General features: G+C 70.9%; 52 protein-coding genes and 2 pseudogenes (1 of these 54 cut by a window edge). 23 read left to right on the top strand and 31 right to left on the bottom strand.

The annotated features are described in order from the left end of the window. A protein-coding gene (locus ACWD68_RS18115; protein ID WP_451807417.1) for a LacI family DNA-binding transcriptional regulator crosses the window boundary here: on the bottom strand, positions 1 to 687 show its 5' portion. It extends 318 nt beyond the left edge of the window; only the first 687 of its 1,005 coding nucleotides appear in the window; it begins with the start codon at positions 685 to 687; the stop codon falls past the left edge of the window. Between the two features lie 147 nt (positions 688 to 834). Between ACWD68_RS18115 and ACWD68_RS18110 the strand changes: the two genes are divergently transcribed. Both ACWD68_RS18110 and ACWD68_RS18105 read left to right on the top strand, forming a co-directional pair. Then, positions 835 to 1,725, top strand: a complete 891-nt coding sequence (locus tag ACWD68_RS18110; protein ID WP_451807416.1) for an amidohydrolase — start codon at positions 835 to 837, stop codon at positions 1,723 to 1,725. 36 nt (positions 1,726 to 1,761) lie between these two features. Next, complete coding sequence (locus tag ACWD68_RS18105) at positions 1,762 to 2,262, top strand: cysteine dioxygenase (RefSeq protein ID WP_451807415.1); 501 nt, start codon at positions 1,762 to 1,764, stop codon at positions 2,260 to 2,262. A gap of 5 nt (positions 2,263 to 2,267) precedes the next feature. Here ACWD68_RS18105 and ACWD68_RS18100 read toward each other — a convergent pair whose 3' ends face one another. The 4 genes from ACWD68_RS18100 to ACWD68_RS18085 form a co-directional block, all read right to left on the bottom strand. After that, the gene (locus ACWD68_RS18100; protein WP_451807414.1) at positions 2,268 to 2,639 is read right to left on the bottom strand and encodes an alpha-amylase; all 372 of its coding nucleotides are present in this window, start codon (positions 2,637 to 2,639) and stop codon (positions 2,268 to 2,270) included. A 371-nt stretch (positions 2,640 to 3,010) separates the two neighbouring features. Beyond that, positions 3,011 to 3,502 carry a hypothetical protein gene (locus tag ACWD68_RS18095; RefSeq protein ID WP_451807413.1) on the bottom strand — a complete coding sequence of 164 codons (492 nt, stop codon included), beginning with the start codon at positions 3,500 to 3,502 and terminating at the stop codon, positions 3,011 to 3,013. 394 nt (positions 3,503 to 3,896) lie between these two features. Further along, positions 3,897 to 4,154, bottom strand: a complete 258-nt coding sequence (locus tag ACWD68_RS18090) for a hypothetical protein (protein ID WP_451807412.1) — start codon at positions 4,152 to 4,154, stop codon at positions 3,897 to 3,899. Further along, entirely contained in the window at positions 4,141 to 4,452 is a 312-nt protein-coding gene (locus tag ACWD68_RS18085; protein WP_451807411.1) for a DUF6400 family protein, read from the bottom strand. Before ACWD68_RS18085 ends, ACWD68_RS18090 begins: the two co-directional genes overlap by 14 nt. Positions 4,453 to 4,687: 235 nt before the next feature. Between ACWD68_RS18085 and ACWD68_RS18080 the strand changes: the two genes are divergently transcribed. From ACWD68_RS18080 to ACWD68_RS18060, 5 genes are all read left to right on the top strand, one after another. Continuing rightward, positions 4,688 to 5,185 carry a lamin tail domain-containing protein gene (locus tag ACWD68_RS18080; protein ID WP_451807410.1) on the top strand — a complete coding sequence of 166 codons (498 nt, stop codon included), beginning with the start codon at positions 4,688 to 4,690 and terminating at the stop codon, positions 5,183 to 5,185. Between the two features lie 402 nt (positions 5,186 to 5,587). Beyond that, the gene (locus ACWD68_RS18075) at positions 5,588 to 7,345 is read left to right on the top strand and encodes a diacylglycerol kinase family protein (RefSeq protein ID WP_451807409.1); all 1,758 of its coding nucleotides are present in this window, start codon (positions 5,588 to 5,590) and stop codon (positions 7,343 to 7,345) included. Further along, positions 7,342 to 8,295, top strand: coding sequence for a YihY/virulence factor BrkB family protein (locus tag ACWD68_RS18070; RefSeq protein WP_451807408.1), 954 nt, complete (start codon positions 7,342 to 7,344; stop codon positions 8,293 to 8,295). Before ACWD68_RS18075 ends, ACWD68_RS18070 begins: the two co-directional genes overlap by 4 nt. Then, positions 8,296 to 9,081, top strand: coding sequence for a phosphatase PAP2 family protein (locus tag ACWD68_RS18065; RefSeq protein ID WP_451807407.1), 786 nt, complete (start codon positions 8,296 to 8,298; stop codon positions 9,079 to 9,081). An 80-nt stretch (positions 9,082 to 9,161) separates the two neighbouring features. After that, positions 9,162 to 9,833, top strand: a complete 672-nt coding sequence (locus ACWD68_RS18060; protein WP_451807406.1) for a VOC family protein — start codon at positions 9,162 to 9,164, stop codon at positions 9,831 to 9,833. An 83-nt stretch (positions 9,834 to 9,916) separates the two neighbouring features. On the opposite strand, the gene ACWD68_RS18055 is transcribed toward ACWD68_RS18060, so the two are convergent. Further along, on the bottom strand, positions 9,917 to 10,144 hold the full coding sequence (locus tag ACWD68_RS18055) for a helix-turn-helix domain-containing protein (RefSeq protein WP_266764572.1): 228 nt from the start codon (positions 10,142 to 10,144) through the stop codon (positions 9,917 to 9,919). Next, entirely contained in the window at positions 10,144 to 10,794 is a 651-nt protein-coding gene (locus ACWD68_RS18050; protein WP_451807405.1) for a DUF2975 domain-containing protein, read from the bottom strand. The genes ACWD68_RS18055 and ACWD68_RS18050 overlap by 1 nt, the downstream gene beginning before the upstream one ends. Positions 10,795 to 11,166: 372 nt before the next feature. On the opposite strand from ACWD68_RS18050, the gene ACWD68_RS18045 reads away from it, so the two are divergent. After that, positions 11,167 to 11,499, top strand: a complete 333-nt coding sequence (locus tag ACWD68_RS18045) for a putative quinol monooxygenase (protein ID WP_451807404.1) — start codon at positions 11,167 to 11,169, stop codon at positions 11,497 to 11,499. A gap of 153 nt (positions 11,500 to 11,652) precedes the next feature. On the opposite strand, the pseudogene ACWD68_RS18040 reads toward ACWD68_RS18045, so the two are convergent. The 9 genes and pseudogenes from ACWD68_RS18040 to ACWD68_RS18000 all read right to left on the bottom strand — a co-directional run. Continuing rightward, positions 11,653 to 11,763: pseudogene (locus ACWD68_RS18040) on the bottom strand (DUF4232 domain-containing protein); the annotation flags it as partial. Between the two features lie 101 nt (positions 11,764 to 11,864). Then, positions 11,865 to 12,518, bottom strand: a pseudogene (locus ACWD68_RS18035) (tetratricopeptide repeat protein); the annotation flags it as partial. A 323-nt stretch (positions 12,519 to 12,841) separates the two neighbouring features. Beyond that, entirely contained in the window at positions 12,842 to 13,225 is a 384-nt protein-coding gene (locus ACWD68_RS18030) for a DUF2267 domain-containing protein (protein WP_451807403.1), read from the bottom strand. Positions 13,226 to 13,457: 232 nt separating this feature from the next. After that, positions 13,458 to 14,489 carry a medium chain dehydrogenase/reductase family protein gene (locus ACWD68_RS18025; RefSeq protein ID WP_451807402.1) on the bottom strand — a complete coding sequence of 344 codons (1,032 nt, stop codon included), beginning with the start codon at positions 14,487 to 14,489 and terminating at the stop codon, positions 13,458 to 13,460. 191 nt (positions 14,490 to 14,680) lie between these two features. Further along, a complete protein-coding gene (locus tag ACWD68_RS18020) occupies positions 14,681 to 15,148 on the bottom strand; it encodes a DUF5990 family protein (RefSeq protein ID WP_451807401.1) in 468 nt (155 codons plus the stop codon). 119 nt (positions 15,149 to 15,267) lie between these two features. Then, entirely contained in the window at positions 15,268 to 16,908 is a 1,641-nt protein-coding gene (gene pgm, locus ACWD68_RS18015; RefSeq protein WP_451807400.1) for a phosphoglucomutase (alpha-D-glucose-1,6-bisphosphate-dependent), read from the bottom strand. A gap of 279 nt (positions 16,909 to 17,187) precedes the next feature. Continuing rightward, a complete protein-coding gene (locus ACWD68_RS18010; RefSeq protein WP_451807399.1) occupies positions 17,188 to 18,180 on the bottom strand; it encodes an MASE1 domain-containing protein in 993 nt (330 codons plus the stop codon). A gap of 55 nt (positions 18,181 to 18,235) precedes the next feature. After that, the gene (locus ACWD68_RS18005) at positions 18,236 to 19,066 is read right to left on the bottom strand and encodes a PP2C family protein-serine/threonine phosphatase (protein WP_451807398.1); all 831 of its coding nucleotides are present in this window, start codon (positions 19,064 to 19,066) and stop codon (positions 18,236 to 18,238) included. 167 nt (positions 19,067 to 19,233) lie between these two features. Then, positions 19,234 to 19,818, bottom strand: coding sequence for a TetR/AcrR family transcriptional regulator (locus ACWD68_RS18000; RefSeq protein WP_451807397.1), 585 nt, complete (start codon positions 19,816 to 19,818; stop codon positions 19,234 to 19,236). Positions 19,819 to 19,940: 122 nt separating this feature from the next. Here ACWD68_RS18000 and ACWD68_RS17995 point away from each other — a divergent pair, with 122 nt between their 5' ends. After that, positions 19,941 to 20,969: an NAD-dependent epimerase/dehydratase family protein gene (locus ACWD68_RS17995; protein ID WP_451807396.1), complete on the top strand. Its 1,029-nt coding sequence runs from the start codon at positions 19,941 to 19,943 to the stop codon at positions 20,967 to 20,969. A gap of 31 nt (positions 20,970 to 21,000) precedes the next feature. Here ACWD68_RS17995 and ACWD68_RS17990 read toward each other — a convergent pair whose 3' ends face one another. The 3 genes from ACWD68_RS17990 to ACWD68_RS17980 form a co-directional block, all read right to left on the bottom strand. Continuing rightward, entirely contained in the window at positions 21,001 to 23,151 is a 2,151-nt protein-coding gene (locus ACWD68_RS17990; protein WP_451807395.1) for an MMPL family transporter, read from the bottom strand. Positions 23,152 to 23,456: 305 nt separating this feature from the next. Continuing rightward, on the bottom strand, positions 23,457 to 24,182 hold the full coding sequence (locus ACWD68_RS17985; protein ID WP_451807394.1) for an LmeA family phospholipid-binding protein: 726 nt from the start codon (positions 24,180 to 24,182) through the stop codon (positions 23,457 to 23,459). Positions 24,183 to 24,217: 35 nt separating this feature from the next. Further along, on the bottom strand, positions 24,218 to 24,838 hold the full coding sequence (locus ACWD68_RS17980; protein WP_451807393.1) for a TetR/AcrR family transcriptional regulator: 621 nt from the start codon (positions 24,836 to 24,838) through the stop codon (positions 24,218 to 24,220). 313 nt (positions 24,839 to 25,151) lie between these two features. Between ACWD68_RS17980 and ACWD68_RS17975 the strand changes: the two genes are divergently transcribed. The 9 genes from ACWD68_RS17975 (at position 25,152) to ACWD68_RS17935 (ending at position 33,255) form a co-directional block, all read left to right on the top strand. Beyond that, entirely contained in the window at positions 25,152 to 26,099 is a 948-nt protein-coding gene (locus ACWD68_RS17975) for an ABC transporter ATP-binding protein (protein ID WP_451807392.1), read from the top strand. Further along, positions 26,096 to 26,944, top strand: coding sequence for an ABC transporter permease (locus ACWD68_RS17970; protein ID WP_451807391.1), 849 nt, complete (start codon positions 26,096 to 26,098; stop codon positions 26,942 to 26,944). Before ACWD68_RS17975 ends, ACWD68_RS17970 begins: the two co-directional genes overlap by 4 nt. 225 nt (positions 26,945 to 27,169) lie before the next feature. After that, complete coding sequence (locus ACWD68_RS17965) at positions 27,170 to 28,531, top strand: sensor histidine kinase (protein WP_451807390.1); 1,362 nt, start codon at positions 27,170 to 27,172, stop codon at positions 28,529 to 28,531. Further along, on the top strand, positions 28,528 to 29,205 hold the full coding sequence (locus tag ACWD68_RS17960) for a response regulator (RefSeq protein WP_451807389.1): 678 nt from the start codon (positions 28,528 to 28,530) through the stop codon (positions 29,203 to 29,205). Before ACWD68_RS17965 ends, ACWD68_RS17960 begins: the two co-directional genes overlap by 4 nt. Before the next feature lie 98 nt (positions 29,206 to 29,303). Next, the gene (locus ACWD68_RS17955) at positions 29,304 to 29,744 is read left to right on the top strand and encodes an OsmC family protein (protein WP_451807388.1); all 441 of its coding nucleotides are present in this window, start codon (positions 29,304 to 29,306) and stop codon (positions 29,742 to 29,744) included. Between the two features lie 112 nt (positions 29,745 to 29,856). Beyond that, a complete protein-coding gene (locus tag ACWD68_RS17950) occupies positions 29,857 to 30,333 on the top strand; it encodes an ATP-binding protein (protein WP_451807387.1) in 477 nt (158 codons plus the stop codon). Between the two features lie 220 nt (positions 30,334 to 30,553). Next, positions 30,554 to 31,495 (top strand): Ppx/GppA phosphatase family protein, encoded by a 942-nt coding sequence (locus tag ACWD68_RS17945; protein ID WP_451807386.1) that lies wholly within the window; start codon positions 30,554 to 30,556, stop codon positions 31,493 to 31,495. A 464-nt stretch (positions 31,496 to 31,959) separates the two neighbouring features. Then, complete coding sequence (locus tag ACWD68_RS17940) at positions 31,960 to 32,226, top strand: hypothetical protein (protein WP_451807385.1); 267 nt, start codon at positions 31,960 to 31,962, stop codon at positions 32,224 to 32,226. Positions 32,227 to 32,703: 477 nt separating this feature from the next. Then, positions 32,704 to 33,255: an Rv1733c family protein gene (locus tag ACWD68_RS17935; RefSeq protein WP_451807384.1), complete on the top strand. Its 552-nt coding sequence runs from the start codon at positions 32,704 to 32,706 to the stop codon at positions 33,253 to 33,255. Positions 33,256 to 33,368: 113 nt separating this feature from the next. On the opposite strand, the gene ACWD68_RS17930 is transcribed toward ACWD68_RS17935, so the two are convergent. The 5 genes from ACWD68_RS17930 to ACWD68_RS17910 form a co-directional block, all read right to left on the bottom strand. Beyond that, entirely contained in the window at positions 33,369 to 35,909 is a 2,541-nt protein-coding gene (locus tag ACWD68_RS17930) for a discoidin domain-containing protein (RefSeq protein ID WP_451807383.1), read from the bottom strand. Between the two features lie 381 nt (positions 35,910 to 36,290). Beyond that, the gene (locus ACWD68_RS17925; protein ID WP_451807382.1) at positions 36,291 to 37,997 is read right to left on the bottom strand and encodes a hypothetical protein; all 1,707 of its coding nucleotides are present in this window, start codon (positions 37,995 to 37,997) and stop codon (positions 36,291 to 36,293) included. Between the two features lie 254 nt (positions 37,998 to 38,251). Beyond that, positions 38,252 to 40,528 carry a M4 family metallopeptidase gene (locus ACWD68_RS17920; RefSeq protein ID WP_451807381.1) on the bottom strand — a complete coding sequence of 759 codons (2,277 nt, stop codon included), beginning with the start codon at positions 40,526 to 40,528 and terminating at the stop codon, positions 38,252 to 38,254. Positions 40,529 to 41,020: 492 nt separating this feature from the next. Beyond that, positions 41,021 to 42,565: an MFS transporter gene (locus ACWD68_RS17915; RefSeq protein ID WP_451807380.1), complete on the bottom strand. Its 1,545-nt coding sequence runs from the start codon at positions 42,563 to 42,565 to the stop codon at positions 41,021 to 41,023. A gap of 246 nt (positions 42,566 to 42,811) precedes the next feature. Further along, positions 42,812 to 42,985: a CsbD family protein gene (locus tag ACWD68_RS17910; RefSeq protein WP_451807379.1), complete on the bottom strand. Its 174-nt coding sequence runs from the start codon at positions 42,983 to 42,985 to the stop codon at positions 42,812 to 42,814. 215 nt (positions 42,986 to 43,200) lie between these two features. Here ACWD68_RS17910 and ACWD68_RS17905 point away from each other — a divergent pair, with 215 nt between their 5' ends. From ACWD68_RS17905 to ACWD68_RS17890, 4 genes are all read left to right on the top strand, one after another. Continuing rightward, positions 43,201 to 43,767, top strand: a complete 567-nt coding sequence (locus tag ACWD68_RS17905; protein ID WP_451807476.1) for a DUF5709 domain-containing protein — start codon at positions 43,201 to 43,203, stop codon at positions 43,765 to 43,767. A 620-nt stretch (positions 43,768 to 44,387) separates the two neighbouring features. Beyond that, positions 44,388 to 44,567, top strand: coding sequence for a CsbD family protein (locus ACWD68_RS17900; RefSeq protein ID WP_451807378.1), 180 nt, complete (start codon positions 44,388 to 44,390; stop codon positions 44,565 to 44,567). A 2-nt stretch (positions 44,568 to 44,569) separates the two neighbouring features. Next, a complete protein-coding gene (locus tag ACWD68_RS17895; RefSeq protein ID WP_451807377.1) occupies positions 44,570 to 44,938 on the top strand; it encodes a low affinity iron permease family protein in 369 nt (122 codons plus the stop codon). 221 nt (positions 44,939 to 45,159) lie between these two features. Next, positions 45,160 to 45,873, top strand: coding sequence for a GvpL/GvpF family gas vesicle protein (locus ACWD68_RS17890; RefSeq protein WP_451807376.1), 714 nt, complete (start codon positions 45,160 to 45,162; stop codon positions 45,871 to 45,873). 85 nt (positions 45,874 to 45,958) lie between these two features. On the opposite strand, the gene ACWD68_RS17885 is transcribed toward ACWD68_RS17890, so the two are convergent. The 6 genes from ACWD68_RS17885 to ACWD68_RS17860 form a co-directional block, all read right to left on the bottom strand. Next, complete coding sequence (locus ACWD68_RS17885) at positions 45,959 to 47,986, bottom strand: beta-galactosidase (protein ID WP_451807375.1); 2,028 nt, start codon at positions 47,984 to 47,986, stop codon at positions 45,959 to 45,961. Further along, positions 47,983 to 49,308 (bottom strand): glycoside hydrolase family 36 protein, encoded by a 1,326-nt coding sequence (locus tag ACWD68_RS17880; RefSeq protein WP_451807374.1) that lies wholly within the window; start codon positions 49,306 to 49,308, stop codon positions 47,983 to 47,985. Before ACWD68_RS17880 ends, ACWD68_RS17885 begins: the two co-directional genes overlap by 4 nt. 49 nt (positions 49,309 to 49,357) lie before the next feature. Beyond that, positions 49,358 to 50,245, bottom strand: a complete 888-nt coding sequence (locus tag ACWD68_RS17875) for a carbohydrate ABC transporter permease (RefSeq protein ID WP_451807373.1) — start codon at positions 50,243 to 50,245, stop codon at positions 49,358 to 49,360. Then, entirely contained in the window at positions 50,242 to 51,222 is a 981-nt protein-coding gene (locus ACWD68_RS17870; RefSeq protein ID WP_451807372.1) for a carbohydrate ABC transporter permease, read from the bottom strand. The genes ACWD68_RS17875 and ACWD68_RS17870 overlap by 4 nt, the downstream gene beginning before the upstream one ends. Further along, complete coding sequence (locus tag ACWD68_RS17865; protein WP_451807371.1) at positions 51,219 to 52,529, bottom strand: ABC transporter substrate-binding protein; 1,311 nt, start codon at positions 52,527 to 52,529, stop codon at positions 51,219 to 51,221. The genes ACWD68_RS17870 and ACWD68_RS17865 overlap by 4 nt, the downstream gene beginning before the upstream one ends. Before the next feature lie 730 nt (positions 52,530 to 53,259). After that, the gene (locus ACWD68_RS17860; RefSeq protein ID WP_451807370.1) at positions 53,260 to 54,252 is read right to left on the bottom strand and encodes a LacI family DNA-binding transcriptional regulator; all 993 of its coding nucleotides are present in this window, start codon (positions 54,250 to 54,252) and stop codon (positions 53,260 to 53,262) included. Between the two features lie 354 nt (positions 54,253 to 54,606). Here ACWD68_RS17860 and ACWD68_RS17855 point away from each other — a divergent pair, with 354 nt between their 5' ends. Continuing rightward, on the top strand, positions 54,607 to 55,761 hold the full coding sequence (locus tag ACWD68_RS17855; protein WP_451807369.1) for a hypothetical protein: 1,155 nt from the start codon (positions 54,607 to 54,609) through the stop codon (positions 55,759 to 55,761). A 40-nt stretch (positions 55,762 to 55,801) separates the two neighbouring features. On the opposite strand, the gene ACWD68_RS17850 is transcribed toward ACWD68_RS17855, so the two are convergent. Then, positions 55,802 to 56,404, bottom strand: a complete 603-nt coding sequence (locus ACWD68_RS17850) for a GOLPH3/VPS74 family protein (RefSeq protein ID WP_451807368.1) — start codon at positions 56,402 to 56,404, stop codon at positions 55,802 to 55,804. Positions 56,405 to 56,647: the final 243 nt, after the last annotated feature.

Below are 56,647 nucleotides of genomic sequence, written 5' to 3'. Positions count from 1 at the left end.
GACGACGGTCGCCGCACCCAACTCCTGCGGGCAGGGGACGAGTTCGGCCCGCACCCCTATCCGGTCCGCCGCCTCGCGCACATACACGTCGGCGGGCCGGTCGGGCGTACTCGGCCGTGTCGGGGTCAGGACGGTCACCCTGCGATGGCCGAGGCCGTGGAGATACTCCAGCACGGCGTCGATCCCGGCCCGGTTGTCGAAGATGACCTGCCCGGCCGTGCGCGCCCGGCTCAGGGAGTCACCCACGGCGACGACCGGCAGCGCGTCGGCGATCGCCGCCCACGCCTCCGCCGCCGGGTTCACCGGAGACACCACGAGCGCGTCGACGCGCTGATCCCGCAGCTGTTTGGCGAGGACGAGTTCCCGGTCGGGGTCGCCGCCCGCGTCCAGGATCAGCGCGTAGCGGTCGCCGGCCAGGAGTTCCCGGCCGATGGCCGCCATGAGCTGCTGCTGCCACAGGTCCTGGAGGTCACCGGCGAGCACGCCGACCATGCTGGTGCGGCCGCTGGCGAGGGCTCGGGCGATGGGGTCCGCCTCGTAGCCGAGTTCGGCCGCGGCCTTGCGTACACGCTCCTCGGTCTCCTTGGAGACCTGCTTGCCGCGCAGGGCGTAGGAGACAGCGGCGGTGGAGAGGCCGGTGGCCTCGGCCACCTCCCTGAGGGTGGTGCGCTTCTGAGGCCTGACCATGCCGGGAAGCCTACCGGGCCGCGTCCTCATCGCGGGCACGTGCTTGACACGGCCTCTCGTTAAGCGCTTAAGTTAAGCGCATCACTGAAGCGCTTAACCCACGACTCTCCCGCCCTGTCACCGCACGGACTCCTCAAGGACTTCAGGGTGCCCATCGACGTCCACCAGCACATCTGGCCGCCCGGCTTCGTCGAGTTGCTGCGTGCGCGCACCGCGCCGCCGCACCTGGTCGGCTGGACGCTGCACCTGGAGGGCGAGCCGCCCTACGAGGTGACCGCCGCCGACCACGACGTCGTCGCCCGCACCCGCCTGGCCATCGCCGACGGCCTCGACCTCGCCCTGGTCTCCCTCTCCAGCCCGCTGGGCATCGAGCACCTGCCGCCCACCGAGGCCCTGCCGCTGCTGAACGCCTTCCACGAGGGAGCGCTCGCCCTCCCGGCCCCCTTCGGCGTGTGGGCCTCCCCTTGCCTGAGCGAGCCGGACCCCGGCGCGGTGGAACGCGACCTCCGCCGGGGCTGCGTGGGCCTTCAACTACCGGCCACGGCGCTGCTGGACGCGGCGGGCCTGCGCGCGTGCGCCCCGTTCCTGGACCTCCTCACGCGCCTGGACAAGCCGCTGTTCGTCCATCCGGGCGCGGCTCCGCCGGTGCTCCGGGCGCCGCACTGGTGGGCGGCCCTGGTCCCCTACCAACAGCAGTTGCACGGCGCGTGGTTCGCGTTCCGGGCCTTCGGTCGCGCCCGCCATCCGGGACTGCGTGTCTGCTTCGCCGCACTCGCCGGCCTGGCCCCCTTGCACGGCGAACGACTCGCGGCCCGGGGCGGCGGCCGCGGCGAGGTCGACTTCGACGTCTTCTACGACACCTCCTCCTACGGCACGCGGGCCGTGGACGCACTCGTCCGGGCCGTCGGCATCGACGTCATCGTCAGCGGAAGCGACCGCCCGTACGCACCCCCCGTCATCCCCGACCTGGGCGCGGACGCCGCCGTCCACGCCCTGCGCACCGTCAATCCCGCCCGTCTGCTGCACGGCCGCTCCTGAGCCGGCCGGCGGACCACTCCTGGAAGGGAATCCCCCGTGACGTACTCGTCCCTGCCGGACCGCACACTCGACAAGCACGAACTCCAGCGGCTCGTCGACGATCTCGCCGCCCGGCCCGAGCTCTGGCGCGACGAGGTCGCCTTCTCCCACCAGGAGCGCCACTACGCCTCCCTGCACCGCGACGAGTTCGTCGACGTCTGGCTGCTCTGCTGGACCCGGCAGAACGACACCGGCTGGCACGACCACGACGTGTCGTCAGGCGCCGTCCGGGTCGTCCAGGGCACGCTGACCGAGTCCAACCCCCGGATAGGCGGCAGTCATCTGTCCGTCGGTGTCGGCGCGGGGGAGTCCTTCTGCTTCGGCCCCGACCACATCCACCGCCTCACCGGCGCCACCGACGACGCGGTCTCCCTGCACGCCTATTCGCCACCGCTGTGGCGCCTGGGACAGTACGACATCACCGGGGACGGACTGATGCGCCGCGTCTCCGTGTCGTACGCCGACGAACTCCGCCCCATGGACAGTCCCGCCGCGTGACGGCTTCACACGGTCGCCGGTGTGCAGGTGCTCAGTCCCGTGACGTAGTTGAGCTGGGGGCCGTAGCCCGCGAAGGTGGCGATGGCGCGGGGAAGCAGTGTGCGGCAGGGGGCGGCCTGGCCGTCGGTGTAGTCGACGGTGACGTCCACGGTGGTGTCGCAGTCGTTGACGACGGTCGTGTAGCGCCAGTCGCTGTAGTAGTGGACGCATTCCGGAGCCTGAGTCGCGTGGACGGAGCCGTCGTCAGGGGCGACCCGGCCGCCGTCCCGCGCGGTGGCGGGTGCGCCGCTCGCGCTCAACAGGCCGAGAGCCGCGGCGAACAGCCCCAGGGCCGTCCGGAGCCGGTGCGGGGGTACGAAACGACTGGCACGGAGCATGGTGGCGTCCTTCATGTCGGCGGAGCAGCGGCCTTCGAGCCGCCGCGCGGAGCCACCCTGCAACGCCTGCAAGAATTGCGCAAAGCCATGCAACTTCTTTCAGTCGATGATGAACTCTCAACCGAATCAGTGCCGTTCAGGAAAATGCCCAGATCAGAGCCTCGCACCCCGCTCCGGCACGGGATCGGCCGCGCCGGCCGGGGTCGTTCGGACCGGCGCGTATCGCACTCCTGCCGAGGGGTGACGGCGACCCCGGGCTCCCTGCGCCCGGATCGCGTCGGCCGCCGGGCGGTGACAACCGGCGGCGCCCCGAGCCGCGTCGGTGGAAGTGGCCGGCCACGGTGGACCGTGGTCGGCCGGATGGGCCGCGGTCAGCCGCGGGACCTGCCCTGATCCCGTCGGCCCTGTCGGGGCTGGGGGCGGCCACGGCCACCGGCGCGACGACGCGACGGTGCCGGGGGTGCGTCCGCGCTGTTGAAACCGGGCCCGCTCGGGGCACTGAATCCCCCGGGGACCACGGGCGCGCTCGCCGGGGCGCCGGTGGCGGCCGTGGACGCGGGCGGCACGACGGGAGTACGGGTACGGGGGACGGCGCGGCCCACGACACGGGTGTGCGTCATCAACGGCGCGCAGGCGGCGCAGACTTCCATCAGGGTCCACACCTGGGCAATGGCCGGATCATGGCGCAGCACGAGCAGCACACTGCCCATGCAGTGCACCTGGCTGTCCTCGTGGGAGGCGCACTGCGTCTGCCGACAGGCGCAGGCGGCGTCCGCGTGGACGGTGGCCGCGCGGGCATGCGCCCCGACATGGGCCTCGGCGAAGCGGCGCAGCGCGGCGAGGTCGCGTGACCGCGGCGGCATGGCGCAGGGAGAGGAGCACGTGACCGACGCGGTGCGGTCGCTGTGGCCGGAGATGCGGACGGTCCAAGTGCGTCCCGGACGTCGCGCGGCAGGGGATTCGGAGTGTGGGAGGTCCAAGACCGGCAGTCCTTCGGCAGTGGGATGTTCGCGCAGGTGCGCATAGTTTCTTTACCCGCGCGGGCCGGTCCGTCATCCACCGGTGGGCCGCGAGCGTCGTCGAATCTACGAGCGATGGCGTGCGCGGGCCCGGACTTCCGTCGTGCGGGGTTGCGATCTTCCCACAGCGGCGCATCGGACAAGTTCGACCCGCCTGGGCCCTTGAGGATATCGCCGCCGTGAAGCGGGGGTCCCGCGGGTAGGGCCGGAAACCCGGCCCGCGTCGCCTGCCGGTCGGTCAGCCCTTCGGGCGGCCGCCCGCGATCCGGCTCCACAGGGAGCGGGTGGCGCCGAATCCGGTCTCGTGCACCCAGACATGGGTGCACCCCGGGCACTGCAGGTGGAGCAGGCTGCCGGTGGTGGAGAGCAGATAGCGCCAGTGGTCGGAGCACGAGCGCCGCTGCTCGCACGACGCGCACCCACGGCTGTCGGCGCAGTTCGGACAGATCACCCAGGCGCGGCGCCCGGCGTCCGCCTGAGGGTCAAGCGGCAGCACTGCCGTCTCCGCGCCGAGGAAGCACGCCGGACGCGACCAGGTCGTCGTACACGCGCTGCTGCTCGTCGTCGAGACCGGAGTACAGAAGGGCGTACGCGGCCTCCTCTCCGCGCAGTGCCTCCATCGGGTCCCAGTCGGAGCCGAGGGCGGACAGGACCTGGGCCTGCCGCAGGACCTCCTGGGCGGTGAGGTCGATGGTGAAGTCGACGAGCGCGGGGGCGTCCGGTCCGGCACCCGCGGGGCGCGGGCCGTCGGCCTCGCCGGGGCCGTCGGGGAGCGGGGGATTTTGTGGGGCCATGGGACAGAAACTTAGGTATGCCTTCCTTGCCGGGACAAGGGGAGGTGGGCGAAATCACAGCAGGTCGGCGGCCGCGCGGGCGGGTTCCGCGGCGGGTGGCCGGCCCGCCCGGCGACCCACCCGGGACGCTCACCCGGCGAGGGCGTTCACGTTTCCCGCACGCTCCCGTCACTCACCGGTCACACCCTCGGTATGCTCCTGGGGCTCCATCCGCACCACTGAGGGGGGAATCCTCATGCGTATACGCAATGCCCTGGCTGTCACCGCCGCCGCTGCCGGAACGCTCGCCGCCATCGCCGCCGCCCCGGCGCAGGCCACCGAGTACTCGTCCGCGCTGAAGTTCAAGGGCGTCCAGTACGACGCGCCCGGCAGCGACTCCAACAGTTGCTCCACCGGCAACAGCAAGAGCGAGTACCTGACGATCAAGAACTACTCGTCCAGCGCGACGGTGAACCTGAAGGGGTACCGCGTCAAGGACGCCACGGGCAACACGTTCACCTTCCCGGCGAACCACTACCTCCAGCCCGGGGACTACATCAAGCTCCGCGGCGGCCACGGCACCGACTCGGACACCAACAACGTCGTCTACCGCCAGAACTGCAACTTCATCTGGAACAACGACAAGGACACCATCAAGCTGTACAAGCCGTCCGGCGCCGGCGCCGACGTCCACTCGTACACCAAGTCGGCCAACGACCGTGACGGCAACGGCTACATCACGTACCACGGCTGAGCCGACCGTCAGGGCCCGTTGACGGGTCCGGCGACGGGCTCGGGCTCCGGCCCGCTCGGAACGACCGCCCCAGGTACGGCTGCGCGCAAGTGCTCCGCCTGGGGCGGTTCCGACCCGTCGATACCGTTCTCCCGCAGCACGACCGACGGGCATCCTCCGCATCCTGATCGGCGGTCTCCTCCGCATCGTGGCCGATCCGGTCGGCTCGCCTCACCAGGGGCGGCGAGCCACTCCCCGGGATCCGCGCCCCTCCGCGGGGCATCAGCCCGAAACGGGGCCTCCGCGCATTTCCACGCCGTGACAGGCCTGTCCGTGACGTTCCGGGGCAAACGGCGGTGGACCCGGGAGCAAACTCGGCCCGGGCCGAAGCAGACCGCACTGCCCTGACCCCTGGGAGCCCCGATGCCGACCGCCGTGCCGGACCGACCTGCCGGAATGCCCGGCAGCCGAACCGAAGCCGCGGGCTCCGCCCGTTCGTTCCCACTGCCCCGGGGCACCGGCCGGACCGCCGCACGCATCGGCGCGCTGACCGTCTGCCAGGCGGCGTTGATGGTGGGCATCGGTCTCCTCATCACCGGTCCCGCGCGCGGACTGTGGCCTCTGACGGCCGAGGACACCGTGAACGAGGGCCTCGAACGAGTCCGCACCGGCACGCTCACCACACTGTCGTCCGTAGCCTCGGAGGCCGGCAACACCCTCACGGTGATCGCCATCACGCTGCTGACCTGCCTGGGCCTGCTCCTGATACCCCGTCTGCCGATGTGGCGCCAAGCGATCTTCCTCGCCGTCGCCGTCTCGCTCCAGTCGCTGGTCTTCCTGGCCATCACCGAGTCGGTGGACCGGAACCGGCCGGAGGTGGACCGCCTCGACGCCTCGCCGCCCACCTCCAGTTACACCTCCGGACACACCGGCGCGGCGACCGCGCTCTACGCGGGTCTGGCGGTGCTCGCGCTGTCCCGGATCCGCGGGCCGTGGCGCAGGATCGTGGGCGGACTGCTGCTGCTCCTGCCGTTGCTCGTGGGCGCCGCCCGGCTCTACCGGGGCATGCACCACCCCACGGACGTCCTGGGCGGCCTCGCCAACGGTGGCCTGTCCCTGCTGATCGTGGGTCGCGCCCTGTTCGTCGACCGCTCCGTGACCGCTCCGCCGTCGGCGGGCGCCGTCCCGGCCGCGCGCACCCCGGACGCCCACAGTCGCGAGGGACGGCCCGGCGCGACCGCTGTGATCCTCAATCCCACGGTGACCGACGAGGCCGCCCGCGACGAGCTGCGGCGGGTCCTCGAACGGCACGGCCACCGCGACCCCGTGTTCCTGGAGACCACCGCGGACGACCCGGGCGCCGGACAGGCGGCCCAGGCCCTTCGTCAGGACGCCACACTGGTGGTGGTCTGCGGCGGGGACGGGACCGTCCGCACGGTCGCCGACGCCTTGGCCGACCATGACGTTCCGCTGGTCATCGTGCCCTGCGGCACGGGCAATCTGCTGGCGCGCAACCTCGGTCTGCCGCTCTCCCCCACCGCGGCACTCGACGCGGCGCTCGGCGGCGGTCCGCACCGTCTCGACCTGGCAAGCGTCGAGGGCGACGGCCTGCCCGCAACCCGGTTCGCCGCGATGGCCGGGGCGGGCCTCGACGCCGCGATGATGGAGCACACCGATGAGCGCGCCAAGGCCACCCTGGGCTGGCCGGCCTACGTCCTGGCAGGCGTCGGAACGCTGCGCACACCCCGTATGCGGGTGACGATCCGGCTCGACGGCTCCCCCGCTTTCCGCCGTACGGCCCGTATGGTCCTCCTCGCCAACGTCGGAACCGTGCAGGGCGGGATGACACTGCTGCCCGCCGCCCGCCCCGACGACGGGCTGCTCGACCTCCTGGTCCTCGACCCCCGCGGCCCCGGCGGCTGGCTGCGCGCCGTGGCGACGCTGCTGCGCGGCCGCGCCAGGCCGCCCCGGCCGTCCGCCGTGCACACCCTGGCGGCCGAGGGCGACGCCGGAAGCGGGGTCCCTGTCGAGTTCTTCACCTTCCGCCGCGCCGAACTCACCTTCGACACCCCGCAGTCCCGGGAACTCGACGGGGACCCGGTGGGCACCGGCCGACGTCTCACCGCCGAGGTCAGGCCCGGCGCACTGACCATTCTGCTGCCCTCCCGGGGGAATGAATGAGTACCGCGACCAAGGTCCCCGAGACCCGTGACATGACCGGCGACGAGCTCTCCGCCGACGATGCGCTGGCGTCCCTGCGCCGCTACGGCGGCTGGCCCCTGCTGCGCGACGCGTTCATCCGGTTCCGCTACGCCGACGGGTTCAGCCACTCCCGTGCACTCGCCCTGCAGACGGTACTGGCCCTGATCCCGCTCGCCATCGCGTTCGTGGGACTCTCCTCGGCACTGCACACCGAGGACATCGGCAGGGTCGCCGAACTGACGATTCGCCGGATCGCCGCGGGCCCGAGCGCCGATGTCGTCGACGACGCGCTGCGCCGCAGCCGGCACACGGCGGGCGACGGGGCGCAGGTCGCCCTGTGGTTCGGCCTGGCCTTCTCCCTGGTCAACGTGACCACCGCGATGTGCCAGATAGAGCGCGGCGCCAACCGGATCTACGGGAACGAGCGCGACCGTGACTTCCACCTGAAGTATCTGCGCGGCCTGGTGATGTCCCTCAGCGCGGGAATCCCGCTGGGCCTCGGGTTCATCCTGATGGTGGCCGGCGGCGACCTGGCGTCCGCGGTCGTGAGCGTCTACCACCTCGACGGAGGAGCCAGGACCGCCTGGGACCTGCTGCGTTGGCCCTTCGGGCTGCTCCTCGCCCTTATGTCGGCCAGTGCCATCTTCCGCCGCTCGCCCCGTCGCCGGCAGCCCGGGTACACCTGGCTGGCCTTCGGCGCCGCCGTGTACCTGGTGCTCTGGACGGCGCTGACCTGGCTGCTGAGCCTCTATCTCGGGATCAGCGGCTCCTTCGACACGGTCTACGGCCCGCTCAGTGCCTTCATGTCTCTGCTGCTCTGGGCCTACCTGACCTCGATCGCCCTGTTCCTCGGACTGTCCTTCGCCGCGCAGCTGGAGGCCTCACGGGCCCGGCGCCCCGGTCCGATCCACCCCGACCCGGGAGTCTGAATGGCAGCGCGCGTCGCGGTCCGGAGCCTGCGAGAGCGTCGTCGGCGGGCGGCCGACCGCAGATTCGGCGTCCGGCTGCTCGGCTCGGCCGCCGTCGCCGCGATCGCCGCGGTGCCCTTCGGGCTGCTCCTCGTCCTCGTCGAGGGACAGTGGCAGCCCCTGCGCCGGCTGGACGGGGGCGCCGCCCGGCGGCTGCACGGCATCGCCCTGGACCATCCCGCCTGGACGAGTACGCTGCGTTTCCTGTCCGATTGGGTCTGGGATCCGCTCACGTTGCGTACGGCCGTGGGGCTGCTGACCGCCTGGCTGTTGTACCGCCGGGCGTGGCGTCTGGCCGCCTGGTCGGCCGTGACGGCCGTGGCGGGAGGCCTCATCGGGCTGCTGGTGAAGACGGTCGTCGAACGGGCACGTCCGTCGCTGGAGGATCCCGTGGCGCGGGCTCCCGGCTTCTCCTTCCCGTCGGGCCACGCGATGACCGCCACCACGTCGTTCGCCATCCTGTTGCTGGTCCTGCTGCCCATGGTGCCGCGCTCGCGACGCACTCTCTGCTGGTACGCCGCCGTGCTCTCCGTCCTCGGAGTCGGCTTCACCCGCGTCGCCCTGGGCGTGCACTGGTTCAGTGACGTGGTGGGCGGCTGGCTGCTCGGTCTGGCCGTCGTCGCCCTCACCGCCTGGGCGTTCGAGGCCTGGCGGGCCGACGCGGGGCGGGTCCGTGCCGACGTCGGCGAAGGCCTGGAGCCCGAACTCACCGACGAGCGGCCGGAACCGGGGCCATCCGGCCGGTGAGCGCCGGGCGCTCGCCGCGGGTGACGGTTCTCTTGGACGCCGTGTCACGTAACGCGGAGGCGGCCTGGAAGCATGGGCCCATGGACAAGCTCAGCAACCGCGAGATTCTTGAATCGATCGCGCAGGGACTGGACGACTGGCGCAAGCTCGCTCAGCCGCTCGCCGCCCGTTACCGGGCCGCCGACGCGGGCTCCGGGGGCGCATTCGTCGGCGCGGTCGCGCAGGCGTCGGTCATCGCCGGACATGACGTACCGGAGATCAGGCTGGGACCCGGTCTGATCGATGTGAGCCTGTACAGCGTCGACGCGAGCGGTGGCCGCTGGATCACCCCGAAGGACCTCGAGCTGGCTCGCGTCATCTCGGGGCTGGCCCGCGAACACGGGCTGACGGCCGCCCCGGGCGCGGTGACCCAGGTGGAGATCGCCCTCGACACCGCGGACGACGCGACGGCAGGCCCCTTCTGGGCGGCGTTGCTCACGGGAGACGCCGACAACACGGTGTACGACTCGGTCTTCGACCCGACGAACCGTGTCCCCGGCGTGTGGTTCCAGCCGACCGATGCCCACAAGACCCCGCGCCAGCGCTGGCACATGGATCTGTGGCTGGCCCCCGAGGCGGCGCGGACGCGCATTCCGGCCGCTGTCGCCGCCGGGGGCACCGTGGTCGACGACTCCCACTCCCCGTCGTACACCGTGCTCGCCGACCCGGAGGGAAACAGGGTCTGTGTCTGCACGGCGGTCGGTCGCCGCTGAGAACGCATCCCCTTGCCTCCCCTTTCCGGCCCTTGACGCCCTTACGGGTGAACACCCACCGGGGCCCTGGCGCGGGCCCGGGTTCAGTGCGGGCGGTGGCTGAGGAGATCCCCCGGCTGGCACTCCAGTACCTCGCACAGCCGCGTCAGGGTGGTGAACCGTACGGCTCTCGCCCGGCCGTTCTTCAGGATCGACAGGTTCACATGCGTGACACCGACCCGATCGGCGAGCTCGGCCAAGGTCATCCCGCGTTCTTCGAGCAGGCGATCGAGGTGGACCTCGATCGCGTGCTCCTCCTTCTCTTCTGACATCAGACCGTTCCGTCGAGGTCTTCGCGCATATTGATGCCGATGCGCATGACCCGGGCGAAGGAAAGGACGCCCAGGCCGGTGAGGACCGCCATGAAGGGCATGTGCCACGTCAACAGGCCGGTGACGGTATTGGTGTCACTGTTCCGGCTCAGGGAGTGGACGAGAGACTGCTCGGTCGTGGACTCGGCGATCGCGGCCAGCACACTGCCGGCCACGAGCCACCAGCCCAGCCTGCGCAGCCGTCCCGCGGTCCGTGCGGTGTAGAGGCCGTCGCCCTCCGCACCCCGGATCAGCAGGAGCACGAGCAGGAGTGCTCCGACGCTGAAGACGAAGGGCGGAACCTGGTTCGCGGTGTTGAGCAGGCTCTGGGCCGTAGTGGGGTCGTCGGTGCAGTAGTCCGGGTGGGCGTCCAGGTTGACCGTGGCTCCCGGAGCGGGCTTCAACTCCGAGGGCGGCACCTCGCCGCCGCCCATCGTCGTGGACGTATCCATGACGCAGAAGGAGTTGTCGCCGATGCCGAGGACGCGCACGTGCGCGCCGTCCACGAACAGCGCGCTCAACATCCCCGCGATCACCAGTGCCGCGACCAGCGTCACGACGCCCTTGACCGCGCTCGACAGCGGCTCCAGTGGATTGCGTACCGTTGCCATGACTTCCCCCGTATCGATTATCGATGTTATCGAAAAACGATACACAGCAAGTCGGAGCTCGGCAACATCGATCGACTGTGGACATCGGGGTCGTGAGGAGTTGTGGGCACCCCTCCTTGCGTGCTGTGTCACCCGCACCCGATCGCTCACGCATCCGCGTTCGCGGGCGGCGGGACCCGGCCGAGCGCGCACCCGCGCACCGATCCTGCGCACCGAAGCAGCGCATCCGGTGCGGGGCATCCGATGCCGACGAGCGATCGCCGCCGGGGCGACAGGCATCCTTCCGGAGTTTCCCTCTGTCGGCCTACGGGCCCATGGTGTTCAACTGCCGCCGACGGCACAGAATGGCTCGACACCGACCGAGGAGCCTTCATGATCTTCATTACCGTCAAGTTCAGTGTCCGCCCCGAAGACGCGGAACGGTGGCCCGAGATCACCGCCGACTTCACGGCGGCGACCCGCGCCGAGCCGGGCTGCCTCTGGTTCGACTGGTCCCGGAGCCTCGATGATCCGACGGAATACGTCCTGGTCGAGGCCTTCCGGGACGACGAGGCCGGAGCGTCCCACGTCCAGTCCGACCACTTCAAGGCCGCACAGCAGGCCCTTCCCGGCCACCTGACCGCGACGCCGCGCATCGTGAACACGAAGATCGACCAGGACGACTGGTCCCTCCTGGGCGAGATGACCGTCGAGGAACAGTCCTAGGTCCCAGGGGCAGTTCCAGGGCCGTGGCCCCCCGGCGCTCACGACGTACGGTCGCATCCGGCGGCCCGGGCCAATGGGCCTCGGGCGCGTGGATGCGACCGTGTTCGTGGGCGGTGTGGGCCGGGCGGTAAGCCCTGACGACCAGGACCTCTCCTAGAAGTCGTCGGCGCCGTTGCGGAGTTCGGGGGTCCGGTAGCCGGTGGCCCACTTCGCGGAGTCGACGGCGATGCCGTCGGCGCCCGGGGCTCTCACGGTGGCCGGACCCGACGCGGCGTCCGAACCAGACCCGGAACCGGTCGAGTTCTTCGCGCCGGCCGAACTGCCGGTGGTACCGGAGCCCTTCGCGTTACCGGCGTTCTGCGCGGCGTACGAGCCGAACGCAGCGCCTCACGGGGCTGGTTCGCGGCGAGTTGTATCCGGGCGAGGTGCTGGAGCGCGAGCATCGCGGTGTGCGCGTCGGGTTCCTCCCGGGCCAGCACGATGACCTGCGTGCAGTTCTCCAGCGCGGTCCCGAGGTCGCCCTGCCCGGCTTCGACGACGGCGAGGTTGATGAGCGCGGTCGCCTCACCGAGCCGGTCGCCCGCCTGCCGGGCGAGTGGTGGCGAGAGTTCCAGCAGAGCGAGCGCCTCGGTCGGCCGGCCCTCCTCGCTCAGCACCCAGCCGGGCAGCGTGAGCACACGCGACTGGGCGTACGGGTCGCTCTGGGCACGCGCGCATTCCAGCGCGATGTTCAGCAGCGGTACCCAGTTGCCCCTTACCCGCCAGACCACTTGGGGCCACTGAAGCAGGATGATGCGCCAGGCACGGTCGTCGAGGCCCGCGACCCGGGCCGCACCGACCGCCAGGGCCAGGTCGTCGCGTTCGGTGGCCAGCCAGTGCATGGCCGCCGCCCGGTCGGTGAAGTCCCGCACGGCGGCGGGACGACGGAAATCGTCCGGCAGTGTGAAGCAGGGTTCACCGCCCGGCTGCGCGGTGTCGGCGGCGGCGAGCGCGGTGGTGATGTAGTGGTCGACGGGGCCCCTGCGCATGACCCGGGGCAGCTGTGCCGACGGCCTCGGGTCGGCGAGGACCCCTACGGACTGGAGACGGTCAGCCCGTCAGTCCCGGCACGGTGTGCCGGGACTGACGGGCCGGGCCGAGCCGGGATGCCGGGGCCGGGCCCACGGCGCCGGGCCCGCGGCACGAACCCCTGTCGCAAAGGGCCCGCGGCACGAACCCCTCTCGCAAAGGGACGGCGCGTCACAGCAGTGCCGTGGGGCTGTCCGCCGCGAACGGCGTCGCCTCGGCCGGACCCGGGAAGCGATCCGCCCGCATGGTGCCCCTGCGAGGACGGCCCGGCGAGTCAGCCGGCGAATTCCTCGACAGGCTTGGAGAACTCCGCTCCGAGTTGCGACATCAGATTGCCGAACTCCCTCTCGCTGATCGCCTCGCGCAGGGTCACGAGCACCGCGCGGACGCCGCTGTCGGCCTCTTCCTTCTTGAGCACGTTGCGCTCGGCGACGCGCCGTACGGTCTCGTCGTAGCCGAAGACCTCGATGGCCGAGGTGGCCCCTCGCTGAACGGCCTCGGCCAGACCTTCCGGGAGCTCCAGTGCCAGTGCCCGGTCCTTGCTCCCGCTCAGTCGATGCGCGAGCGTCTCCAGCGTGGCACGGGTCAGATCGGCCGACTCCTGCCGCGACAGACCCGTGCGCTCCGACACCGCTTGGATGAATTCCCTCTCCTCCACGCGCTGTCTCCTTTTCTGCCTCGCCGGTCCGACGGCTCGGCTGTATGAAGGCCTGGCGGCCCGAAATCCGGGTGGTCTCATGGCCTCGCGGCCCTGAATCAACCCTGACACGGGGCTGCCGGGCCCGCGCGGCCAAGCCGTGCCGGCTCCAGGATCGCCTCGGTGCCCGTCACTGTCGCCGATGACGCCGCCCGGCCCCCGCGGAAGTCCGGCGGGTCGATGCCCGGCAGTCCTACGGATTGAGGACGACCTTTCCAGCGACGGTCCCGGACTCGGCCAGCCGCAGGGCCTCGGCGGCGTGGGTCAGCGGCAGCTGGGCGGCGATCTGGGCGGTGACGTCACCACGCTGGAGGGCGGTGAAGACCTGCGTGAGGTCGGCGCGCAGCCGGGCCCGGAACCGGTTCTTGGACAGGGCCCGGCCGGCCCAGACGTTGAAGAAGTAGGCACGGCGGCCGTTGGGCAGTGTGTTCCACAGCCATACCCGGCCGAGCAGCTTGAGCACGGGTCCCTGCTTGGACCCCGTGTCGTCCCGGGTGGAGGCGCTGCCGTAGGCGACGAGCGTGCCACCGGGGGCGAGGAGGTTCCAGGAGTCGACCGCGCTGCGGCCTCCGATGTGGTCGAAGACGGCGTCGACCCCGCCGGGGGCGAGTTCACGCACGCGGGCGGCGACGTTCTCGGTGCGGTAGTCGACCGGGGTGACGCCTCGTTCCCGCAGGGAGTCGTGGTGGCGTGCGGAGGCCGTGCCGATCACCTTCACGCCCGCGGCACGGGCGAGCTGGACGAGGACCGAGCCGACGCCGCCGTTGGCGCCGTGCACCAGAACGGTCTGGCCGGTGCGCACGTGCGCCTTCCGGTGCAGCATCTGCCAGGCGGTGATGCCGTTGACGACCACGGTCTCCGCCTCGGCCGCCCCTATGCCGTCGGGCACCGGCACCACGTCCGCCGCCTCCACACGCACATGACTGGCCCAGCCACCGACCTTGACCAGCGCGGCCACCCGCGTGCCGGTCAGCCCGGGGTCGACGCCCTGGCCGGTGGTGAGGACCGTGCCGACGAGGTCGTAGCCGGGTACGAACGGGAACGGGGGCTGGTCGTAGTACCGCCCGCGGCGCATCTGCTGTTCCGCGAACGAGACTCCGGTCGCCTCCATCCGGATCACGACCTGGCCGGGGCCGGCCACCGGCACGGCGCCGTGCCGGATCTCCAGCCCCTCCGGCTCCACCTTGCCCGGCAGGACGACCTCGACGAGCCCTTCGGCGTTCATGACGACCTCCACTGCGCTCTGCGCTGAGTTATCTGCTCTCGCTTTAGTTAGAGGCTATAACTCACAACGCCAAGCGTCAAGAACTTTCGTTACAGGGTCTAACTCGATCGACGCGGCCGCGACGGCGCACGGTCCCGCACAACGAGACCGACCGTCACCGTCGCCCCGACACGGCCTCGGATGCCAAGGACCTAGGCGGCGGGTTCCGCGGTCCAGACGATCTGGGGCGGCTGAACACGGGCGCACCGCGGGTTGCCGCTTTCGTCGGTCAGGCCCAGGCGTCCGACGAGGAGTCCGTCGCGCGCGGCCTCGGCGAGTACGTCGGAGGGGACGGCGTCGAGCATGAGCTTGGCGCGGCGGAACATGCTGAAGACGCCCGCCTCGTCGACGGTGCCCCACGACAGGTAGATGAAGCGGTGGCCCAGGCGGTCCTGGACATAGGGGCCCTTCACCTCGATACCCGTCGGCGACGGTGCCGTGGTGCAGTCGAGGGTCCAGGTCGCCGAATCGCCGTCGCCCGGCTGCGGATCGAGCAGCTCGGCCGGGCGGTCGCGCCGTTGCACGGCCACGTGGATGTTGTCGTACGCCGAGACGGGGCGGCCCTCGGGGGCCGCGCACGTGAGGCCGGGCAGGTCGACGGCGTCGATACGGATGCGCATGCGGGCCATCATGCCGCCGAACCACCCGGCAGCGAGACCCGCGAGACCTCCGGGGCCGGCTCGTCCACCGAGCGGCACCGGCGCCGTGCGGCCGAGGCCACGGCTCCGGTGCCCCGGCCTCAGCCGGACAGGGCCGCCGAGACCACGGCCTTCGCCTCGTCCTGCACCTGTCGGAGGTGATCCGTCCCGAGGAACGACTCCGCGTAGATCTTGTAGACGTCCTCGGTTCCCGACGGGCGGGCCGCGAACCAGGCGTTGTCGGTGGTCACCTTGATACCGCCGATGGGCGCGCCGTTGCCCGGTGCCTCGGTGAGAACCGCGGTGACCGCCTCACCGGCGAGGGTGTCCGTGGTGATCTGCGCGGGTGAGAGCTTGGCGAGGAGCGCCTTCTCGTCGCGGGACGCCGGGGCGTCGATGCGCTCGTAGGCCGGCGCGCCGAAGCGTGAGGTCAGCCCGGCGTAGTGCTCGGAGGGTGTCTTCCCGGTCACTCCGGTGATCTCGGAGGCGAGGAGGGCCAGGATGATGCCGTCCTTGTCGGTGGTCCAGACCGAGCCGTCGCGGCGCAGGAAGGAGGCGCCCGCCGACTCCTCTCCGCCGAATCCGATGGAGCCGCTGACCAGCCCGTCCACGAACCACTTGAATCCGACGGGCACCTCGATCAGCTGACGGCCCAGGTCGGCGGCGACCCGGTCGATCATCCCGGACGACACCAGGGTCTTGCCGATCCCGGTGCCGGCCGGCCACTGCTCCCGGTGGGAGTAGAGGTAGGCGATGGCCGCGGCGAGATAGTGGTTGGGGTTCATGAGTCCGGCGTCCGGGGTGACGATCCCGTGGCGGTCGGCGTCGGCGTCGTTGCCCGTGGCGATCCGGAATCGGTCGCGCTGCTCGATGAGCGAGGCCATCGCGTAGGGCGACGAGCAGTCCATCCGGATCTTGCCGTCCCAGTCCAGCGTCATGAAGCGCCAGGTGGGGTCCGTGAGCGGGTTGACCACGGTCAGATCGAGCGCGTGCTGCTCGGCGATGCGCCCCCAGTAGGCGACCGAGGCCCCGCCCAGTGGGTCGGCGCCGATACGGACACCGGCCGAGCGGATCGCGTCCAGATCCAGCACCTGTGGCAGGTCGGCCACATAGGTGCCGAGGAAGTCGTAGGGGCCGGTGCCGGAAGCGGCGAGCGCCCTGGCGTAGGGGATGCGGCGTACGTCCTTGAGGCCGCCCATGATGAGTTCGTTGGCCCGGTCCTGGATCCAGGAGGTCGCCTCGGAGCCCGCCGGGCCGCCGTTCGGCGGGTTGTACTTGAAGCCGCCGTCGGCCGGCGGATTGTGGGACGGGGTGACGACCACGCCGTCCGCGAGGCCGGAGGACCGCCCGCGGTTGTGGGTGAGGATGGCGTGCGAGACCGCCGGAGTGGGCGTGTAGCCGTCCTCGCTGTCGAGGAGCACCGACACGTCGTTGGCCGCGAACACCTCCAGGGCGGTGACCTTCGCGGGTTCCGACAACGCATGGCTGTCGGCACCCAGGAAGAGCGGGCCGTCGATTCCCTGGCCCTCGCGGTATTCGCAGATGGCCTGGCTCGTCGCCGCGATGTGGTCCTCGTTGAACGCGGTCGCCAGTGACGAACCGCGGTGTCCGGACGTACCGAAGGAGACGCGCTGGCCGGGCTCGGCCGGGTCGGGGTGGAGCGCGTAGTACGCGGTGACCAACCGGGCTACGTCGACGAGGTCCTCGGGGCCGGCCGGACTGCCCGCTCGCTCGTGCTGCATGTGCCCGCACCTCCACATCGGTGGTTCTCTTCGTTTGTGGTGCCATCTTTCCCCACCGGGCTCCGCGGCGGCACAGTGCCGCCGCGACGGCTGAGGGCAGCGCAGGACCGCACCCCTACGAGAAGGGCGGCCCCGGCGCGCCTGCGCCAGGCGGCAGCGCAAGGGACGGCAACGGCGACGGCGACGGCCTGAGGCGACGGAACCTCCTCACCGCGTTCCTCGCCCCCTGTCCGCCCTCCCGGCCGACCGTCTGTCCGCCCTCCCGGCCGTCGTCCGCTGTCAGCCCCGGCCGTCGTCGGCGGGGGGCGGTCTGGGCGTGGGATTCCCCGCGGTCAGGTGTTCCAGCACCTGCACCAGCTCCTGGCAGGCCAGCTCCACGGAGCGTCTGGTGTTGCGCTGTTCGGTGATCACGGCGGACAGGAGGAGCGCGGTCAGGGCCATGGTTCCGTTGAAGGCCTGCAGCTTGATCATGACCGCGGTATGGCTCAGCTGGTGGAACGGACCGATCTGGTCCGTGGCCGCGACGGTGGCCATGACGGAGGCGAAGAGGGCGCACACCACGCTGCCCGGGAGCTCGAAACTCAACGCCGCCCAGATGAGCAGCGGATAGATGAGGAACAGCAGACTGATCGGACTGCGCGTGGCCAGCGGCACCACGACGCAGACCGCGACGAGGAGCACGACGGCTTCCTTCCACCGCGACAAGGCCACCGGCGCGCGGAGGGCGTACAGCATGAGAAGGACCGGGGTGACGATCAGGACCCCCATCGCGTCACCCACCCACCACGCCAGCCAGACCGGCCAGAAGTCGCCCACGGCGAGTTTGTCCTGGAGGACCAGCAGGCCGACATCCACCGTCGCGCTGATCATCATGCTGCCCAGGGCGGCCAGGAACACCAGGGCCAGGCCATCGCGCAATCGGCTGAGATCGGTGCGGAAGCGTACCGCGCGCAGCAGGAGGTAGGCGCAGACCGGAGCGACGGTGTTGCCCGCGACGATGCCGATCACGGACGGCTGGAACGAGGTGAAGGAGGAGATCGACAGGACGACCAGAAGGGCCCCGAGCGCGATCCCGGGCCACGAGCCGATCCCCAGGATCAGCAGGGCGGCGACGGCCACGCCGGTGGGCGGCCAGATGGGGGTGAACACCGCTCCTTCCACGGAGAGCTGCCGCATGAGGCCGAGCCGCCCTGCCCCGAAGTAGCAGGCGGCGATCGCCAGCGTCTGAAGAGCGACGACGGCCGGTCGGGGCAGCTCGTGTGTACCCACCACAGGAGCCATCAGACACCGCCGAGGCCTTGTCGGCGAGGCGAGCGGGCCTCTTGGCCTACGGCCGGAAGGTGTGCGCGCCGTGCCCGACCACGAGTACGGCCGCGTCGTCCTCGTGTCCCACGCGTTCGGCTCCCCTGATCACCGCGGCGGCCAGGGAAGCGGCCGACATGCCCGCGACGGCGGCGATTCCGGCGAGTCGTACGACCTGGTCGAGCCCCTCGTCGACGTTCATCGACGGGCCTTCGACGACGCCGTCGGTCAGCAGGACGAAGTGTCCGCCGATGGTGAGCCGGTGCCGGGTCACCGGATACCGCATCCCCGCCTCGACGCCGAGCGGCGGCCCCCCTTCGTCCTCGGCGATGCCGGCCTTCCCGTCCGCCGTCGCCCAGACGCAGGGTATGTGCCCGGCCCGTGCGCTCTCCAGGACGCCGGTGGCCGGGTCGAGGCGCATGAAGGTGCAGGTCGCGAAGAGGTCGGAGCCGATGGACAGGATGAGGTCGTTCGTCCGCGCGAGCAGCTCTCCCGGGTCGCTCGTCACGGAGGCGAGCGCCCGCAGGCCGACCCTGACCTGCCCCATGAACGCGGCGGCCTCGATGTTGTGGCCCTGTACGTCGCCTATGGACAGGCCGATGCGCTCGTCGGGCAGCTTGAAGGCGTCGTACCAGTCCCCGCCCACGTTGAGGCCGTAGCAGGCCGGGGCGTACTGGACGGCCACGTCGAACCCGGGGGCGGACGGCATGTCGCCCGGAAGCATGCCGCGTTGCAGCGCGATGGCCAGCTCGACCTGCGAGCGCTGGAACTCCGCGCGTTCACGTGCCTGAGCGGTCAGCGACCCGAGCCTGGCCAGCAGCTCGTCGTCGTCGTCCGTCGGGGGCTTGCGGGACATCGACCACCCCGGGTGAAAATCCGCATGATGAAAGAAATGTTAAAAAACTGCTCTATCGGATCATAACGACCCAAAGGGCAGGACCCGACATCGGCGCCCCCCGGCCGGCGGCGCGGGCGCCCCACCGTGCCGCCGACCGGGCCCGGCCGACGACCGGGGGCCGATCGTCACCCCGCCGGCCCAGGCTCGGGACGCGGTCGGCGGAGGCCGTCGACGATCAGGTCGAGAATCCGTGCGGCACGGGCGTCGCCTCCGTGCGCCGGGTCGATCCGCCACAACACGCTGAGCTGCAGCAGGACGTCCTCGGGGTCGAGTCCGTCCTTGAGCGTGCCGTCGGCGGCTCCGGCGTCGAGCAGCACGGCGATGGCGCGGAGGAAGGGTTCGTAGTACTCGTCGTCGAGGCCGCGGTTGGTCGCGGCGTGGATGACCTCGGCGACGCCGTACTTGAGCTGTCCGTAGCGGGCGACCTCGTCGAACCAGCGGCGCAGGGCCTCGATCGGCGGGTGCGACTCCACCAGCGCCGGCGCGAGATCGATGAGGTGCTGGATGTCGTGCCGGTACAGCTCGATGATGAGCGATTCCCGGTTCGGGAAGTGGCGGTAGAGCGTCCCGATGCCGACGCCCGCCTTCTTGGCGATGCCGGTGAGGGACGCACCGCTGGACTCGGCCAGCGCCTCGCGGGCCACGCCGAGAATCCGCTCCCGGTTGTCGAGCGCGTCTCTGCGGGTGGGCTTCGCGTGCTGCGCGTTCACAGGTAGTGGCCGTCCATCCCGTACGAATTGATAAACGGAGACCCCTCCGGTAGCTTCGAGCTTATCGGAGGGCCCTCCGTTTCATTCTCCCACATCATCATCCACACCGTGGAGGACACATCATGGCCGAGCTGGTTCTGGTCACCGGGGGCAGCGGCTACATCGCGGGATGGTGCGTCGCCGAGCTCCTGAAGCGTGGCTACGACGTGCGCACCACCGTGCGCGACCCGGGGAAGGCGAAGGGCGTCACCGAGGCGGTGTCCACCGCCGTCGACCCCGCGGGCCGGCTGTCCTTCGCCGTCGCCGACCTCACCTCCGACGAGGGCTGGGACGCCGCGCTGAAGGACGTCGACCACGTTCTGCACGTGGCGTCCCCGCTCGGGATCGCGGCCGGCGACGATCCGGACGCACTGATCACCCCCGCCCGTGACGGAGCGCTGCGGGTCCTGCGCGCCGCGACCGCGGCCGGGGTGAAACGCGTGGTGATGACGTCGGCGGCGAACGCCGCGAGCCCCTCGTCGTACGCCACGGAAGGAGTGACCGACGAGACGCTGTGGACGGATCCCGACGACCCGACCCTGATCCCCTACCGGCGCTCGAAGACGCTCGCCGAGCGCGCGGCCTGGGACTTCATGGACGGCCACGACGGTCCGACCGAACTCACCACCGTGCTCCCTGGAGCCGTGTTCGGCCCGGTCCTCACGACGGAGAACATCGGGTCCGTCGGCATCGTCGCGCGCATGCTCTCCGGCGAGATGAGCGGGATTCCGCGGATCGGGCTGGAGGTGGTGGACGTGCGCGACCTCGTCGACGTGCACATCCGGGCCACGACGTCCCCGCAGGCAGGGGGTCAACGCTTCCTGGCCACCGGGGAGTTCATCTGGATGGCGGACATGGCACGCGCTCTGCGCGAGGAACTCGGCCCCGAGGCGGGCCGGGTGTCCACCCGGCAGGTCCCCGACTTCGTCGTCCGCCTGGTGGCCCGGTTCAGGGACCCGTCGCTGCGCGAGATCACTCCGGCACTCGGCCGGCGCAATCGCCACAGCACCGAGAAGGCCCGCCGTGTCCTCGGCTGGCAGCCGCGTCCCGCCCGGCGGACAGTGGTGGACTGCGCCAGGAGCCTGATCGTGCACGGCGCCGTCCGCGCCTGATCGGGTCCGCCCTCGCCCGGGTGCCCCGATGTCAGACGGTGGTGTGCGGCAGTCGGCGGTCCAGCCATGGTGGCAGCCACCAATTGGCCCTCCCCATCAGGAACATGAGGGACGGCACCAGGACGAGGCGTACGACGGTGGCGTCGAGGACGACGCTGATGGCTAGACCGAGCGCGAGCATCTTCACCACGACGGCCGGTGAGCCGGTGAAGGACAGGAACACGACCGTCATGATGAGCGCGGCGCAGGTGATGACCCGTCCGGTGAGCGAGAGACCCGTGCCGACCGCCCGCTCGTTGTCGTGGGTCGCGTGCCATTCCTCGGCGATGCGGGAGAGCAGGAAGATCTCGTAGTCCATCGAGAGTCCGAAGACGATGGCGAACATCATCATCGGGACGTAGGACTCGATCGGGACGGGCTCGCTCATGCCGAGCAGGTCGTCTCCCCAGCCCCACTGGAAGACGGCGACCAGAACACCGTACGACGCACCGGTCGTCAGCAGGTTCAGGACGACGGCCTTGAGGGGGATCACCAGGCTGCGGACGACGAAGGTCAGCAGCAGGAACGCGGCGACCAGCACGATGCCGATGATGAGGGGCAGGCGTTCGGTGACGGTGTCGCGGAATTCGAGCTGGCCCGCCGTACTGCCGGTCAGATGACCTGTCGCGCCGGTGCCTTCGAGGGTGTCGGGCAGCGCGGTGTCGGTGAGGGCGGCGAACAGGGCGTCCGTGTCTGCCGATTGGGGGCCGGTGGCGGGAACGACCGTGGTGACGAGGATCTTGCCGTCCCGGCTGGTCCGCGGTGGCGTGACGCGGGCGACGCCGTCCGTGTTCGTCAGTCCGTCGGCGAGCCGGCCCGCGACCCGGTCGGCGGACGCGGTCGCCTCGGCGAGGTCGACGACCACGGTGAAGGGGCCGTTGACACCCGGCCCGAATCCTGGACCGTCGGCGTCGGCTATCCAGTCGTAGGCGTCGCGGGTGGTGCCGCCGGCCGGGTCCGCGCCGTCGTCGATGTGCCCGAGACGCATCGAGAACAACGGGATCGCGCAGAGGGCGACGAGGACGCATCCCGCGGTGAAGAACTTCCACGGGTGCCGGGCGACCGAGCGCGCGTAGCGGTGCCATCCGTCGTGGTCCCCGGCACTCTCGGCGACCGGCCGGCGGCGGACGCGCAGCACGTCGATCCGGCGGCCCACGAGCCCCATGGCCGCGGGCACCAGGGTGAGCGCCGCGAGAGCGGTGACGACCACGGCGATGGTGGCGGCGAGACCGAGCCGCCCGATCATGGTCAGCCCGCAGGCGTACAGGCTGAGCAGGGCCACGGCCACCGTGACGGCGGCGACCAGAACCGCCCTGCCGCTGACGGCGGTTGTGCGGGCGACGGCCGTTTCGGGATCGTGCCCGTCGATCAGGTACTGGCGGAACCGTGTGATCAGGAAGAGCGCGTAATCGATGCCCACGCCGAGCCCGATCATCGTGGCCAGCGTGGGTGCCGAGGTGGCGAAGGTGAGGGTTCCGGCCACGATGCCGACGACACCCAGGCCGATGCCGACGCTGATCAGGGCGGTGATGAGCGGCATGAGGGCCGCGGCGACGCTGCCGAAGGCGAGCAGCAGCACGATCAGTGCGGCGCTGATGCCGATGGCCTCACTGGCGGCGTCGTTGGCCGGGGCACGCACGATGTCGTGCAGGTCGCCGCCGTATCCGACGCCGATTCCGGCGTCCCTGGCGGGGGCGGTCGCCTCGTCGAGCCGCGCGGTGTAGGCGTGGCCGAGGGACTTGAGCTTCCGGTCGAAGGACACCGCGGTGTACGCGGTCGCGCCGTCGGAGCTGGTCACCGGCGCGGCCACGGCGGTGACATGCGGCAGGTCCTTCAGGCGGTCGAGTGTCGTCTGCAGCCCGGCGTCGCGGTCGGACACCTTCCCGGAGCCGACGTGGAAGACGACCTTCCCGCTGGGCGCGCCCGCTGCCGGGTCGGACCTCTCCAGCAGATCCGCGCCGACGCTCACCTGACTGCCGGGGAGGCCGACCTCGTCGCCGTAGGCCGCCCCGACCGCCTGCCGGCCCGCGATCGAGGCCGCCAGGACCAGCAGCCAGGCGGTGATCACCCATACGGGATGCCGGGCGCAGAAGGCGCCCGTGCGGTGCAGGACCGACGGACGGGGGGCAGGGGGAAGGGACACTGCGCCTCCAAAGAAGTGACAGGACTGCCACAACTTAAGCGGGAAGGTGGCAGGCCCGTCAATTGTCAGCCATGCCACTTTATTTGGACCCCGACCCGAGCCGGTCCCCAGCCCCGACCCGAGCCGGTCCCCAGCCCCGACCTGGGCAGGCCCCCAGCCCGACCTGGGCAGGCCCCCAGCCTCTCCGCCGATCCCACTCCATGCCCATGGGTCGGCCCCGGACCGGGACCCGGTTCGGGCCGGGGCCGGTCCGGGTCCGGGGCGGAGTCACGGCCGAGTCGCTCCGGCCTACGGCGTGGCGGTGGTCAGCTGTCGACCTGCCCCCGACCGGAGGCGCATGCGGAAGCTGCCTTCGCCGTCTTCGTCAAACCGCCGGACGCCACCTTGAAGTCCAGGACGAGACCGTCGCTTCCGGCGTGGGCGCCGACGAGCGTGGCACCGTCCGGGAGCTTCTGGATGTCGATGGTGCGCGGCTTCAGCTTGTCGGCGAACCCGGTGGCGCCCGGGAGTGCGGAGAGCGCCGACACCGGCACTTCGCGGCCCAGGATCCGGACGTTCTCGGGGGTGATGGTCAGGCTGTGTGCCGTGGTGGACAGGCTCGTCACCACCGTGACGGGCATACCCGCGTCGCCCGCCGTGCCCGTGAGGGTGAGGCGAGTGCCGTCCGTACCCGTCTTCAGCCCGCCCGTCGCGGCGTCGGCGCCGCCCTCCGCGGCGGCGGTCCTGTCCAGGGCGCCATAGGCGATGGTCGCGGTGGCGGTTCCGCCTGCGGTGGCACCTCCGGTCGACACGTCACGCAGGTAGACATCGACGTCCATGTCGGTGCCCTGACGGCGCACGCCGTCGGCGCTGACATGGACGGAGCCGACCGTGCCGGTGAGCGCCTTGAGCCCGGCCAGCGTGTCGTCGAGGTCGACCTGCACTCCCCCGGTCGCGTCCAGACGGCACTTGGCGGTCTCCGCGACACGCCGTTCCACCTTGTGCTCCACGACGAGGTCGGTGGTCGCGGCTCCCGCGACGGCGGCGGTCAAGCATATCGCGGTGATGATGACGCGACGGCGATGGCTCACTTGGTGGTGGCTCCGATCATGGACAGGAAGGTGAACGCCTGCGGGAGCAGGCGGTCGGGTTCCGCGGGAACCCCGGCCGTACGGCGGTTGCGCAGCGTGCGCAGAACGGCCCGCGCGGCGGACAGTGCGCAGTTGGCGATCACGGCGGCTTGGAGGTCCGCGTCCGGCGCGTCCTCCGGGAGGCGCTCCAGGAGGAGTTCGGTGAGGCGCTCCTCGAACTGCTGGAACTGCCGGGAGAGGCCTTCGCGCGCCTGCTCGCGGATCTCGCCGAGGGGATGGGCCAGCGCCGTCAGGCTGCTGGTGGCGAAGTAGGCCACCGCGTCGGTGATGGCACCGCAGGCCGCTTCGAGCGGGGCCTCGCTCGCCGGACGGGCCAGGAAGGCCGCCTCTATGCGCGCGAAGAGTTCGATCCCGTCCGGGAGCAGCAGGGCTTCCTTGCTGTCGAAGTAGCGGAAGAACGTCCGCTCCGACACGTTCGCGTCGGCGGCGATGTCGGCCACCGTCGTCCGGGCGAACCCGTGCTCGGCGAAGAGCCGACCGGCGGCCTCCCGCAGCCCGCGCCGGGTCTCGTCCTTCTTCCGCTCACGCAGACCGGGCTTCTCGGTTCTCTCTGGCATGGTGACACCCTCACCATCGGCGCCGGGTCTGTCAATTGTCAGCCCTGCCATTTTGCCGTGAACTCCCCACGGCCCTGATGGATCTCCCCCGCCCGCCCCGGAGCCCCGAGCCGCCGCGCCACCACGGTCCACCGCGACCCCACGGTCCACCACACCCGCACCGTCATCCGAACGCCGGACTCGGGTGATACCGCGGTACTACGGGCCTCGCCGCACAGAGCCCTTCGGTACCACGGAATCCGGGCCGGCGGCACCTAGCGTGGACGGTGAGCAGCCAGGTGGGGGGCCTGCCCCCGAACGTAAGGGAACATCGATGATCGAGGCACATCAGCTGACGAAGCGGTACGGGGAGAAGACGGCGGTGGACCGGCTGGACTTCATCGTCAAGCCCGGCACGGTCACCGGTTTCCTCGGCCCGAACGGCGCAGGCAAGTCCACCACCATGCGCATGATCGTCGGACTGGACGCGCCGTCCGGCGGCAGCGTCAAGGTCAACGGCAAGCACTACGCCCGGCACACAGCGCCGCTCCAGGAAGTCGGCGCGCTGCTGGAGGCCAAGTCGATCCACCCGGGCCGGTCCGCCTTCGACCACCTCATGGCCCAGGCCCACACCCATGGCATTCCGCGCCGGCGGGTGGAAGAAGTCATCGAGCTGACCGGCCTGCAGTCGGTGGCCAAGAAGCGCGCGGGCGCCTTCTCCCTCGGAATGGGTCAGCGTCTGGGCATCGCCGCGGCCCTGCTCGGGGATCCGGCCACCATCATGCTCGACGAACCGGTCAACGGACTGGACCCCGAGGGTGTGCTGTGGATCCGCAACCTGCTGACCGGACTCGCGGCGGACGGTCGTACGGTCTTCGTCTCCTCGCATCTGATGAGCGAGATGGCGCTGGTCGCCGACCACCTGATCGTCGTAGGCCGAGGGCGTCTGCTGGCGGACACGACCGTGCGGGAGCTGGTCCAGCAGGCCGGCGGCGACACGGTCACCGTGGCGACCGACCAGCCGGCCCGGCTGCGCGGGGTGCTGGTTGGGCCCGGTGTGGAGATCACCGGTGCGGCCGGATCCGAGGAACTCCACGTGACGGGCCTGTCCACCCGGGCGATCGGGCTCAAGGCCGCCGAACACGGCATCCCGCTGTACGAGCTCAGCTCCCGGACCGTCTCCCTGGAGCAGGCGTTCATGGACCTGACCCGCGACGCCGTCGAGTACCACGCGAGCGTCACCGTCGAGACCACCGCCGAGACCTCTGGGAGGGCGGCATGAGCACCGTCACCGTCACCGACAGCCCCACGCCGGCGCCGGTGCGCTCGGCACGTCCGGCCTACAAGGTCACCGGGCGCCGCGTGCTGCGCTCCGAGTGGGCGAAGATGTGGTCCCTCCGTTCCACCTGGATCACCCTCGGCCTGGGTCTGCTGTTCCTCGTCGCGTTCGGCGTGATCGCGGCCGCGCACTACAAGTCCGAGCTGAACTCCGGCCGCCCCATGCGCCCGGACGACGTCTCGGCCACCGCGCTCAGCCTCTCCGTGTTCGGCACGAACTTCGCGCAACTGGCACTCGGCGTCCTGGGCGTGCTCGTCACCGCGGGCGAGTACTCCACCGGCATGATCCGCTCGACGCTGGCCGCAGTCCCGCGCCGGCTGCCGGTGCTGTGGTCCAAGGCGGCGGCCTTCGGCGTGGTCGCCCTCGTCGTCTCCGGCGTAGGTGTCTTCGTGGCGTTCCTGATCGCGAGCGGCATCGTCTCCGGCACGCCCGCGGCCCTCTCCATGTCCCACTCCGGCGTGGTCCGGAGCCTGCTGGGCGCGGGGCTCTACCTCGGTCTGGTCGGTGTGATCGGCACCGCGCTGGGCGCCCTGCTCCGCTCGGTCGCCGGCGGCATCTCCGTCCTGGTCGCCTCGCTGATGCTGGTACCCGGCCTGATCTCGCTGCTGCCCAGCTCGTGGCAGGACAACATCAGCCCCTACCTGCCGAGCAGCGCGGGCCAGTCGATGTTCCAGCTGACACACGACTCGACCTCCCTGTCGCCCACCGCCGGGCTCGTGGTCTTCCTCGGCTGGACCGTGCTCGCCCTGGCGGGCGCCGCCTACCGCCTCGTCCGCTCGGACGCCTGAGACCCCGAGCACCGAAGCGTGCCGTCCGACGCCACGCCTCCGGCACGGCGCCCGACCGGATCATCCGGTTCGGCGCCGTGCCGTCCGGGCGCCGGGCCCAGGAAGGTCATGTGAGGTGACGCCCTTACGAGGAGACGAGGAGGCACGTACGAGGAGGTGCGTACGAGGACACGGCCGGACACACAATGAACAGGTGACACCCATGAACGTGGACCAGTGACTCCCATGAACATCGACGACACCGACCGGCGGGCGGCGGTGGACGATCCGCCCTTCGCGGAGGCGGAGCTGCCGTGGAACCACCCGCTGGCCCGTGCGCTGTCGCGTCTCGGCCGTCGGCTCAAGCGGGGCGACCGGAACCGTCCGTGGATCCTGGACGCCGCGGTGACGGCTGTCGTGGTGCTCATGTTCTGTGTGCCGGAGCTGGTGGACGACGACGGAGGCGGCGGGCGCCATGGGTTCGACACCCAGTTCACCGAGCTGCCCTGGCCGGGGACGCTCGCGTTGCAGGCCGGACTGGTGCTGCCTCTGCTGTGGCGGCGCAGAAGACCGTCACTCGCCTTCGCCGTGATCATCTCGGTGTTCCTTCTCCAGCTGGCGCTGGGCGTCTGGCTGCGCGCCGACATCGCCGTGCTGATCGCCCTCTACAGCCTGGTGCTGCACGGAGAGCTGCGGCGGCTGCCCGCGGCCTGCGCGGTCACGGCCGGCGCGCTGGGGCTGGTGGCTGTGCGCCTGCCGTCCGACGTGCACGTCCTGGACGCGCTGTTCTTCCTGTTCAGCACCATAACCGCGGCCGTCGCGCTCGGACTGGCCGTACGGATCCGGCGCGGCCAGCTCGCCGTGCTGCGTGACCGCGCGACCCGGCTGGAGATCGAACGCGACCAGCGCAGCAAACTGGCCGCCGCCGCCGAACGCACCCGCGTGGCCCGCGAGATGCACGACATCGTCGGGCACAACCTCTCCGTCATCATCACCCTCGCCGACGGCGGCGCGTACGCGACCGACCTCGCGCCCGAACGCGGCAAGCAGGCCCTGCAGCTCATCGGTGACACCGGCCGTCAGGCGCTCGGCGAGCTGCGCCGGATGCTCGGCGTCCTGCGCGAGGGGACCCAGACTCCCGCCGCGCCCGAACTGAGCCCCCAACCGGGCATCGGGGACATCGACGCCCTGTGCGAACGGATCCGGTCCGCCGGCCCTCAGGTCGTCCACCGCAGCAGCGGCCGGTTGAACGCCCTGGACCGCGGCGTCCAGCTCGCCGTCTACCGCATCGTCCAGGAGGCCCTCACCAACGCTCTCAAGCACGGCGGCCGCGAGACACGCGTCGAGCTGACGGTGAGCGTCGAGGACACCCTGCTGCACATCGACGTCCACGACACCGGCCGGGGGGCCGACACCGGCCGCGCCCGGCCGCACGACGACGAAGGACACGGAATCCCCGGCATGCGAGAACGCGCGGCCCTCTACAACGGCACAGTCGTCGCGGGACCCGCCCCCGACGGCGGGTGGACACTGCGGGCCACCCTCGACGTCACCCCCTGGGCCGGGACCGGCCTCGCTCCGACGGCCGTCACCGGCGGTGCGGCGTGACCACCGTGCTCATCGTCGACGACCAGCCGCTTCAGCGCCTCGGCTTTCGCATGCTCCTGGAGAGCACGCCCGACACCGATGTGGTCGGCGAGGCGTCGCACGGCGGTGACGCCGTGCGCAGAGCGGCCGAACTCCGCCCGGACGTGATCCTCATGGACGTACGGATGCCGGGCATGGACGGGATCGAGGCCACGCGTCGGGTCGTCGCGTCCGGTGGCCGCACCCGCGTCCTCATCCTCACCACATTCGACCTGGACGAATACGCCTACGCCGCACTGCGCGCGGGAGCCAGTGGCTTCCTCCTCAAGGACGCCCATCCCGAGGAGCTCCTCGCCGGTATCCGCGCGGTCGCCGCGGGCGACGCCGTGATCGCCCCCGTCCTGACCCGCCGCCTGCTGGACGCCTACTCCCAGCATCTCCCCCACGATCCGTCGGGCGGAGGGCCGCAGGACGACCCCCGGGTACGCGCCCTGACCGAGCGGGAGTACGAGATCTTCGGCGCCATCGGCCAGGGCTGGAGCAACAGTGAGATCGCCGAGCGCCTGGTCGTGGCGGAATCCACCGTGAAGACCCATGTCGGCCGTGTCCTGTCGAAGGTGGGAGCCCGCGACCGCGTCCAGGCGGTGATCCTCGCCTACGATCTGGGCCTCGTCCGCCCGAACCCGCCCGCTTGAGGCGCGGGTTCCGGGAGCGGAGCGTCGGGAGTCGTGGGCCCCCGCATGCGGATGGCGATCCCAGGCGGGCGGCGCGGCGCGCTACTAGGGTCGGCGGTATGACCGACAACAACCTGCGCCTCGTCACCGTGGAGCGGACCGGCACCGGGCATTTCACCGCGACGAACGCGCGCGGCGGGACGATCGCCTTCGGCACGGGCTCCGGTCCCGACGGGGACGACGCGTTCACCCCGGTCGAATTGCTGCTCGCCGCCATCGGGGGCTGCAGCGCGGCCGACGTCGATGTCGCGACCAGCCGCCACGCGGAGCCCACGCAGTTCACCGTGACCGTGACCGGCAACAAGATCAGCGACGAGCAGGGAAACCGGATGACCGACCTCGCCGTCACCTTCTCCGTGGCGTTCCCGGACGGCGAACCCGGCGAGCGCGCCCGTGCCATCCTCCCCCGGGCGGTGAAGACCTCCCACGACCGGCTCTGCACGGTCAGCCGCACGGTCGAGACCGGTACGCCCGTCACCGCGACGGTCGCCGACGCCTGACCGCGCCGCCCCCGGGCACGTGCCTCGCAACTATTGCGCGGCCGGGTGGAGTGAGGCGGGATTTCCGGGGCAGACGCGGAACGTCGGAGAGGGTGAACGCGGGACGGATCATATGGGCCAACCGGTGAGCGAAGCAGGACAGCAGGAACAGCGGGGTGCACTGATCGAGGCGTCCATCGCGTACGACGGCGACTCCGCGTGCATAGCCCAGGCGCGGGCGTTCACCCGTGATTTCCTGACGCGGGTGCAGGCGGTCGCGGGGCTGCCCGTCTCCGGAAGGGTGATGGGCATGGTGCCCCTGGTCGTCAGCGAACTCGTGACCAACGCGGTCAAGTACGCGGGCGGACCCTGTCTGTTGTCCCTAGAGGTGGACCAGGGTGCCGTGAAGGCGACCGTGTGGGATTCCGACCCGACCCTTCCGGTGGCCCGTGCCGCCGACGTGGGCAGGGTCGGCCAGCACGGGCTGGAGATCGTCATGGCCGTCTGCCAGGCCTTCGAGGTCCGCCGGGAACCCGTCGGCAAACGGATCACCGCTGTGGTGACGCTGGCCGACACGCCGGACGGCGAAGTGCCCCACCCCCTCTCCTGACGCCGAGCCGAGCCTCCTCACCGGCGCGGCAGTGAGGAATGCGTCGGCGCGGGCGCGCCCCCGTCGCCCTGGCCCTCAGGGTCCCTCCGGCGCCCCCGTGACCCTGCCGAGGCGCGTTTGAACAGCCGAAACGAAATCGTGTGGCCTCACCGCGGTCGGCGTGCGGGAGAATGGTGCGTTCGCAGGTCCCATTCGACCGGGGAAACGGGGGGTTAACACCGTGCGGCAGGCAGGTGTACTTGACGTCGGGTGCCACAGCGCGTTGCTCACCGTGGCGCGACGGCGCGCCGGGGTCGACATGGAGCAGGTGCTGTCCCGCAAGGTGCGGCTCCAGTTGCACGAGACACTCGATGCCACGGGACGACTGGGCAAATCCGGTGTACGCAGCGTCCAGCTGGCCGTGGCCGAAACGCTCGCCGAGGACCGCGAGTCCTTGCCGGAGGTCTACGCGTTCGCCACGTCGGTGATTCGCGACGCGCCCAATCGCGAGGAGGTCCTCGTCCAGGTGGCGCGCGCCACCGGTACCCGGCTGCGGGTGCTGTCCGGTGAGGAGGAGGCCCGCCTGGCCTATGTGGCCGCCCGCCATTGGGCGGGCGAGCGGGCCGGTTCCCTGCTGGTGCTCGACATCGGCGGCGGGACCGTGGAGATCGCCTCCGGCACGGCCAAGCAGCCCCGTACCGTCCTCTCCCTGCCGCTGGGCGCCCGCACGGTCACCCGCGACTGGAGACTCGGCGAGGCCGTGTCCTCGAAACGGCGGCTGGCCGAGGTACGCGACCATCTGGGCGACCGCCTGGCCGAGGTGACCGACCTGCCGCGGGCCGAGCCGGACGGACGCGTGCTGGCCTGTTCCAAGACCTTCACCCAGCTCGCCCGTTACACCACCGCCGGCCGCGGCCGCTCCCGCGATCCGCAGCGCTTGACCATCGAAGAGGTACGGGCCGCGGTGGGCGTGCTGGCCGAGCACGGGTCCGCGGAGCGCGGCCGTCTGCCCGGCATCTCGCGTCACCGGGCCGGGCAGTCCCTGGCCGGGGCACTCGTCGCGGAAGCCCTGATGAAGGCCTGCCGGGCCACCAGTGTGGAGATCTCCCCCTGGTCCACCCGGGAGGGGCTGCTCCTGGAGCGTCTCGGCGCCCTGCGCCCCAAGGGTTCGGCTCACCTCTGACCCGGCTTCCGGCTGTACGAGCGCTCCCGTTCCGGGCGAACGGAGCGCTTCCGCACGGCCGGAGCACCTCCGGAACACGGCCGACGCGCGGCCGACGCGACGCCGACGCACGGCTGCAGCGAGGCAGGCCCGTCCGGTGAGCGGAGCAAGGCCGGTTCCCTCGGAACCGTCGTGATCCCTCGCCACGCGGACGCGGCATCGGTGTGAGCCCCCGTCACCGATGCCACGACCGATTGCGGGGGCGCGCGGCGAGCGGAGGCCGGGAACAAACCAGTGCCACGTGATGCTGATTCGAATACCCCGGCAGGCACCGGGGCACGGGGTTTCACCTCGCGCGGTGGACGGACCGGCGGATCTGCGCGTGGAAAGGCGTGAGAGCGATGATGGCGTCCGGACAGCGACGACTGCGGGAGGCCGCAGCGGGCGAGTTGCCCTTGGTGACTTCCTGCGGCCGTAGGATCGCCGTGAAGGAACTGCGGCTGGCCACACGGGAGCGGCCGATCGGCCGCGTCACCCTGGACGTGGGCCCCGACCAGGGTGACGAACACGGGGTGTGGGCCTCCCTCACCCCCGCCGAGGCACGTGAACTGGCCCGTCGCCTCCTCGCCCACGCCGCCCTGGTGGAACCGGCGGGGCCGCCCGACCAGGAAGCACCCCGCGCTCACGACGCACCCCTCGACACGACGCGTCCCGGCATACGGGCGGGAACGCACGCGGACACCTCCCGCTGACCGACCCGGCGACGCCCCCCGACCGGCCCACGGTCGTCCCGGCGTCGCCACACCATCGGGCCCTCGCCTCCTCATCTCGTCGCCCTCCTCGTCTCTTGGCCTCGTCGTCTCTTGGCCGCCCTTTCTCGTGCCCATTTCGCCCCTTCGCCGTCCGGCCTCTTCGCGACTTCGCGCCATGTGATCGCGATCGGCGCTCGAGCGCGGCGCCCGTTCGGCCGGACTGTGTAGGGCAACTCATGTGACGGAGGCGGGGGTTGGGGCGCGGCACCGGACGATGTCGTTGCCGGCGCGGGGCATAGTTCGACCCGCTCACGGGAAGCCGGAGCACTGACGGCCGGTCACGCACGCGGTCCCGCACGGTCCACGCGGGTCCCGGACCGGGTCCGGTCGTCCCGTGCGCAACGGCCCGGCCGGCCCTGACAAGGGCGGGGCCCCGCGTGTCACGGTCGGTGTGCCGGTGAGCGGAGGGGGCGTGCGATGGGTACGAGGATCGGACTCTGGCGCTGGCGGCGCAACCCGCTGCGGCGGCGCTCCGACGTGACCGAGGCATGGGTGGTGCTCGGCACGTTCCTGCTGCTGGCCACGGGTGCTCCGGCGGTCGGTGCGGCCGTCGGGCTGAACGCGCACAACACCGCGCTGCGGCACGGCCGGGACTGGCAGAGGACGACCGCCGTGCTGGTCTCGGACGCCCCGGACAGCGTCTACGCGGATACGCGGGCCGCTGTGCGCTGGACGGCTCCCGACGGGTCGACCCGTATCGGTACGGCTCTCGTGCGGGCCGGTACCGGGGCGGGAGCCGCGGCCACCGTCTGGCAGGACGAGCGCGGCGCGATGCGTGAAGCGCCGGTCACGGCCACCGAAGCTGCGGCACAGGGCGTCCTCTTCGGCACGCTCGCCGCGGGCGGCACCGCCGCGGTGGTGCTCGGCAGCCGCTGGGTCGTGCGCGTACGGCTGGACCGGGGCCGCGACAGGGAATGGGAACGCGCCTGGGCCGCGATGGGCCCCAGGCCGGGACACCGCCCCGCCTGAGAACGCGCAGGCGGCCGAGCCCGGCCCGGCGCGAACGGCCGGTGGGTACCGGTGCTCCCCCGAACGGGGCGGAGCAGCGGCACCCACGTGCCTTCAGCCGGCGCCTTTCAGGGTCACGGGAACTGGGTGACCTTCGACGGGACGGTGTCCGTCCCCGATGTGGGTGCGCCGGTGTTGTTGATGACGTGGGCGTACTGGCCCTTGCCGCCCAGGGAGATCACCAGGATGTCGTGCAGTTTGATCCCGGTCTTCACCGGGACCTGGAAGCCGTGGGCCTGCACGATCGACGGGTCGGAGGTGAAGTTGCAGTAGCTTCCCAGACCCCATGCCTCGTGCACGGCCACGGAGTCGGCGACCTTGTAGGCCGCGTATCCGACGACGCCGTCGTGGGTGATGGCGGCGGAGTTGGGCACGTCGTACGCCTTCTCGTTCTGGAAGAAGATCGTGCGCCCGTTCTCACCGTTCCACAGCACGTCGTACTTGTTGAAGTGCTCCACGAACAGGCCGGTCGCCAGGACGTCGTCGCCGTTGACCACGAGGCCGTAGTCGGCGCGGTTGGTGTCCCAGCCGACCCCTTCGCCGTGGTCGGCCCGCCAGAGCCAGGTGTGGTCGATCACCACGTCGTCGCTGTTGACCACGACCGAGTTGGTGGCGAGGCCGGGGCCCGCACCGCCGATCCGCACGAACACGTCCTGCATGGTGGTCGGGTTGGCGGAGTGGTCGGCCGAGGCCCCCGACGGACCGATCTGCAGCAGGGTGTCGGACTTGGAGCGGCCGGCGTCGATGAGGAATCCGGCGAGCCTGACACCGTCCACGTCCGCCACGTGCATCGCGTCGATGCCGTTGTCCGGCACGACGGTCGCGAGCCCGAGACCGAGGACGACGGTGTTGGCCCGCGTCACGTTGATCGTCTGGTCCAGGTGGTAGACGCCCGGGGTGAACAGCAGGTTGAGGCCCTGGGCGAGGGCCGCGTTGATGGTCGCCGCGGTCGCGCCGGGCTTGACGACGTAGAACTGGTCGAGCGGGATCGACGTACCGGCCGTGTTGGGCCACGAGACACCGCGGGCGTTGGTGCGCTTGGCGGGCACGAACACCTTGTACGCGCTGCCGTCCAGGTAGAGGAAGGGCTTCTCGCGGGAGACCGGGGTGGTGTCCAGGGTGGTGTAGGGGCCGGAGTCGAAGTTCGTCGCCGGCGCTCCCTGGACGCCGGTGAAGGTCATGTTCCACACACCGTTGGTCCAGCCGCCGACGGAGCTGTCGCGTGTGTACCACTGCTGCTGGGAGTACGGGCCGACCGTGCCGTCGATCTTGGAGTCGGCGATGTACCCGCCCGAGGCCCAACCGTAGCCCGCCGGGGCGAGGTTGAGGCCGCCCTGCACGTGGATACGGCGGAAGGGGGCGGCCTGCGCCACGGCCCAGCGGTCGGTTCCGTTGGAGGGAGTGATCGACAGGTTCTCCGCCGAACGCCAGAAGTTCTGGGTGGCGTTGCCGTTGAACCAGCCCGCGTCCACGGTGATGTCACCGTTGATGTGGACGTCGTCGGGGTTGAGGCCGAGGCCCGAGACCGAGGTGTAGAAGCCGAGTTGGGCGTTGATGCCGTTGTAGGTGCCGGGCTTCATGAGGAACTGGTAGCGGCCGGCGCCGAACTGGTTCGACTCCTGCTGGGCGAAGACCTGGTCGAACTTCTGCTGCAGATCGGGCGTCGAGGGGTCCACGACGATGACGTTGGGCCCCAGGTCGCCGCCGCCCTCCACGGGCGGGGTGCCTCCTGAACCGGTGTGAACGGCGACCTCCCACAGGGAGTACCCGTACACGGTGCCCCGGGTCGTCCCGTTGATCCGAACGTAGCGGCCCTGGCCGGAGACGTCGTAGGAGGTCTTGCCGACGGTGCCGTCGGTGACGGTCTTGAGCGTGGTCCAGTTCTGACCGTCCGCGGAGGCCTGGATCTGGAAGGACTTGCCGTACGCCACCTCCCAGTTGAGGTCGATGCCGCACAGGTCGCGGGTCGCTCCCAGGTCGACCTGGACCCACTGCGGGTCGGAGGCCGCGCTGGACCAGCGTGTTCCGGTGTTGCCGTCGAAGGCGGCCGAGGCCGGGGTACCCGCGTTCTCGGTGGAGGAGGCGGTGGCCGACTTGCCCTGCGCCGCGTTGGCCGTGTCACAGGTCGCGGGCGGGGTCGTCCCGCCGTCGCCGAACACCTGGAACTCCCAGAGGGAGTAGCCGTACTGGGTGCCGCGGTGGACGCCGTACATCCGTACGTAGCGGCCCTGGCCCGAGACGTCGAGGGTGTCGATGCCCCCGTCGCCACCGGTCACCGTCTTGATGTCGGTCCAGTTGCTCCCGTCCGGGGACGTCTGGATGCGGTAGTCACTGCCGTACGCCGCCTCCCAGTTGAGGACGACCTTGGTGACCGTGGCCGACGTGCCGAGGTCGACCTGGAGCCACTGAGTGTCCAGGGCGGCCGAGGACCACCGGGTGGCGGTGTCGCCGTCGACGGCGTCGGCGGCCGGAGTGCCCCCGTTCTCGTCCGAGGACGACGTGGCCGTCTTGCCCTGGGACAGCGGCAGCTCTGCCGCGGCGGCCGGTCTTTGCAGGGGCAGGGTGATGAGCGCGGCCATTGCGGCGAGCGCGACACCCAGAGATCTGAGTTTCATGCCGTGACTCCATGCGGGTGGGGTGACGAGCGGAGCGGACACACTGGGGTTCGGAGCTGAGCAAACAGCTGTGCCATGCGAGGGATGGGCGCGAACTGGCCTTCCAGGCCTCTTAGTTCACGATTTGATTTAAGTAATGAACCATCAGGGTGGCAAGTCCCGTGACGCGAGTTTCTTCAACTCGTGTGCGGGGAGCCCCTGTCGGCGGACCGCTCCAGGGGCTGCGACCTGGGGGGAAGAGGGCACCGGCGGGCGGAACACCGCACGGAACCGTCAAGGCTTGAAGACACGGGGTAGCGCGGGACGCTCCGGCCCACCGTCACGGAGTCAGGGCCGGGGCGCCGGAGCGATGGCTCTCAGCCACCCGTGACACTCCGTCAATTACTGTCCGTCGCAGCAGTCCCGCTCGGCGGGATCGACGGCCGGATCGACGTCCGGATCGGCAGCGGTCACGAGACGGCAGTAGCAGGACGCCTCGATCGGTACGTCCGCCACCGCGAGCGCGATCTTCAGCTGCTGGGCCACGATCTGCGCCTCCCCCGCCTTGCCGAGCCGGAGCAGGCACTCGTGGAAGCCGTGCAGGGACCAGACGTTGCCGGGGTGCTGCGAGGCCCGCGGCAGCGTGTCGTCGAGTCCGAGGTCGGCACGGTAGACGGCCTCCGCCTCCGCCACGCGCCCCTGTTCCAGGAGCAGTGCCCCGTAGGCGTGCCGGGTGGGCTGCATCCATCCCCACGGCTCGTCGTAGGGAAGGCCGTCGTCCAGCGCGATCGACCGCTCCAGCGCGGCGAAGGCGAGGTCGTGGTTGCCCTTGCGGTACTCCAGCTCGCCGTCCAGCATCGCCGACGCGATCGCGAGGATGTCGGCGCAGGTGTTGTTGAACAGCATGCGGGTCTCCGGGACCCGGGACACCGCCTCGCGGAACCGTCCGCGCTCCGCCTCGGCCTCGGCGGTCCGCCCGGTCGCGGAGAGGGCGACACCGCGGGCGTAGTGGAGCATCGCGGTCGTCACGCAGTAGAGCCGCGGGTCGGCGGGCAGCGGCAGTCGCAGGATGTCGGCCCAGCGGCCGAAGCGGATCAGCACATGGACCCGCATCGCGAGGAAGCTCTCCAGCCAGTCCGCCATGGGCGGACTCTGCACCCGCAACAGCTCCTCGGGGATGGTCGCCTCGAGTTGCGCGGCGGTGTCCAGAGCGGTCTTCGCCTGCCCGAGGAACATGGCCCCGTAGATCTTGAAGTGGAAGTCGTGCGACCGGTACAGGGTGTAGAAGTTCATCGCGCCCGCCCGCGCGCGGACCTTCTCGTCGGCGACGATCGCGGCGCTGTTGTCCGCCACCACGCGCCGGTAGTCGCCGCACAGCACGTCCAGATGCGTGGGCATGTGCTGGAGATGCCCGGCGTCGGGCACCAGACCGCGCAGCCTGTCCGCGACGGGCAGGGCGGTCTCGGGGGTGGGAGACATCTCCATCAGGTGGATGTACAGATGCAGGACCCCGGGGTGCCGCTCCCCCGCCTCGGTGGCGAGCGCCCGCTCCAGGACCGCTCTGGCCTCCACGGTCCGGGCGCCCTCGGCCGGTTCACCGGACCGCAGGTCCCACAGCTGCCACGGGGTGAGGTTCATCAGCGCGTCGGCGTAGAGGGCGGCGAGGTCGAGGTCGTCGGGGGCGAGTTCGTGGACGGTGCGCATGCTGTCGGCGTAGGGCGCGTTCCACACCGAGCAGTCCTCGACCGGTTCCGCCCGCGGGTACCGGGATCCGAGCGCACCGATCAGGGCCTGTTCCACCGGGGTCGCGGCAGCCGCCTTCTCGCTCGCGAGCCGCACCGCGGCGTGCGTGCGCTCGACCGTGCGGACCAGGTCCTCGCCGTCGAAGAACTCCCAGGGCTTGTTGTAGTTCGGGCCCAGCGCGTAGGCGATGCCCCAGTACGCCATGGCGCAGTCGGGATCGGCCGCCGCGGCTGCCTCGAAGCAGGCGACGGCTTCCTCGTGGTGGAAGGCGTACGACCAGACCAGCCCGCGGTCGAACCACAGCTGGGCCTCGGCGGACGCCGTCGTCACGGGGCGGCGGTGGGTGCCGAGATCGTAGTAGTCCATGCCGTTCTCCCGCACGCTTCGGCCGGCCGGGCGGCGCCAACGAGCCGGTGCCGCCTGGCCCCAGAGGTGGACGCGCCGCACGGGGCACGTGCTGTCCCCTCCATCGTCGAGCATCCGAGGGGCACCCGCCGCCGAAACGCACGGAGTCCACGGACGCACGGCGCCGACGGCTCGCCCGCCCGGTCCGCGAAGGCGGTCCGGACGGGCGGGCCGGTTCCGGGTCGGACCCGGGTCAGAACCGGGTCAGATCCGGGTCAGGGCGTGATCCGCCACTGCTGGATGTAGCCCACGTCGATCGAGGCCAGGTCCCGGACACGCAGCTTCCAGGTGCCGTCGACGGGCTGTGCCGAGGCGTCCACCGTGAACGTCTGGTCCACGTTGTCGGCGGAACCACCGCTGCGGTTCAGCAGCGAGTACGCGGTGCCGTCGGGGCCGACCAGGTCGACCGTCAGATCACCCCGGTAGGTGTGGACGATGTTGACGTAGACCTCTGTGGTCGCCGAGGCGTTGCCGCTGCGGCCCGTGATGGTGATGGGCGACTCGACCGCCGCGCCGACGTCGGGGATGTCGACACGGGTGCTGTTGGCGTAGACGTACGCGATCCGCCACTGGAAGGCCACCGACACGGCCGCGCCGGTGCTGTCGGTCACCGTGACCGTCGTGTCGCTGGTCCCGGTGGTGGTCGGGACCCCGGAGATCAGGCCGGTGTCGCTGATGGCCAGACCGTCCGGCAGGCCGGTGGCCGCGTAGGCCAGGGTCGCGCCGGTGTTGGTGGTGTACGCGTTCACCTGGAGGGACACTTCCTGGCCGACCCCGGAGGTCTGGTCGGCGACCGGGGCGATGTTGACGCCCAGGGCGATGCGATCGCCCACGTTGATGCCCGCCCAGGCGTCCGCGACGGCGAGGTAGGTGGGGCTGTAGGCCCCGAAGAGATCGGCCGCGGCCTGGAGGGTCGCGACCCTGGCACCGGCGTAGTTGGTCGTCGACGTCATGTACGTCGTCAGCGCGCGGTACCAGATCCGGGCGGCGTTCTCGATGCCGATGCCCGTCACGGCCAGACCGTCATGGGTGGGGCTGTCGTACGACACGCCGTTGACGGTCTTAGGGCCGCTTCCCTCGGAGAGCAGGTAGAAGAAGTGGTTCGCCGGCCCCGAGGAGTAGTGGACGTCGATGCCGCCCAGCGAGGAGTCCCAGTAGTCGCGGGAGGATCCGTCCCTGGAGGGCTTGTCCATGTAGCGCAGGGGCGTGCCGTTGCCGCGGATGTCGATCTTCTCGCCGACGAGATAGTCGGGGACGTCGGCCGCGAGGTCGGAGTGGAACTCCACCGCCGCGGCGAAGATGTCAGACGTCGCCTCGTTGAGGCCGCCGGACTCTCCCGAGTACGTCAGGTTCGCGGTGGCGCTGGTGACGCCGTGGCTCATCTCGTGGGCCGCCACGTCCAGCGCCGTCAGCGGCTTGGCGTTGCTCGCGCCGTCGCCGTAGGTCATGCAGAAGCAGCTGTCGGACCAGAAGGCGTTGACGTAGCTGTTCCCGTAGTGGGCCCGGCTGTAGGCGGCCACGCCGTCGTTGCGGATGCCGTTGCGGCCGAAGACGTCCTTGTAGTAGTCCCAGGTCGCCGCGGCACCGTAGGCGACGTCGACGCCGGCGGTCTGCCGGTTGCTCTGGGTGCCGTCACCCCAGACATCGTTGTCATCCGTATAGAGGGTCCCGGTGCCGGAAGTTCCCTGGTTGAGGTCGTAGGTGCGGTGGCCCGCACGGTCCCCGTCGACCAGCTGGTACGCCGATCCGGACGGCGTGGTGCCGAGCTGCACCGTGCCGCTGTACTGGCCCGTGCCCGAGCCGGTGTGCACGGCCTCGTACCGGGAGGCGACCTTGCCTGAGACCGCGTCGGTGACGACGTGCAGCTCGCTCGGCGTGCCGTCGTGCTGGAAGCCCTCGATCACCGACTCCCAGGCCAGGACGGGACGGGTGCTGGCGGCCCAGACGACGAGCCGGGGAGCCCCGTCGACCTCGGATCGCTCGACGGCCGCCTTCCTGCCCACCGCGAGGGCCTTCGCCGCGGCGTCGGAGGCGGCGATCCTCGGCTTGGTGGTAGCCACGGTGATGGTGGCACGGCCGGCCTCGGACACGGTGCTCCGGCCGTTCCTCATGTGGACGACCAGGTCGCCGCCGAGCACCGGAAGGCCCGCGTAGGTGCGCTCGTACCGCGTGTGGGTCGTGCCGTCCACGTCCTGGGCGACGTCCTTGACGAGGAGTTTCTCCCGCGCTCCGAGGCCGAGTCGCTTCGCGGTGGCGCCCACCGCCGCTCCGGCGCTCTTGACGAGGGCGGTGTGCCTGGCGGGCGACAGCGGGACCTGGGCCGCTCCGGCCCGGGGCTTGGCGACGGTCTTGGCGGGAACGGGGTCGGCGGGCGCGGCGGACGCGGAGCCCGGCTGGACGGCGAGGACCAGTAACGAGCTCGCGGTGGTGAGGGCGAGGGCAGCGGCGTGTCTGCGCCGACGGGCGGAGCGGTGTTGCCGGTTCAAGGTCATCTCCTTCTGCGGGGGGTTGGCCCGGGAGGGGTCCGGGCGACCGGACCGGCGGGGTGCGGCCGGTCCGCGGAGGGTCGGGAGGGAAGGAGCACCACACGAAGTGCCGCACGAACGCGCTCGCGGACTCGGCGGCGCATGGATCGCGAGGGGGCGGGGGCACGAGCGGGGGATGAGGGGCGCGGGGGGGCACCGGGGGTGGTGTGAACGAAGCGTGAACGTTCGACAGCAGAGTGACATCACTCCGGCGGTCTTGTCATGGAGACGACAAGACAACGGCTTGAACTGACCATTGCCTACTGCGAGTTCATCACGTCCGTCAGACCTTTTCGGCCGCTGTGAGGTGGCTGTGAGCGCGGCTGCCACCGTCGACGCGCACGGCTCGACGCCGGGTCACGTCCTGGCGGAGAAGCGTGCTCGGTCCCTGCGCTCAGGCGACCAGTGGGCGGTCTTCGAAGCACGCCCTCCTGAGCCCTGCCCTCGGAGGCTCCGCTCTCACAACTGACTCGCGTGGGTGTGGCCGTGCGACAGTTCCGGCGGGCAGGGCGGCGACTGGGGTTTGCGGTCGCGCAGCCAGTCGTGGACCGCGAGGCCGAGAGCACAGAGGATGGGCACGATCCCGGAGCCGACGGCGATCGCCACGGCGGAGCGGTAGTCGTGAAGGCCGGTGCCGAGCACCACGTAGAACAGCCCCGGCAGCGCGGCCGTACCGACGGCGCCGCCCAGCCGTTGGGCCGTCTGCAGCGCTCCACCCGCCGCACCCGCCATCCGCACCGGCACGTCCCGCAGGGTCATCGTGACGTTGGGCGAGATGACGCAGCCGCTGCCCAGACCTCCGACGAACAGGGCCGGAGCCGCGAACCACACGGCACTGTCCCCCGGCGCGAGCTTCAGGATCAGCACGGCTCCGCCCAGACCGAGGGCGACGGCGGCGAGTCCGCAGACGGTCAGCAGTCGGCCCAGCCGTTCCACCAGCCGCCCGGCCACCACGGCGGCCGCGGCCGAACCGATCGCGAAGGGGGTCACCGCGAGCCCCGAGCGCAGGGGGGAGTAGCCCTCACCGTTCTGGTAGTAGAGGGCGAACACCAGCCACACCCCGCTGAACCCCACGAAGTACAGCGCGGCGATGGTCGCTCCGGCGGCGTACCCTCGCGTGCTCGTCACCAGGCGAGGGTCCAGAAGGGGCCGGCCGCCGGCCGCCGCCAGGCGCCGCTCCCACCGCGCGAACGCACCGAGGAGACCCAGCCCGACCAGGAAGAGCCACCACAGCTTCCGTACGCCGCCGGACTCCGCGAGGACCAGCGGAAGCATCATCGCGAGCACACCGCAGCCGAGCAGCAGAACGCCCCGCAGGTCGAGTCGTTCCCGGCGGCCCGGAGCGACCTTGGGCAGCAGACGCATACCCAGCAGGAACGCGACGGCTCCGACCGGTACGTTCACGTAGAAGATCCAGCGCCAGCCCTGGGGGCCGTCGGCGAGCATCAGGATCAGTCCGCCGACGACGGGGCCCACGGCGCTGGATATGCCGACCGTGGCACCGAAGAGCCCGAAGGCGCGCCCTCGCTCGGCTCCGCGGAACATCTGCTGGATGAGGGCGGAGTTCTGCGGTGCGAGACAGCCCGCGGCCACGCCCTGCGCCAGTCGGGCCACGATGAGGAGCGCGATGGTCGGTGCGGCGCCCGCCGCGGCGCTGCACAGGACGAAGGCGGCGAGCGCGACCAGGAAGATCCGCCGTCGGCCGATCGCGTCGCCCAGCCGTCCGGCGGTCACGAGGACCAGCGCGAAGGTGAGGGCGTAACCGGAGACGACCCACTGGATGGACGGTGCGGAGGCGTGCAGTTCCCGCTGCATGGAGGGCAGGGCCACCGCGACGATGGTGACGTCCAGCAGGCTCATGAACCCGGCCACCAGGGTGACCCACAGGGCGTGCCAGCGCCGCGGATCGGCCCCCTCGGCCGCCCCCCGCGTGCTGTCCTCAGGTCCGTCTGCCTGCGTGTCCGGTCCCACGCCGGGGGCTCCTCTCCACCGCTCCCCCACCATCTTCGGCCCGTGCCGGCATCCGGCAACACGACATGGTGTCCGGCTCGCTCCGGAGGGAGCGCGGCCGGGTCTCGGCGTGGGGTTCGCACCAGGCAGCGGGGCGCCGGGGCCGACCGTGGGCACGGCGCCGTAGGCAGAGAGCCTTGCGCACGAAGCCATGGGCACAGGCCGTGGGGCCCGTTCCCCGGAACGGGCCCCACGTGGCTCGGTCGGACGGCCGCGCCGGCTCTCCTGCGCCTGAGCTTGTCAGTGCTTGAAGGCGTCCTTCGTCTTCTCCTTGGCCTGCCGCGCGTCGCCCTTCGCCTTCTCGGCCCGGCCCTCGGCGGTCATCCGCTCGTTGCCCACCGCGCGCCCGGCCGCTTCCTTCGTCTTGCCCTTGGCCTGCTCCATCTTGGCCTTGGCCTTCTGCTCTCCACTCACGACGTCTCACTTCCCCATCACGATCGACTTCGGGTGCCAAGGCATCGAGTGACCCCTCACGCCCGTGCCAAACGTGAAGATCCCCTATCGGTACCCGACGACCCGGCTACGCTCCGTGGTCCCGCGCGGCTCCGGCGTGCCGGAATGGATGGGCTGGGCCAGCCTGGATACATGGGCCCATGACAGTTCGATCCGTTTGGAGGGTCGCCCACACCATGGGCAGCCGGAGCGAGGACGACGCCATGGGTGATGAGGTCTACCAGTCGGAAGGCCCCGATGTCCGCGAGGACGAGGGCATCCTCGACCCGGAGGACACCCTGGAGGACCGGGGCTCGGATCCCTTCGACGAAGGATGGTCACCGCCCGAGCGTCCGCTCGCCGTGGACCACCGGGGTGTCACGCCGCGTGAGCAGCGCGAAGGGGAGACCCTGGACGAGAAGCTGGCCGAGGAGCGGACCGATCCGGCGCTGGAGGAGCCCCGTGCCGACGACGGCGAGGGCGAACCGGAGGGCGGGCAGGACGACGAGCCCCTGGACGACGAGGAGCCGGCGGATCGCACGGGTCGGCCCGGAGTCCTCGACGAGGGCGCCCACCTGGACGCCGAGCACGACATGCTCGCCGAGGAGCTCGGCATCGACGGTGCCGCCTCCTCATCCGGGGAGGAGGATGCCGTCCACCTGATTCCGGACGACGTGCCCGAACGGCTGCCGGACGAGGACGCACGCCGCCCCCCGGATGATGTGGTCCGCCGGCTGCGCTCCGAGACGGACACCGCGCCCTAGCGGTCGGTGCGCCCTCGCCGTCGGTGCGCACTGACCGTCGGTGGGCAGGCCTGGGGTGCGCGGAATCCTTCGCACTCGCACGGATCGACTTCTCGCACGGATCAACTGCTCGATCGCGTACGCATCGTCCCTTCGCGTCCGAAGGAACCGAGCCACCGACCTCGTACGGATTCGGGGTGACGGACCATCAGTCCTCGCCCCTGACGATGTTCCATTCCGGGGCGGACCGGTCCTGGCGTGCCGTCCGGTCGGCCGTCGCCGGAACACAGGTCCGCGGACTCGTGTTCCGCGGGCGGCGTGCCTTCGCCCATCCCGTTTCGGTTCGCATGGTGGTCCTGATGCTGATGTCCGCGGTCACGGCACTTCATCTTCCTTCTGTCTTCGGCCCCGGTTCCTTGTGTGCGGTCCCGGTCGCCACCGGCTGTCCCTGCGACTCCGGGCTGTCACCATCGGGTCCCCCTCCGTGGCGCGGAGAAACCCGGCCGGACGCCAGGAGGTGTCGGACGCGGACGGACACGCCCGCGCCGGTTTGCGGAGCCGTCCGCGAGGCCACACGGTGAGGAAGAGGGCGGTGACCGGCCACGTTCGCGGCGCGGTGCGCCCCTGAGAGGACGGCAGCGATGAAGCTCAAGGGCAACGCGAAGGCGAAGCAGATCAAGGGCAAGGTGAAGGAGTCCGTCGGAAAGGCGCTGGGCGACAGTTCGGTGCAGAGGGCGGGGCGACGTGAGCAACTGCGCGGCAAGGCACAGGAGATGACGGAGTCGGCCACGGCCCGCGTGCGCCAGTGGACCAAGCGCTGACCATGACTCTTCAGCATCCCGCCGACCGCGGTGGTGACGAACGGGGCTGGTTCGAGCGGTTCGCCGAATCGGGGTCGAGGTTCACCAGCTCGCCGGCCTTCTTCGCGTTCTGCGTCGGTCTGGTCTCCCTCACCGTCGCCGTGCACATCGCCGGCCTCGAGGAGAAATGGCTCCTGTTCGCCGGTGAGGCGATGACCGCCGTGACGCTGCTGCTCCTCGCGCTGCTGAAGAATTCCGAACTTCGGGCCGAGCGGGCGATCCAGCGCAAGCTGGACGCCATCGCCGCGGCGCTGCTGGAGGCGCAGGAAGGCGCGCCCGGCAGGGCGCACGAGGACCTCAGGAAGGTGATCCGCATGGAGGACGAGACCTAGATCCGAAAGACCCGGCAGCTCTCGGCGCGCCGCCGCGGACCTCGCCGTGCCGGCTCCCGGCTCCCCGCGCCGCAGCATCCGACGGGCGACCCCATTGGGCATCTCATCTCTACCCAACGGGTCAAGTACCCTTATATGATGGTATTGCACTTTTGCAGGGGAGTCCGGCGTGACGCTCCTCCCGGCGGGAGAGAAGCGCGTCTCACGCGGAGAAATGAGCCATGGCCGTATACATCTACTCGATCACGCCGAAGGACCATCCGCTACGACTCGACGGTCTCGACGGTGTAGGGGCAGCACCCTCCCGACTGCGCACGGTGACCGCTGGTCCGCTCTGCGCGGTGGTGAGTGACGCACCGGAGGAACTACGGCCGGAGCACGGGGACATGGGCGCCCATCAGGAGGTCCAGCAACGCCTGATGGCGGACGGCACCGTACTGCCCCTGAGGTTCGGCTGCACGGCCCCGGACGACGAAGCGGTCCGGCTCACGCTGGAGGAGCGCGCGGACGACTACACCGACCGGCTGCGCCAGTTGGAGGGCTGCGCCGAGTACCACCTCACGGCGTCGCAGGACGAGGAGATGCTGCTGCGCGAGATCCTCTCGGAGTCGGAGGTGGCCCGGCAGCTCAACGACGAGATCCACGACGGCACGGCGGACCCCGACGCGGCCCCGAGGCTCGGCGAGTTGGTGGCCCAGGAAGGCCGCACCCGCCACGCGGCCCTGGCCTCGGGTGTGACCGAGGCGCTGCGCCCGTTCGCCCGGGAGGTCGACGTCGGCCGCCCCGCCGGAGCGGACTTCCTCAGCGTCTCGTTCCTGGTGAACGAGGAGCACGACGAACTCTTCCTCACCACGGAGTTGAGCCTCGCCCACCAGATGGGCGAGGGCTTCGAGTTCCGGCTCGACGGTCCGCTGCCTCCCTACAGCTTCAGCTGACGAAGAAGCGGGCGGCCCCCGCGCACGGCTCGCTCCCGGCGCGTGCCCGCCCACGGGTTGCGGGCACGCGCCGGGCCGGCACCGCCTACCGGCCGGCCGTGTGCGGTTCCCGGACGACCGCGATGTCTCCGGGCGCGACCGTGACCGAGCCCGTCAGCGTCCTGCCGGTCAGGAGTTCGGTGGCCCCGGCCGGGACGGGCACCTCCGCTCCCTCGCCCGCGTGATCGATGAGGAACACGTAGTCGGCGTCCCGGCCGCGTCTCCGGACGACCTCCACACCCGGCGGCAAATGCCCGGCATCGGCGACTCCGGCATCGTCACGGACGCGGTCCAGCAGTGCGGCGAGGGTGTCCGGGTCGGGGAGCGTCGCCAAGTACCAGGCGACGCCTGCCCCTTGGGCGTTCCTCGTCACCGCCGGAACACCGGCCAGCGGCCCGTCCGCGTACGAGGCGACGGCCTCGGCGCCGTTCAGACGCACGCGCTCCGACCACAGCGTGGCCGTGGCGCCCGGGGGGACCTGTCCGCTCAACACGGCGGACTCACCGGGCAGGAGCGGGAAGAGCTCGTCACCGCGGACGCCGAGGGTCTCCCGGAACGCCCCCGGGTAACCGCCCAGCCTGATGTGGCAGTTCTCGTCGACCGCGCCGCTGTGGAAACCGACCGCGAGGGTGCCGCCGCGCTCGACGTGACCGCCGAGGTTCGCCGCGCCCGCCTCGTCGACCAGATAGAGGCTCGGGGCCAGCACCAGCCGGTAGGCGGAGAGATCCGCGTCGGGGCGCACGAAGTCGACGGCCACCCCTGACCGCCACAGTGGCTCGTACCAGGCGCGGACCAGTTCTTGGTACCGGAGTTCGCCGCTCGGCTGGGAGGGCAGCTCCAGAGCCCAACGGGCGTTCCAGTCCCAGACGATGGCGACCTCAGCCGTGCCGGTGCTGCCGCGGACCTCGGCCAGTGCCCTCAGATCGGCACCGAGGCGGACCACGTCCCGCCAGATACGGCTGTCCGTGCCCGCGTGCGGGAGCATCGCCGAGTGCCACTGCTCGGCGCCCGCCTTCGCGGCCCGCCACTGGAAGTAGGCGATGCCGTCGGCGCCGTGGGCCACATGGGCCAGGGCGTTGCGGCGCATTTCGCCGGGGCTCTTGGCCCGGTTGACGGGCTGCCAGTTCACGGCGCCGGTGGAGTGCTCCATGAGCAGCCAGGGTCCGCCCGCCAGCGACCGTGTCAGGTCGCCGCTGAGCGCGATGTCGATCTCCGAGGCGGGGTCGGCGGACATCAGGTAGTGGTCGTTGGAGACGACGTCCAGCTCCGGGGCCCACCGCCAGTAGTCCAGCGCGTCGAAGGTGTCCATCACCATGAAGTTGGTGGTGGCCGGTGTCGACGGGGCCGCGGCCCGCAGCACGTCCCGTTCCGCCGTGTACAGCGAGAGCAGTTCGTCGGAGCAGAAGCGGCGCCAGTCGAGCTGGTGCGTGGGGTTGGGGACGGCGCCGGTGGCGCGGGGCGGCAGGACCTCGTCCCAGTCGTAGTACCACTGGCTCCAGAAGGTGGTGCCCCAGGCGTGGTTGAGGGCCGCGAGGTCGTCGTACCGCTCGCGCAGCCAGCGCCGGAACGACTGGGCGCTGGTGTCGCAGTAGCAGGCCGCGTTGTGGCAGCCGTACTCGTTGTGGACGTGCCACATCACCACGGCCGGGTGAGCGCCGTACCGCTCGGCGAGGGCGCCCGCGATGCGCAGGGCGGCCTCGCGGTAGGCGGGGCTGCTCGGGCAGAACGTCTGCCGGCTGCCGTAGGTCAGCCGGCGGCCGTCCCGCTCCACGGGAAGCGCTTCCGGGTGCGCCCGGAAGAACCACGCGGGCGGCGCGGCGGTCGGGGTCGCGAGGTCGGCGGCGATGCCGTTCTCGTGCAGGAGGTCCAGCAGGCGGTCCATCCGCGAGAAGTCGTACGTCCCCTCGGACGGCTCCAGGAGCGCCCAGGAGAAGATGCCGACGCTGACCATGGTCACGCCGGCCTCGCGCATCAGCCGCATGTCCTCGGCCCAGATCTCCTCGGGCCACTGCTCGGGGTTGTAGTCGCCGCCGTAGACGATGCCGGGGACGGAGAGCGCGCGGTCGGCGGTCATGCGGCCCCTCCGGAGGACAGCAGGCGGCGGGTGGTGGCCACGCCCCAGGCGTCGAGGGAGAGCAGGCGGTCGCTGGAGGCCATCAGTCCGCCGGTGGCCTCCACGTGGGCCGCCCAGCGCTCGCGGGTCTCCACGGCGGGGCGGGCCACCAGGCAGTCGGGGTCGTTGATCCAGAGGCGCCGGTGCTGCCATTGGCGGCCCGAACCGGTGAACTCGGCCGGATCCTGACCGGGTTGACTGTAGTCGCCTGCCTCGGGGCGCCGGTGCGGCGCCGTGTCTGGACTGACCCGCATCGCGTCGAACAGGCCGATGGACGGGAGGATCGGCGCGCCGCAGCCGAGCAGGTAGGCGTCGGCGCCGATGGCCTCGCGGATCAGGGCGATGCCGGCGCGGTAGGCGGTCAGCGCGTCGGCTCCCGAGTGCCGTACACCGTCCAGGGCACCCGCGTAGAGGAAGTCGGTCTTGAAGTAGTCGTATCCCTCGGCGCGCAAGGTGGCGAAGACGTCGGTCAGATGGGCCCCGGCGTCGGGGTGCGTGGTGTCCAGGGCGTACAGGTCGTGGTCCCAGTTGTGGCCCGCGTGCAGGGGCGCGCCTTCGGAGTCGCGGACCAGCCAGTCGGGGTGCCGGTCGGCGAGTTCGCTGTGCGGGGCCACCAGGAACGGCGCCGTCCAGATGCCCGCCCGCCGGCCGCGCGCGCGGATGGCGTCGGCGAGGGCGGCGCGGGAGCGGAATCGGCCCGAGAGGGTGAGCCAGTCGCCGAGCGCGCTCTGGTAGCCGTCGTCGATCTGGACGACGTCGACGGGCAGGTCGAGGGTGTCCATCGCGTGGAGGTTCTCGTGGATGTCGTCCTCGGTGACGGCGGTGAAGTACTCGTACCAGGAGCACCAGACCGTAGGCGCGGGTCGCGGGGCGGGCAGCGCGAGTCCGTCGGCCCAGGCGGCGAGGGCGCCCTGGATGCCGTCCGGTCCGGCGTGGACCGATTCGGTGACGGGGCCGTCGGCGCTGATCTCGGCGCGGCCGTCCCGGACGGTCAGCCGGATCGACGGGACCGCTCCCCGCGCGTCCGGGGCGGCCCACAGCCGGACCGGGGACCCGTCGCCCGCGTCCAGCGCGAGTAGTCCCTCGCCCTGGAAGGTGGCGGGAGGCACGGTACGGCCGGGCCGGTAGCAGACGGTCGCCCAGTTGGTGTTGGCCGGACGATGGGGGATGTCGTCGAGGGCGTAGGAGCCGCTGGGGCTCCAGGACTGCCAGCCCTCCTCGTGGACCCGTGCGGTGCGCGGGTCCACGGGCACGCTGGCCACGGTGGTGAAGGATTGAGGCACGTCGTTCTCTTTCACGTGGATCGGCCTGACGCTTTCAAGGGGAGCCGTCTCAGCCCTTGTTGGCGCCGAGGGTCAGACCGCTGACGAACTGGCGCTGGAGCACGAAGTACACGATCAGTGTCGGGATCGCGGTGAGCAGTGCACCGGCGGCCACCAGGTTGGGGTCGGTGAAGTACTGCCCGGACAGGTTCTTCAGGGCGGAGGTGACGGGCATGTTCTCGCCGGTCGAGATCAGCACGAGGGCCCAGAAGAAGTCGTTGTAGATCCAGATGGACAGCAGGGTCGCGAGCGCGGCCATGGCCGGCCGGCACAGCGGCAGCGTTATCTGCCAGTACAGGCGCCATGCCGAGGCGCCGTCGACGAGCGCGGCCTCGGTGAGTTCGTGGGGCAGCGACCGCATGTAGTTGCTCAGGACGAAGGCGCAGAAGCCGGACTGGAACGCCACATGGATGAGGACCAGGCCCAGCGCGGAGTCGTACAGCTTGCCGCTGACGGTGATGCCGGGCAGGTCGACCAGGAGGTACAGGCGGTACAGCGGCGTGATGATGACCTGCTGGGGCAGCAGGTTGCCCGCGGTGAAGACCAGCAGCAGCGCCAGGTTGACGCGGAAGTCGAAGCGGCTGACGTAGAAGGCGACGCAGGAGGACAGGAACAGGGTCAGCAGGACGGCCGGGATCGCGACCAGCAGGGTGTTGCCGAAGTAGTGCGTCATGTCCGACTGCCGGAACGCGTCGGTGAAGTTGTCCAGGCTCAGCTTGTCGGGCCAGGACACATATCCCTTGGTGCTGGTCTCGCCGTACGGGCGCAGGGCGGCGTAGACCGCCCAGAGCAGCGGCGCGAGCCAGGCCAGGGACGCCCCGGCGAGGAAGAGGTGGAGCAGGAGCCGGGCCGGGCGCAGTGGCGCGCGCTTCTTGAGCGCGAGGGTGGAGGCGCTCATGATCGCCGCTCCTTCCGGAAGGTGGTCACCAGGTAGGGAACGATCACGATGAGCGAGATGACCAGCAGGACGACCGCGATGGCCGATCCGTAGCCGATGCGGCTCGACTCCCCGATGATGTTGTTGGTCACCAGGATGGACAGCAACTCGGTGCCCTGGGCCCCGCCGTTGAAGACGTACACCAGGTCGAAGGCGCGCAACGCCTCGATGATCGTGACGACCAGGACGATCGTGTTGGTCGGCCGCAGCACCGGGAAGAGGACGTTCTTGAACGTCTGCCATTCGTTGGCGCCGTCCAGCGACGACGCCTCGCGCAGCGACGGGTCGACGCCTTTCAGGCCGGCCAGGTAGAGGATCATCATGTAGCCGGTGTGGCGCCAGGAGGCGGCGATGAGGATCGCCCAGAGGTTGAGGTCCGGGTCGCCGATCCAGTCGATGTAGTGGCCGGGGGTGTTGGCCCCGATGACGCTGTTGATGAGGCCGGTGTCGGGGTTGTAGACCAGCTGCCAGACGAACCCGATGACCGCCATGGACAGGACGACGGGCAGGAAGAACGCGGTCTGGTAGACCCGGCTGAAGCGGATCTTCTTGTCCAACTGCACGGCCAGGAACAGGCCGAGTGGCGTCGGGACGATGATCAGCACGACGAACCAGACGACGTTGTGCTGGACGGCGGGCCAGAACTGCGGGTTCTGGGTGAAGAGTTCACGGAAGTTCTGGAGCCCGACCCATTGGATGGCGTCGAAGCCGATGCCGTCCCAGGTGGTGAAGGCCAGCGCGATCGAGGCGAGCGCGGTGACCCAGACGAGCGCGATGTGCAGGATGGTGGGCAGGCCCGCCATCAGACCGAGCGTGATCCGGTCACGCCGGGTCAGCAGGCGTTTGTGCCCGTGCGGCACACGGCTGTCGACCGATGCGGTGCCCGGAGGCGGCACGGCGGCCGCCTCCGGATTCTTGGTGGTCGTCTCGGTGCTCATGAGGAGGCGAAGATCGTCTTCTTCTGGCGCTCGATGGACGACAGGAGACCATCGATGCCCTTGGGGTCGCGGACGAACTTCTGCAGCGCGGGCTGCATCACCGTCGAGGTGAAGTCGGGCCGGCTGTCGCGGTCCATGAACTGGGTGAGGTGCTTGGCGCCGCCGATCATCTCGTACGCCTTCTTCTGCAGGGCGCTGTACGAGGAGGTGTCGGCCTTGGTGGAGGCGGCGACGACGTTCGGGTCGGACTTGAGGTAGATCTGCTCGGCGGCCGGGCTGCCGAGGTACTCCAGGAGCTTGACGGCTCCGGAGTGGTTCTTCGGGGCCTTGGAGAGCATGAAGCCGTCGGTGGGGGCCTCGACGGTGTCCTGACCGTACGCGGAGTCGATCTCCGGGAAGGCGAAGAAGTCGAGGTCCTCGCGGTCGGCCTCGTCGGTGAACTGCTGGCCCACGAAGGTGCCCAGCAGATACATGCCGGCCTTCTTCGACGCCAGGGTCTGCGCGGCGTCCTGCCAGGTGCGGCCGACGGCGCCTTCCTGGTGGTAGGGAAGGATCTCGGCCCAGTTGTCGAAGGCGGCGCGCACCTTGGCGTCGGTCCAGGACGCCTTGCCCGCCATCAGCTCGACGTGGAAGTCGTAGCCGTTGGTACGGAAGTTGATCTGGTCGAAGGTGCCGAGGGCGGGCCAGGCGTCCTTGTCCCCGAAGGCGATCGGGACCAGCTTGTCCTTCTTCATCTGCTTGCACAGGGCGATGAACTGGGACCAGGTGGTGGGGACTTCGTAGCCGTGCTGCTGGAAGACGCTCTTCCGGTAGAAGATCGCCCAGGGGTACGTGTAGAGCGGCACGAAGTAGTACTTGCCGTCCTCGCCCTTGCTGAGCGCCTTCATCGCGTCGGGGAAGTTGCCGCCGATCGTCTTCCACACGTCGTCGATCGGGGTGGCGAGCTTCTTGGCCGCGAAGAACTGCATGCGGTAGCCCGCGAACCAGTTGAACACGTCGTCGGGCGTGCCCTGGAGGTAGGAGTTGATCTGCTCCTGGAAGGTGTTGTGGTCCTTGGTGTTCACATCGACCGCGATGCCGGACTGCTTCTTGAACGCCGCGTAGATGTCGGCGAAGGCCTTCTTCGGCACGGCGTCCGACGCGTTGGAGCCGAGGGTGACCGTCTTGGGGTCCGCGGCGCTGCCACTGCCGCCGCAGGCGCTCAGCAGGGGTATGCCCGCGCCGAGCGCGGCCGCGCCGCCGATTCCGCGAAGCAGGGTGCGACGGCTGGGTGTCGGGGCGGACAGACCCGAGAGGGGAAGGTGCATGACGGCTCCTGAGGGCAGGGTTCGGTCAGCGATGGACGGCGGGGAGGCCGGAAATCGATCAGAAACCAACTCGACCGAACAACGTGGGCGTAATGACAGCCGGATGTCGGCGTGACGTCAAGACCTCACGTCCCACGTACCCGAAACGTGACCGACACGGCACGGGCCGACCGCGGCCACACCAAGGGGCCGGCCGCACGCCGGGACCACCACTCCGGACACTGACGGGCTTCACCGCACAGCTCAGCGGCCACATCCGGTGCGACAGCGGGGTGTTGGGCAGCCCGGAAGAAGCGATCGACACCGGGTGTTCACGACCCCCGCGGGCGACGGGCAGGTGCGGGGGCAACCCCGCGAGCCCTCGACGCCACCGCTCCGGACGGGCCACCGACCGGTCCGCAGGGGGCGGACCGATGCCATGAGAGGGTGTCGAATTTCGCGACGGAGACAATCAAAAGCCAACACTCGCTGAGGGTTTTTGTTTACAGGCAGCTCGAACGGACATGGGGACTGCTTCATGCCAAAGACCGCAGGCCTCAGCACGGGCCGTACGGCTGCCCACCCCTGCCAGGCGTTCGCCCGCCGCCCAGTCTCGCGCAACGTAATCGATTACGCTACGGTCCCTCGACATCGATCCGGCAAAGAGCGGGAGAGGAAAACAGGGTGCCTGAACGGCGATCCTCGAGGGACAGCGGCGTCGTACCGACTTCCGTCCGACGTCAGACCGGCGTCAGACGGACGCTCGCGCCACGAAGTCCGCGGCGACCCGCACGGTCCTCGGCCGGGTTCGGCCGTCGATCTGCTCCAGGAGGAGCCCGGCCGCGACGCGGCCGACCTCGCGCGCCGGATACCGGATGGTCGTCAGGCGCGGCCTGACCAGCGAGGCGAACTCGATGTCGTCGTGCCCCACCAGAGACACGTCGCCGGGGATGTCGAGCCCGAGACGCTCGGCCGTGTCCATCGCGCCGACAGCCGTGATGTCGTTGCCGCACAGCACGGCTTCGGGCCGGCGCCGGGAACGCATCAGGCGCTCGAAGCCCTCCGCTCCCGCCTCGCGCGTGTGCTCACCGTGGACGATGTGCTCCCGTGCGATGTGCAGCCCCGCCTCGGACGCGTGCTTCCTGACCCGTTCCAGCCGTGGATCGCCGCCCGCGGCGTCCTGCGGCCCGGCGATCACGCCGATGCGCCGCCGACCGGTGGCCGCCACGTGCGCCAGCGCCTCGCGGACCGCGGCGTCGGCGTCGGGAGTCACCAGATCGACCTCGCCGAACGGGACGTCCGCGCTGACCACCGCCGGGATCGCGGCACCGCGCAGTACGTCGAAGGCATCGGTGGCCAGCCGGAACGGCGTCATCACCACACCGGCGAACCGCTGCTGCACCGCCTCGCGCAGCAGCGCCTCCTCCTCGTCCCGCCGCGCCCCCGTACTGCTCACCAGCACGTGGTAGCCCCGGCCACGCAACTCGTCCTGGATCGACCGGGCGAGGAGCGCGTAGAACGGGTTGGCGATGTCGGGCACGACGAGGGCGACCATCGTGGACTTGCCCGTACGAAGGCTGCGGGCGACGGGGTTGAGACTGAAGCCGAGACGCTCGATGGCCGATTCGACCGACTTGCGCGTTTCCTCGGTGACGGGCCGTTTGCCGCTCAGAACGTACGAGACGGTCGCGGACGAGACACCCGCGGCCCGCGCCACATCGCTCATGGTCACCCGCTGCCGCATCCGCGTCCGCCCCTTCTCCGACCGCAACCCTACCGGCGCCCGCGCCGTCCCGGAGGCCCCGGCCGGCACGATTCACCCCGCGTCCTCGCAGGTCCGCGCCCTCACCCGGCCGGTCTTGCCCCGCCGTCCACGTCCGCGACACGCGCGTGGGCAAACCCGGCCGTCCGGACCGTCCCGGCCATCGGCGGACCGGCCGAATCCCTCGCGATGACCCCAATCCACCCGGGCGTCAACGAAATGCCCATAGTCACTCGATGGCGGCGGTCCGTGATCCAGAGGGGGCTCGCCTCCCGGCTCGTGGCCCAAGGCGACCATACTGGGAGAGCACACCGCACCCCACCAGCAAAGTGACTCATGCCGAAGTCCTCCACAGACCGTCCCACCGCCCCGGAAACAGTCTGGCTGGCCGCCGGGCGCCATACCGGCCCCGTCCCGCAGCAGGCGCTCCGGGAGCATCTGCGGGAACTGAAGAACAGCGAAACGATCCAGGACTTCCTGGAGACGGAGAACGCCTCGACGCCGGACGCTCACGTCTTCGAGGCGCGCTGGCTCGTCGACGACGACGTCACGGTGCGGGCGCGGCTCGTCACCGACGGACGTGAGCACGTGGACGCCGAGCGGCGCTGGACGCTGGCGGCCGAGGCGGAACGGCCCTGGGACCTCGCCTGGCCCTCGCCGGCCACCATGTTCTGGCCCGAGAAGAGCGACATCTCCTGGGATCGTGACGGCGTGGCCGGGCTGCGGCTCCAGGACATCAATCCGCTCCCCAAGGACGACGCCGCACTGCGCCGCCTGCTCAAGGACATCGCACGGCACAGCTGGAGCATCAACGTCGTCGTGCACGAGGCCATGACCCCCGATACCGACGGCCGCCTCCCGCTGACCCGGTTGCTGCCGCCCGCGCTGCGGCACCGCGTCGTGGAACACCGTGCCACGCCCGAGCAGTTCCACGCGGTCAACTGGGCGCTCGGGGACCTCGGAACGTCCGTGCCGCGCGGCGGAGCCGTCATTCTGTCCGGCACACCCGCCCGGATCGGGTACGACGAGCAGGCCTTCAGGGTGCGGAGCGTCTTCCTCGACGGCTCCGAACCGACGGAACTCCTGGACAAGGTCGTCCAGTTCGCGGCACTGCCCTGGCCAATGCCGGACGACGCGGCCGCGGCCTTCACCGCACTCCGGCAGGACTGGCGTCTGCTGACCCTCGAAGAGGAACTCGCCCACACGCGCGCCCTGGCGGCCTCTTACTCCGAAGCCCTCGACGCCATGACGAAGTCGCGCGACCTGTACCGCGAGGCGACCGAACTCGCCCACGCGGCGCTCGCCGACATGGCCGAGTACCGCGACGCGGCGTCCGCCGTGCGGGCCGCCGCGTCGGGACAGGACAAGCACCCCCTGACGAAGACGCTGCAGCGCGTCACCGACTCGCTGTTGCCCCGGCGTGCGCCACGCGTCGACACCCTCCAGGCCGCACGCGAGAGCGAGGAGCGGGCCCGCGAGACGTCCGGGTGATCACTGCGTACGGTCGGACCCGTCCCTCGCGCGGGTTCTCTCAGGCGCCCCGCCAGATGTTGGCGAACGCCGCGTTCTCGATGACCCGGCGCTGGCGGACGGCCTCCAGCTCCATCACCGCGTCGTGCACGGCGACCAGGACGGTCGTCACCGCCTCGTCGACGGCCGGGGTGTCCTCGGTCTGCTCGGCGGGAATCCCGACGATCGCGGCGAGGGCGGCGAGGACGGGCTCGTCCGCCGCCCAGCGGTGCATCGCGCGGCTGCGGGCCGGTGAGTCCACCAGCTCCATGCGGTCGGCGCCGAAGTGCAGGCGGCCACGCCGTTGCCGGGTGAGCTGGCCCGCCTGTTCGAGGTCCGTCTGATAGGCCGCCGACAGGTCGCGGCCCCTGCGCCACAGCCAGTCCTCGACCCGCTCGTACGGGACCTGCCGCACGATCGCGGACGCCGCCTCACCCAGAAGACGGTCCTCCGTCGTCGGCTGCCGGGTCGGCACCATCCTGTCACCGTCCAGCGTGAGGACCTCGTCGGCGAGGAGATCGATCACCTCCGCTCCGGCGAGTGCGAGCGACAGGTCGCCCTGCCCCACAGAACGGTCCGGCTCCTTGTCCATCGTGATGATGAACAAGTCCCTTGCCGTGGTCACGAACGGCTCCCCTCGGAGTACTTCGCCCGGCGCGACCGTCACGCATCGGATCCATCACATCCACCGCCCCACTGTCCGCGGGCGATCCGGTCGCCCGCGGAGAAGGGCACGTCACGATCGTGATCGTAACTCCCGGTGGCCCGCCCGTCCCTCCGGACGGGCCGGCCGCACACACGTCCGGTCCGGCCGGCGCACTGTGCGCCGGCCCGGCCCGGCCGGGGTCCCCCCCGCCCCCCCCCCCCC

The organism is Streptomyces sp. NPDC005141 (assembly GCF_053599975.1).
Note: the sequence above shows the minus strand (reverse complement) of the source record. Positions and strands in the feature narration are given on the sequence as shown.

Bases quoted from the DNA above. Each gene is read 5' to 3' on its own strand.
- ACWD68_RS18100 (WP_451807414.1), bottom strand. From the start codon at position 2,639: ATGCTCCGTGCCAGTCGTTTCGTACCCCCGCACCGGCTCCGGACGGCC.
- ACWD68_RS18095 (WP_451807413.1), bottom strand. From the start codon at position 3,502: ATGCCGCCGCGGTCACGCGACCTCGCCGCGCTGCGCCGCTTCGCCGAG.
- ACWD68_RS18085 (WP_451807411.1), bottom strand. From the start codon at position 4,452: ATGGCCCCACAAAATCCCCCGCTCCCCGACGGCCCCGGCGAGGCCGAC.
- ACWD68_RS18080 (WP_451807410.1), top strand. From the start codon at position 4,688: ATGCGTATACGCAATGCCCTGGCTGTCACCGCCGCCGCTGCCGGAACG.
- ACWD68_RS18075 (WP_451807409.1), top strand. From the start codon at position 5,588: ATGCCGACCGCCGTGCCGGACCGACCTGCCGGAATGCCCGGCAGCCGA.
- ACWD68_RS18070 (WP_451807408.1), top strand. From the start codon at position 7,342: ATGAGTACCGCGACCAAGGTCCCCGAGACCCGTGACATGACCGGCGAC.
- ACWD68_RS18065 (WP_451807407.1), top strand. From the start codon at position 8,296: ATGGCAGCGCGCGTCGCGGTCCGGAGCCTGCGAGAGCGTCGTCGGCGG.
- ACWD68_RS18060 (WP_451807406.1), top strand. From the start codon at position 9,162: ATGGACAAGCTCAGCAACCGCGAGATTCTTGAATCGATCGCGCAGGGA.
- ACWD68_RS18055 (WP_266764572.1), bottom strand. From the start codon at position 10,144: ATGTCAGAAGAGAAGGAGGAGCACGCGATCGAGGTCCACCTCGATCGC.
- ACWD68_RS18050 (WP_451807405.1), bottom strand. From the start codon at position 10,794: ATGGCAACGGTACGCAATCCACTGGAGCCGCTGTCGAGCGCGGTCAAG.
- ACWD68_RS18045 (WP_451807404.1), top strand. From the start codon at position 11,167: ATGATCTTCATTACCGTCAAGTTCAGTGTCCGCCCCGAAGACGCGGAA.
- ACWD68_RS18025 (WP_451807402.1), bottom strand. From the start codon at position 14,489: ATGAACGCCGAAGGGCTCGTCGAGGTCGTCCTGCCGGGCAAGGTGGAG.
- ACWD68_RS18020 (WP_451807401.1), bottom strand. From the start codon at position 15,148: ATGCGCATCCGTATCGACGCCGTCGACCTGCCCGGCCTCACGTGCGCG.
- pgm (WP_451807400.1), bottom strand. From the start codon at position 16,908: ATGCAGCACGAGCGAGCGGGCAGTCCGGCCGGCCCCGAGGACCTCGTC.
- ACWD68_RS18005 (WP_451807398.1), bottom strand. From the start codon at position 19,066: ATGTCCCGCAAGCCCCCGACGGACGACGACGACGAGCTGCTGGCCAGG.
- ACWD68_RS17995 (WP_451807396.1), top strand. From the start codon at position 19,941: ATGGCCGAGCTGGTTCTGGTCACCGGGGGCAGCGGCTACATCGCGGGA.
- ACWD68_RS17980 (WP_451807393.1), bottom strand. From the start codon at position 24,838: ATGCCAGAGAGAACCGAGAAGCCCGGTCTGCGTGAGCGGAAGAAGGAC.
- ACWD68_RS17975 (WP_451807392.1), top strand. From the start codon at position 25,152: ATGATCGAGGCACATCAGCTGACGAAGCGGTACGGGGAGAAGACGGCG.
- ACWD68_RS17970 (WP_451807391.1), top strand. From the start codon at position 26,096: ATGAGCACCGTCACCGTCACCGACAGCCCCACGCCGGCGCCGGTGCGC.
- ACWD68_RS17965 (WP_451807390.1), top strand. From the start codon at position 27,170: ATGAACATCGACGACACCGACCGGCGGGCGGCGGTGGACGATCCGCCC.
- ACWD68_RS17955 (WP_451807388.1), top strand. From the start codon at position 29,304: ATGACCGACAACAACCTGCGCCTCGTCACCGTGGAGCGGACCGGCACC.
- ACWD68_RS17950 (WP_451807387.1), top strand. From the start codon at position 29,857: ATGGGCCAACCGGTGAGCGAAGCAGGACAGCAGGAACAGCGGGGTGCA.
- ACWD68_RS17935 (WP_451807384.1), top strand. From the start codon at position 32,704: ATGGGTACGAGGATCGGACTCTGGCGCTGGCGGCGCAACCCGCTGCGG.
- ACWD68_RS17930 (WP_451807383.1), bottom strand. From the start codon at position 35,909: ATGAAACTCAGATCTCTGGGTGTCGCGCTCGCCGCAATGGCCGCGCTC.
- ACWD68_RS17925 (WP_451807382.1), bottom strand. From the start codon at position 37,997: ATGGACTACTACGATCTCGGCACCCACCGCCGCCCCGTGACGACGGCG.
- ACWD68_RS17920 (WP_451807381.1), bottom strand. From the start codon at position 40,528: ATGACCTTGAACCGGCAACACCGCTCCGCCCGTCGGCGCAGACACGCC.
- ACWD68_RS17915 (WP_451807380.1), bottom strand. From the start codon at position 42,565: ATGGTGGGGGAGCGGTGGAGAGGAGCCCCCGGCGTGGGACCGGACACG.
- ACWD68_RS17905 (WP_451807476.1), top strand. From the start codon at position 43,201: ATGGGCAGCCGGAGCGAGGACGACGCCATGGGTGATGAGGTCTACCAG.
- ACWD68_RS17900 (WP_451807378.1), top strand. From the start codon at position 44,388: ATGAAGCTCAAGGGCAACGCGAAGGCGAAGCAGATCAAGGGCAAGGTG.
- ACWD68_RS17895 (WP_451807377.1), top strand. From the start codon at position 44,570: ATGACTCTTCAGCATCCCGCCGACCGCGGTGGTGACGAACGGGGCTGG.
- ACWD68_RS17890 (WP_451807376.1), top strand. From the start codon at position 45,160: ATGGCCGTATACATCTACTCGATCACGCCGAAGGACCATCCGCTACGA.
- ACWD68_RS17885 (WP_451807375.1), bottom strand. From the start codon at position 47,986: ATGACCGCCGACCGCGCGCTCTCCGTCCCCGGCATCGTCTACGGCGGC.
- ACWD68_RS17875 (WP_451807373.1), bottom strand. From the start codon at position 50,245: ATGAGCGCCTCCACCCTCGCGCTCAAGAAGCGCGCGCCACTGCGCCCG.
- ACWD68_RS17870 (WP_451807372.1), bottom strand. From the start codon at position 51,222: ATGAGCACCGAGACGACCACCAAGAATCCGGAGGCGGCCGCCGTGCCG.
- ACWD68_RS17865 (WP_451807371.1), bottom strand. From the start codon at position 52,529: ATGCACCTTCCCCTCTCGGGTCTGTCCGCCCCGACACCCAGCCGTCGC.
- ACWD68_RS17860 (WP_451807370.1), bottom strand. From the start codon at position 54,252: ATGCGGCAGCGGGTGACCATGAGCGATGTGGCGCGGGCCGCGGGTGTC.
- ACWD68_RS17855 (WP_451807369.1), top strand. From the start codon at position 54,607: ATGCCGAAGTCCTCCACAGACCGTCCCACCGCCCCGGAAACAGTCTGG.